At 50.3% G+C, this 57,671-nt stretch carries 45 protein-coding genes and 1 other RNA gene; 9 read left to right on the forward strand and 37 right to left on the reverse strand.

Translation table 11 applies throughout. From position 1 onward, the window contains the following. Positions 1 to 247 precede the first annotated feature (247 nt). From M8010_RS16990 to M8010_RS17000, 3 genes are all read right to left on the reverse strand, one after another. Positions 248 to 2,011, reverse strand: a complete 1,764-nt coding sequence (locus M8010_RS16990) for an Ig-like domain-containing protein (protein WP_250093910.1) — start codon at positions 2,009 to 2,011, stop codon at positions 248 to 250. Positions 2,012 to 2,271: 260 nt separating this feature from the next. Continuing rightward, an RNA gene (gene ffs, locus M8010_RS16995) (signal recognition particle sRNA small type) lies at positions 2,272 to 2,368 on the reverse strand. A 70-nt stretch (positions 2,369 to 2,438) separates the two neighbouring features. Further along, positions 2,439 to 3,092, reverse strand: coding sequence for a 2OG-Fe(II) oxygenase (locus M8010_RS17000; RefSeq protein ID WP_250093911.1), 654 nt, complete (start codon positions 3,090 to 3,092; stop codon positions 2,439 to 2,441). 143 nt (positions 3,093 to 3,235) lie between these two features. On the opposite strand from M8010_RS17000, the gene M8010_RS17005 reads away from it, so the two are divergent. From M8010_RS17005 to M8010_RS17030, 6 genes are all read left to right on the forward strand, one after another. Further along, positions 3,236 to 4,129 carry a D-hexose-6-phosphate mutarotase gene (locus M8010_RS17005; RefSeq protein ID WP_502846231.1) on the forward strand — a complete coding sequence of 298 codons (894 nt, stop codon included), beginning with the start codon at positions 3,236 to 3,238 and terminating at the stop codon, positions 4,127 to 4,129. A 17-nt stretch (positions 4,130 to 4,146) separates the two neighbouring features. After that, positions 4,147 to 4,962, forward strand: coding sequence for a lysophospholipid acyltransferase family protein (locus M8010_RS17010; protein ID WP_250093912.1), 816 nt, complete (start codon positions 4,147 to 4,149; stop codon positions 4,960 to 4,962). Beyond that, positions 4,962 to 5,909: an SDR family oxidoreductase gene (locus M8010_RS17015; RefSeq protein WP_250093913.1), complete on the forward strand. Its 948-nt coding sequence runs from the start codon at positions 4,962 to 4,964 to the stop codon at positions 5,907 to 5,909. Before M8010_RS17010 ends, M8010_RS17015 begins: the two co-directional genes overlap by 1 nt. Positions 5,910 to 5,938: 29 nt before the next feature. Then, complete coding sequence (gene prsK / locus M8010_RS17020) at positions 5,939 to 8,047, forward strand: XrtA/PEP-CTERM system histidine kinase PrsK (RefSeq protein ID WP_250093914.1); 2,109 nt, start codon at positions 5,939 to 5,941, stop codon at positions 8,045 to 8,047. A gap of 118 nt (positions 8,048 to 8,165) precedes the next feature. Next, positions 8,166 to 9,539, forward strand: a complete 1,374-nt coding sequence (gene prsR, locus M8010_RS17025; RefSeq protein ID WP_349666118.1) for a PEP-CTERM-box response regulator transcription factor — start codon at positions 8,166 to 8,168, stop codon at positions 9,537 to 9,539. Between the two features lie 51 nt (positions 9,540 to 9,590). Beyond that, complete coding sequence (locus tag M8010_RS17030; RefSeq protein ID WP_250093915.1) at positions 9,591 to 12,293, forward strand: tetratricopeptide repeat protein; 2,703 nt, start codon at positions 9,591 to 9,593, stop codon at positions 12,291 to 12,293. A 65-nt stretch (positions 12,294 to 12,358) separates the two neighbouring features. On the opposite strand, the gene xrt is transcribed toward M8010_RS17030, so the two are convergent. The 33 genes from xrt to prpD form a co-directional block, all read right to left on the reverse strand. Further along, a complete protein-coding gene (xrt, locus tag M8010_RS17035) occupies positions 12,359 to 13,936 on the reverse strand; it encodes an exosortase (protein WP_250093916.1) in 1,578 nt (525 codons plus the stop codon). 85 nt (positions 13,937 to 14,021) lie between these two features. Further along, positions 14,022 to 14,897, reverse strand: coding sequence for a glycosyltransferase (locus tag M8010_RS17040; protein ID WP_250093917.1), 876 nt, complete (start codon positions 14,895 to 14,897; stop codon positions 14,022 to 14,024). Between the two features lie 58 nt (positions 14,898 to 14,955). Beyond that, positions 14,956 to 16,068, reverse strand: coding sequence for a sugar-transfer associated ATP-grasp domain-containing protein (locus tag M8010_RS17045; RefSeq protein WP_250093918.1), 1,113 nt, complete (start codon positions 16,066 to 16,068; stop codon positions 14,956 to 14,958). A gap of 8 nt (positions 16,069 to 16,076) precedes the next feature. Further along, the gene (locus M8010_RS17050) at positions 16,077 to 17,147 is read right to left on the reverse strand and encodes a hypothetical protein (protein WP_250093919.1); all 1,071 of its coding nucleotides are present in this window, start codon (positions 17,145 to 17,147) and stop codon (positions 16,077 to 16,079) included. A 141-nt stretch (positions 17,148 to 17,288) separates the two neighbouring features. Next, on the reverse strand, positions 17,289 to 18,428 hold the full coding sequence (locus M8010_RS20055; protein WP_250093920.1) for a GNAT family N-acetyltransferase: 1,140 nt from the start codon (positions 18,426 to 18,428) through the stop codon (positions 17,289 to 17,291). Between the two features lie 25 nt (positions 18,429 to 18,453). Continuing rightward, a complete protein-coding gene (locus M8010_RS17060) occupies positions 18,454 to 19,386 on the reverse strand; it encodes a glycosyltransferase (protein WP_250093921.1) in 933 nt (310 codons plus the stop codon). Next, entirely contained in the window at positions 19,383 to 20,054 is a 672-nt protein-coding gene (locus M8010_RS17065) for a hypothetical protein (protein WP_250093922.1), read from the reverse strand. The genes M8010_RS17060 and M8010_RS17065 overlap by 4 nt, the downstream gene beginning before the upstream one ends. Beyond that, the gene (locus M8010_RS17070; protein WP_250093923.1) at positions 20,051 to 21,241 is read right to left on the reverse strand and encodes a carboxylate--amine ligase; all 1,191 of its coding nucleotides are present in this window, start codon (positions 21,239 to 21,241) and stop codon (positions 20,051 to 20,053) included. The genes M8010_RS17065 and M8010_RS17070 overlap by 4 nt, the downstream gene beginning before the upstream one ends. After that, positions 21,242 to 23,209: an asparagine synthase (glutamine-hydrolyzing) gene (gene asnB, locus M8010_RS17075; RefSeq protein ID WP_250093924.1), complete on the reverse strand. Its 1,968-nt coding sequence runs from the start codon at positions 23,207 to 23,209 to the stop codon at positions 21,242 to 21,244. A 17-nt stretch (positions 23,210 to 23,226) separates the two neighbouring features. Next, positions 23,227 to 24,750 carry an oligosaccharide flippase family protein gene (locus M8010_RS17080; RefSeq protein WP_250093925.1) on the reverse strand — a complete coding sequence of 508 codons (1,524 nt, stop codon included), beginning with the start codon at positions 24,748 to 24,750 and terminating at the stop codon, positions 23,227 to 23,229. A gap of 157 nt (positions 24,751 to 24,907) precedes the next feature. Beyond that, complete coding sequence (locus tag M8010_RS17085) at positions 24,908 to 26,038, reverse strand: glycosyltransferase family 4 protein (protein WP_250093926.1); 1,131 nt, start codon at positions 26,036 to 26,038, stop codon at positions 24,908 to 24,910. Between the two features lie 59 nt (positions 26,039 to 26,097). Next, a complete protein-coding gene (locus M8010_RS17090) occupies positions 26,098 to 26,991 on the reverse strand; it encodes a glycosyltransferase (protein WP_250093927.1) in 894 nt (297 codons plus the stop codon). Positions 26,992 to 27,137: 146 nt separating this feature from the next. Next, a complete protein-coding gene (locus tag M8010_RS17095) occupies positions 27,138 to 28,514 on the reverse strand; it encodes an O-antigen ligase family protein (RefSeq protein WP_250093928.1) in 1,377 nt (458 codons plus the stop codon). Then, positions 28,511 to 29,530, reverse strand: a complete 1,020-nt coding sequence (locus tag M8010_RS17100) for a polysaccharide deacetylase family protein (RefSeq protein ID WP_250093929.1) — start codon at positions 29,528 to 29,530, stop codon at positions 28,511 to 28,513. The genes M8010_RS17095 and M8010_RS17100 overlap by 4 nt, the downstream gene beginning before the upstream one ends. An 8-nt stretch (positions 29,531 to 29,538) precedes the next feature. Then, on the reverse strand, positions 29,539 to 30,678 hold the full coding sequence (locus M8010_RS17105) for a glycosyltransferase (protein WP_250093930.1): 1,140 nt from the start codon (positions 30,676 to 30,678) through the stop codon (positions 29,539 to 29,541). Between the two features lie 1,293 nt (positions 30,679 to 31,971). Continuing rightward, the gene (locus M8010_RS17110; RefSeq protein ID WP_250093931.1) at positions 31,972 to 33,300 is read right to left on the reverse strand and encodes a hypothetical protein; all 1,329 of its coding nucleotides are present in this window, start codon (positions 33,298 to 33,300) and stop codon (positions 31,972 to 31,974) included. A 247-nt stretch (positions 33,301 to 33,547) separates the two neighbouring features. After that, positions 33,548 to 34,225, reverse strand: a complete 678-nt coding sequence (locus tag M8010_RS17115) for a sulfotransferase family 2 domain-containing protein (protein WP_250093932.1) — start codon at positions 34,223 to 34,225, stop codon at positions 33,548 to 33,550. 39 nt (positions 34,226 to 34,264) lie between these two features. Next, the gene (locus M8010_RS17120) at positions 34,265 to 35,311 is read right to left on the reverse strand and encodes a glycosyltransferase family 4 protein (RefSeq protein ID WP_250093933.1); all 1,047 of its coding nucleotides are present in this window, start codon (positions 35,309 to 35,311) and stop codon (positions 34,265 to 34,267) included. A 6-nt stretch (positions 35,312 to 35,317) separates the two neighbouring features. Continuing rightward, complete coding sequence (locus M8010_RS17125) at positions 35,318 to 36,304, reverse strand: glycosyltransferase (protein WP_250093934.1); 987 nt, start codon at positions 36,302 to 36,304, stop codon at positions 35,318 to 35,320. A 29-nt stretch (positions 36,305 to 36,333) separates the two neighbouring features. Continuing rightward, positions 36,334 to 37,716, reverse strand: a complete 1,383-nt coding sequence (locus M8010_RS17130; RefSeq protein WP_250093935.1) for a phenylacetate--CoA ligase family protein — start codon at positions 37,714 to 37,716, stop codon at positions 36,334 to 36,336. 254 nt (positions 37,717 to 37,970) lie between these two features. Further along, positions 37,971 to 39,101: a glycosyltransferase gene (locus M8010_RS17135; RefSeq protein ID WP_250093936.1), complete on the reverse strand. Its 1,131-nt coding sequence runs from the start codon at positions 39,099 to 39,101 to the stop codon at positions 37,971 to 37,973. Then, on the reverse strand, positions 39,098 to 40,237 hold the full coding sequence (locus M8010_RS17140) for an acyltransferase family protein (RefSeq protein WP_250093937.1): 1,140 nt from the start codon (positions 40,235 to 40,237) through the stop codon (positions 39,098 to 39,100). Before M8010_RS17140 ends, M8010_RS17135 begins: the two co-directional genes overlap by 4 nt. A gap of 3 nt (positions 40,238 to 40,240) precedes the next feature. Then, positions 40,241 to 40,582, reverse strand: a complete 342-nt coding sequence (locus M8010_RS17145) for a hypothetical protein (RefSeq protein ID WP_250093938.1) — start codon at positions 40,580 to 40,582, stop codon at positions 40,241 to 40,243. Positions 40,583 to 40,616: 34 nt separating this feature from the next. Next, the gene (locus M8010_RS17150; RefSeq protein ID WP_250093939.1) at positions 40,617 to 41,387 is read right to left on the reverse strand and encodes a class I SAM-dependent methyltransferase; all 771 of its coding nucleotides are present in this window, start codon (positions 41,385 to 41,387) and stop codon (positions 40,617 to 40,619) included. Between the two features lie 3 nt (positions 41,388 to 41,390). Beyond that, positions 41,391 to 42,482, reverse strand: coding sequence for a glycosyltransferase family 2 protein (locus M8010_RS17155; protein WP_250093940.1), 1,092 nt, complete (start codon positions 42,480 to 42,482; stop codon positions 41,391 to 41,393). Positions 42,483 to 42,541: 59 nt separating this feature from the next. Next, complete coding sequence (locus tag M8010_RS17160) at positions 42,542 to 43,465, reverse strand: XrtA system polysaccharide deacetylase (protein ID WP_250093941.1); 924 nt, start codon at positions 43,463 to 43,465, stop codon at positions 42,542 to 42,544. A gap of 14 nt (positions 43,466 to 43,479) precedes the next feature. Next, on the reverse strand, positions 43,480 to 44,763 hold the full coding sequence (locus M8010_RS17165; RefSeq protein WP_250093942.1) for an outer membrane beta-barrel protein: 1,284 nt from the start codon (positions 44,761 to 44,763) through the stop codon (positions 43,480 to 43,482). Further along, positions 44,756 to 45,682 (reverse strand): P-loop NTPase family protein, encoded by a 927-nt coding sequence (locus M8010_RS17170; RefSeq protein WP_250093943.1) that lies wholly within the window; start codon positions 45,680 to 45,682, stop codon positions 44,756 to 44,758. Before M8010_RS17170 ends, M8010_RS17165 begins: the two co-directional genes overlap by 8 nt. Continuing rightward, positions 45,682 to 47,208 (reverse strand): XrtA system polysaccharide chain length determinant, encoded by a 1,527-nt coding sequence (locus M8010_RS17175; protein WP_250093944.1) that lies wholly within the window; start codon positions 47,206 to 47,208, stop codon positions 45,682 to 45,684. The genes M8010_RS17170 and M8010_RS17175 overlap by 1 nt, the downstream gene beginning before the upstream one ends. A 57-nt stretch (positions 47,209 to 47,265) precedes the next feature. Continuing rightward, positions 47,266 to 47,910 carry an XrtA/PEP-CTERM system exopolysaccharide export protein gene (locus tag M8010_RS17180; RefSeq protein ID WP_250093945.1) on the reverse strand — a complete coding sequence of 215 codons (645 nt, stop codon included), beginning with the start codon at positions 47,908 to 47,910 and terminating at the stop codon, positions 47,266 to 47,268. Between the two features lie 59 nt (positions 47,911 to 47,969). After that, positions 47,970 to 49,382, reverse strand: a complete 1,413-nt coding sequence (locus M8010_RS17185; RefSeq protein ID WP_250093946.1) for a TIGR03013 family XrtA/PEP-CTERM system glycosyltransferase — start codon at positions 49,380 to 49,382, stop codon at positions 47,970 to 47,972. 189 nt (positions 49,383 to 49,571) lie between these two features. Further along, a complete protein-coding gene (locus tag M8010_RS17190; protein WP_250093947.1) occupies positions 49,572 to 50,282 on the reverse strand; it encodes a PEP-CTERM sorting domain-containing protein in 711 nt (236 codons plus the stop codon). Between the two features lie 310 nt (positions 50,283 to 50,592). Beyond that, on the reverse strand, positions 50,593 to 52,077 hold the full coding sequence (gene prpD / locus M8010_RS17195; RefSeq protein ID WP_250093948.1) for a 2-methylcitrate dehydratase: 1,485 nt from the start codon (positions 52,075 to 52,077) through the stop codon (positions 50,593 to 50,595). Between the two features lie 359 nt (positions 52,078 to 52,436). On the opposite strand from prpD, the gene M8010_RS17200 reads away from it, so the two are divergent. Together M8010_RS17200 and M8010_RS17205 are read left to right on the forward strand one after the other, a co-directional pair. Next, on the forward strand, positions 52,437 to 54,056 hold the full coding sequence (locus M8010_RS17200) for an FAD-binding oxidoreductase (RefSeq protein WP_250093949.1): 1,620 nt from the start codon (positions 52,437 to 52,439) through the stop codon (positions 54,054 to 54,056). A 169-nt stretch (positions 54,057 to 54,225) separates the two neighbouring features. Then, positions 54,226 to 54,984 carry a PEP-CTERM/exosortase system-associated acyltransferase gene (locus tag M8010_RS17205; protein ID WP_250093950.1) on the forward strand — a complete coding sequence of 253 codons (759 nt, stop codon included), beginning with the start codon at positions 54,226 to 54,228 and terminating at the stop codon, positions 54,982 to 54,984. Positions 54,985 to 55,062: 78 nt separating this feature from the next. Here M8010_RS17205 and M8010_RS17210 read toward each other — a convergent pair whose 3' ends face one another. Next, entirely contained in the window at positions 55,063 to 55,926 is an 864-nt protein-coding gene (locus M8010_RS17210) for a THxN family PEP-CTERM protein (RefSeq protein WP_250093951.1), read from the reverse strand. Positions 55,927 to 56,484: 558 nt separating this feature from the next. On the opposite strand from M8010_RS17210, the gene M8010_RS17215 reads away from it, so the two are divergent. Beyond that, the gene (locus M8010_RS17215; RefSeq protein WP_250093952.1) at positions 56,485 to 57,219 is read left to right on the forward strand and encodes a PEP-CTERM sorting domain-containing protein; all 735 of its coding nucleotides are present in this window, start codon (positions 56,485 to 56,487) and stop codon (positions 57,217 to 57,219) included. Positions 57,220 to 57,671 lie beyond the last annotated feature (452 nt).

Raw genomic sequence — 57,671 nt, forward strand, 5'->3', positions numbered from 1 at the left:
CAAATAACAACCAATGACGCCAATAATTCAGGCATCGCTGGTATCCTTTAGCTTCTCACTCACACTGGTTCTTCCTGGAGCACGTCAGATCACCGGAAAACGGTGTTTCTGGATGGGCACTAACTAGGCGAAAACCGCCGAACGCTATGTTCAGTCTTCGAGATGGGTATGGAGGAGTGCAGGGGCCAAATTGGTTTGGGCCCCTGTGAATTTAAAGTTCTATGGAGGAACTGATCCGGATACTACATTAAAAGGCTTTTTCTACGCTGAACTGAGTAGCGGTTGGCGAATCCGATAACTCGAAAACGATTGCAAAGCCGTTGTCTGGCCTATCTTCATTGAGCGAAATGCCTAACTCCACACTCTCGCCAGCTTCTAGAACTCCTTCTCCTGGAGAGAGTGACGTCACCAGGGTTAATCCATTGAAGAATTCAGCTCCATCGATTTCAAAAGTCCGGTTCGATGTGTTGGTGATTGTTGCATAGAAGAAGCTCCCTGCCTTGACCTCCCCTGTTTCGTCATCGACTACGCGGATAGTAAGGCCTGAAACTTCAATGGCCTCTGAAAAAGAAGAGACAACTCTTAGCGTTACTTCGTCAATTGCAATGGTGTCTGGCACTTCGCCCATGATGTCAAATTGTCTGGCCGTAGAGCTGGTAGCATTACTTGTAAACTGTCCTGACACAGTGCCGCCTTGCGGTGAGTCCAATGTTAAATCACCACTGCCTGGTGTTAACTCGACCGCTGTCCCGTCCGCGATAACGCCATTCGCTTCATCGTTAGGCAGAACCGTAGCGGTTATGAGCGACTCGTCCGAAGCATTATCGAGAATAACGTTTGGAGTTGCCTGCAGTGTGAGAGCGCCGGGCTTGTTCGGGGCTGCAACAACATTCAATGGGCTCTCAACCTGGAAATCGCCAAGCTGAGCCGTAATTGTGCTCGCGCCCTCGGACAAAGCAGAAACAAGCCCCTTGCTGGGTACTACGTCGCTCACAGAAGCGACTGACGGCGCACTAGACTGCCAAGTTACTTGATCTGTTACATCTTTTGATGAGCCATCCGTATAGGTTGCGGATGATGTGAGTCGAGAAAGGCTGCCCTCGAAAATACTGGAATCTTCAGCTGATATGGTAATTAAGCTGAGAGCAGCCTCACCTACCGTTACCTTTGCGGTCGAAGTGATGCCATTGAGCTCCGCTGTTACCTCTGTCGAGTCAGTTGTAATGCCTTTTACGCTACCAGAGTTGCTGACAGTCGCTATGCCGTCATTGGCTGACGTCCATTGCACGTCCTCAGTCACGTCAATGACGACATCACCTTTGTATGTACCTTCCACCTGGATTGAATCAGTTTCACCCACTGCCAGTTCGACGCTCTGCTTCGAAAGCTGTAGAGAGAGCAGCTCGGGCGAGGAGATTGTGACGGTTGTTGCGCTACTTACACCATCCAGGCTTGCGGTGATAGTCACCGTTCCCTGTGCTTTACTTTCAATAAGGTTCGAAATGCTATCAGAAAATGCGGCTGTGTCAGCATCGGAAGATGTCCAGGAAACGGACGTGGATACGTCTTGCGAAGACCCATCGAGATAGATGACCTGTGCACTAACAGTGAGGTCGGTATAAAGTGGGATCTGACTGTTCGAGGGTGATAACTTTATCTCTTGGATGGTGTTCTCAACGAACTCCGCGGTTAACGTTCTGTTTTCCGATGCTTTGGCTTCTAGTGCTGGCTGATTCGAGATGGTGGACCCGTTTTCCTTCCATCCAACAAAAATGTAGCCCGAATTAGCTTCTGCCTTGAGCTTGAAAGTGCTCCCCTCCTGATATTCTCCCGCCCCGGTAACAGAACCTGCCATGTTGGGCATGACGGCTGTTTCGATTGAGAATTTTTCGACAGGGTCCGTAGTGGGGGTTGAGGAATCGTCACTTCCACCACCGCCCCCACAAGCGCTTAAGACGACAGAGAAAATAAAGTATAAAGCAATATTTAATACGACTATTGGCTTCTGCACAAAGCAACTCCTTGCTTTCAAGTTTTTTTATCCTGGTTACGATTTGCAAACGCTTATTCGCCGATGAGGACACATGTTCCGCTTATGGCCCGTAGCTCAAATGTCTCAGGTGCATCACGAAATTAGCGTATTAGAGGTTAAAATTGCAACAAGAATTAGTCGCCCAAGGCGACACACTCAAGAGATGCCTGCGGCGGAGCAACGTTGACCTTAAAAGGAATGGCTTCAGTCAGATATTTTAGGAAGGGGGTTGGGGGTGACTCCATCAGCGACACTCCGGCACACAAGTCCACCGCTTCGGCTGCTCCCTTCCGGGCCTGACCGGGTTCACGGTTTATCGTTGCGGAGGCACCAATGGAGCCACCATAACGGGCTTCGGGGCTAAATCCCTCAAAGCGGCGCGCATATTAGCAAAAGGGTCTGGGCACTACAATGGCAATGGCACTTCATCACAACGAAACCAGCAGGCGATGCTGTAACGGGTGCGATTGGCCGGCAGAACCTCGTGGGGAATCTCCTCGCTCATGAACAGGGCCATGCGCCCTTCAACGGGCAGCACCTTGCCACAAATCTCGTCCTCGTTTTCTCGATTGAACACCTGCAGAGCGCCGCCGTCGGCTTCCTGCCAATCTTCGTTCAGATACAGAACCAGGCTCACAACCCGGGAGGCCCTGCCCTGAAAACTGTCGACGTGGCGGCGGTAAAAATCCCCCTCGTGGTAGGTGGCATAATGGGCCTCAAACCTTTTAAGGCCCAGAAACAGGCGCTGGTTCAGCCCAACCCGGACCGACTCGAAGAAGGCAAACAGCTCCTCCTGCACCGGGGTCATGCCCTGGAGCCAGGCAATCTTGTCGCGGCGGACAGATCTGTCCCGAAGCAGGTCAGCACCCCGGCCTATGCGGGCTTTCGTGAGCGCTTCTGTTCTGTCCAGGGTCTGAACTTCATTACGCAGACCACTCAACAAATCCACACCCAGACGCGACGCCACGTTCTGGCTCATCCAGCCATGCTCGGTCAGGCCATCAGCAATCTCATCCAGCCATTGATCACTGACAACGGGCGCAACACTCTGGTTATTCATTGAACAATCTCCGGCAGGGACGATGGATTTTATGCCGGATTCTCGCCGTAAAGACAGTTTTAATTTACCCTGACTGTAAGGAAATGCCGTAACAGTCAGATCAGATCGTTCGACCACGCTAACAAGCAGTAACGAGGCAACAAGTGACACTGAAACCCGGGCACTGGTCCTTTACCCGCTGGGCAACCGTTGGACAACTGGAGGCTCTGGAAGTACACCATCCCCAATTCCACGCCCGCGTGTTTCTGCAGGGCGCCCACCTCACCCACTTTGCGCCTCTTGATGAGTCGAACTGGCTGTGGCTCAGTGACACCGCCTGCTTCCAGCCGGGCCGGGCCATTCGTGGTGGCATCCCCGTGTGCTGGCCCTGGTTTGGCGTTCCTGACAAGAATCCACCGGAAGTACGGAAGCGGATACTGACCGACGCCTCCCATGGCTTTGCTCGCACCGCGGTGTGGAAACTGGAAGATGTCCGCGAGACAGCCCAGGAAGTGGAAATCAGCCTGTCCCTGGACGCAAACGCCGATTTCGCCGATGCCTGGCAGGGGCGTGCGCTTTTGCTGATGACCTTCAATTTCTCGGCCGACGGCTGCCAACTGGTCCTGAGCACCACCAATCCGGGGTCAGAACCCCTCGCCTTCAGCCAGGCGCTTCATACCTACCTGCCTACAACGGACATCCAGCAGACCCGGATTGAAGGACTGGACAAGTGTGGCTACGTTGATTCCCTGCACGAGTGGAGCTATCACACCCAGCAGGGTCCGGTGCAATTTGAGGGTGAAACCGACCGCATCTATGAAAGTGGCGAGCCGCTGACTGTTTCGACCCCGGCGGGAAACCGCAAACTGACCATGATCGGCAGCGATTCCACGGTGGTATGGAACCCCGGGCCGGAAAAGGCGGCACGTTTGTCGGATTTTCCAGATGATGCCTGGCGGTCCATGCTGTGTGTCGAGAGCGCGAATGCGCTCAGTGATTATCGCGTTCTGAATGAAGGCCAAAGCCATACGCTTGGCGTTATGATTGGAAGAGTCTAAAACAACAGGGAGCCCACATGGGTCTGGCATCCTATCTGAAATCCAGGCTGCTACCGGCAGAGCTGGAAAGCCACATTGATCGCATACGTAAGCCGATTGGCACGCTCGGGTATGACCCCTGGGGCTACAACAACGAGGCCATGAAATACGGCCTGGCCCTTACCCGCCAGCTCTACGAAAAGTATTTCCGTGTCGAAGCCACCGGCGTAGAGAAGATTCCGGCTGAAAGCCCTGTACTCATCGTGCCCAATCACAGCGGGCAACTGCCGATTGATGGCCTGCTGATTGCCTATGCCCTGGCAACCCGGGAGAAAAACCCCCGCGTTCCACGGGCAATGATCGAGCGTTTCTTTCCCACCGTACCCTATCTCGGCAACCTGTTGAACGAATGTGGTGCCGTGCTCGGCGACCCGATCAATTGCGCAAAAATGCTGGCGAATGACGAGGCAGTGATTGTTTTCCCGGAGGGTGTGCGCGGCTCTGGAAAACTGTATCAGGACCGCTATCAGCTCAAACGATTCGGTAACGGCTTCATGCATCTGGCGATGAAGTACAAGGCGCCCATTGTGCCGGTAGGCGTGGTGGGCTGTGAGGAAACCATTCCTGCCATCGCCAACATCAAGCCCCTTGCTAAGCTGCTTGGCATCCCATACGCCCCACTGGCCGCGCCTGTGGTGTTGCCTGCCAAGGTGCACCTCAATTTTGGTGACCCGATGATATTCGACGACCTGGAAATCCCGGAAGAACAGATCACCGAACGGGTGGAACTTGTAAAAGCGGCAATCAGCGAACTGATCGATACCGGACTGAGCGAAAGGAAAAGGCTGTTCTGATGGGCGAACAACGCAGACCTCATATTCTTGTTACCGGTGCCGCCGGCGCCCTGGCGCAACAGGTAATCGACCGCCTGCGGGACAGTTGCGACCTGGTAGCAGTGGATTTCCGTGAGCAGGTTTATCTCGGTGATGATATTCCCAGCTACTGCATCGACTTCAACAAGCGCTCGTTCGAGGACCTGTTCCGGCGCTACAAATTCGATGGCGTTATTCACCTGGGCCGCATCATGTCCAGCCAGCTCACCCGCATGCGCCGCTATAACGCAAACGTACTGGGCACGCAAAAACTGCTGGACTTAAGCCACAAATACGGCATAAAACGGATCGTCGTGTTATCCACCTTCCACGTTTACGGCGCGGTTGCCTACAACCCGGCTCTGATTGATGAAGAAGCGCCCCTGAAAAGCGCCGGCCTGAGCGCGGACCTGATCGATTCGGTGGAACTGGAAAACCTGGCCAACATCTACCTCTGGCGGTATCCGGACCTGAACATCACCATACTGCGGCCCTGCAACATCGTTGGCCCCGGTGTGCGAAATTCCATCAGTACTCTGTTGGGTATGGAGCGGGCGCCGGTGCTGGCTGGCTTTTCACCGATAATGCAGTTCATCCACATCGACGATATGGCCGATGCCATCGTGCTGGCGTACAACAAACCCCAGCGAGGCGTTTTCAATGTCGCGCCGGAAGACTGGGTAGCGTATCAACATGCTCTCAAGCTCTGCGGCTGCCGGCCAATACCGATACCGTCCGTTCCGCCATTGCTGCCCAAAATGATATTGGGCACTCTGAAGCTACGAAGTTTTCCTTCGTACCTGATGGCATTTTTCAAGTATCCTGTCGTCATAGACGGCAGAGCATTCGCCCGGGAATTTGGATTCACTCCCCGGCGGCCGCTGAAAGAAATATTCCGGTTTTATCGTGAGAACAAAAAGCCGGTCTGAGTAATGGCACAAGACGCAGGACGCGAGCCATGTTGAACGATTTCAGCCTTATCAGTCATTCCGCAACAGCCATCGCCTATGGGCTGCTGGCGTTGGTTATTGCCACACGATACCTCAGGCGGGATACCGACCGCTCATTGCTGCTGGCGGCTGTTGTCACTGTTATCTGGGCCGGGTCACTGGTCACCCAGAGCCTGTGGGGCGAGCCCGGATTTTTCATCCGCTATCTGCTCGAACTGCTGCGAGACGCAGCCTGGATCACGGTGCTGTTTGCCCTGTTACGGGATTCTTTTCGCACAGCCAATCTTGTAGGCCGCCTGCGCAGGATCCTGGCGACCGCCACCATAGCCCTGATCGTCTTACTGCTAGGCTCCGGCGCGCTGGAATACGCCTTTGGGTACAGCCTTCTGGACGGCAAAACCAAGGTAGTGGGCCAGATCGCCGTCTCCCTGCTGGGCCTGTCCCTGGTTGAACAGATCTGGCGCAACTCGCTGTCGTTCGGCCGCTCCAGCATGAAGTATGTCTGCATCGCAGTCGCCACCCTGTTCGCCTTCGACTTCTTCATGTACGCGGATGCGCTGCTTTTCGGCCAGGTGGCGGAATCGTTCTGGAATGCCCGCGGCCTGGTTAACGCTGCGCTGGTCCCCCTGTTTGCGGTCAACGTTATCAACACCCGCAAGCAACCGGTGGACTTTCAACTCTCACGACAAGCGGTATTCCATGCCGGTACCCTGCTGATGGCCGGCGCCTACCTGCTGTTCCTGGCACTGGGCGGCTACTACGTGAAAACCCTCGGCGGTGACTGGGGCGAAGCCCTGCAGGTTCTTTTCCTCACAGTTGCGCTGGTGTTTCTGACCACTTTGCTCACCTCCCGGCGCGTAAGAGCCCGCCTGATGGTGTTCATCAGCCAGAACTTCTTCGACTACAAATACGACTACCGCGACGAATGGCTGAAAATGACCCGTGAAATGGCGGACCTCAGCGATAACCCACCACTCCCCGAGCGGGTAATCCGCATTCTCACCGGCCTGGTGGAGAGCAATGCCGGTGCCTTGTGGATCCGCGAAGACCGGGGGGATTTGATACTCAAGACCGCCGTCAACATGGTAACTCCGAAATACACAACGATCGATGGCAACTCGGAACTGGTTCGATTTTTCGGCGAGCGTGAATGGATTATCGACCTCCACGAGTACAAGAGCGACCCGGTACGCTACAACCTCCTGGAAATCCCCGACTCGATCTCGAAAATACCCGACGGCTGGCTGGTCATCCCTCTCTACCTGAGCAATGATCTTTACGGCATCGCCATGATCGGCAATCCTTACGCCCGGGTGGAGCTGAACTGGGAGAACTTCGACCTGATCAAGGTTGTGGCCCGGCAGACCTGTAACCTGCTGGCCCAGGCAGACGCCCAGAACCGGCTGTCGCGGGCGATGCAGTTTGAGGCCGTCAGCAAGGCCTCCGCGTTTATGGTGCACGACCTGAAAACGCTGATTGCGCAATTATCCCTGCTGGTCAAAAACGCTCCCAGGCACCGGGAAAACCCGGCCTTTATCGACGACATGATCAACACCACCGACCACGCCGTTCGCAAAATGTCCAACCTGGTGGACCATATCCGCAGACCAGCAGACGACACCATGGTGACCGAAGTGGTGGAGCTGACCGAGGTTGTCCGGCACCTTGCAGAACATTACTCTCGCCGTCAGCCGGCACCAAGAGTGGCTGGCGACTCCAGCAACATCCATATCAAAGCCGACCGGGAACAGCTCTACAGCATACTTGGCCACCTGATACAGAACGCCCAGGACGCCACGCCGGCGGATGGCGAGATAACCCTCACCCTCAAAAAGGCCAGAGGCAACGTGGTACTGTTCATTCAGGATACGGGCCAGGGAATGACCGAGGATTTTATCGAGTCCCAGCTGTTCAAACCCTTCGAGAGCACCAAGGGCCTCACCGGAATGGGCATTGGCGCTTACCAGGCACGGGAATTCGTACGCAACGTGGGTGGTAACATCGACGTCACCAGCGAACCCGGCCTGGGCTCGTGCTTTTCGATCCAGTTCCCGCTCGTCAAACCGGTCAAGGGCCAAGCGCCGGCTGAATTGGAGCCTGAACAGAATGCCAAATAATTGACGAAAACCAAATCAATCAAACACTATCATTGCAAAGTGTCAATGTTCGGTTAAGAATCAAGGGTAGAGGAATCCCCGCGAAACTTCACAATACAAAAAAGGATTTGTAGCCGTTGTGAGTAGACGACTTTTAATCGTAGAAGATGACCCGGGCCTGCAAAGCCAGATGCGCTGGTGCTTCAGCGAAGACCTGGAAGTAAACGTTGCCGCTGACAGGGAGACCGCTCTGGCGGCCCTGCGACGAAATGAGCCAGATGTAATCACCCTGGATCTGGGCCTGCCCCCGGACCCCGGCGGAGCGTCCGAAGGGTTCCTGTTGCTGGAAGAAATCCTGCGGCTGGCCCCCATGACCAAGGTCATTGTGGTGACCGGCCGTGAAGACAAAGAAAACGCCGTCAAAGCCATTGGCATGGGCGCCAGCGACTTTTACCAGAAGCCACTGGACGCCGAAATCCTCACCTTCGTGGTCAACCGCGCCTTCCGGCTTGCAGAACTGGAACGCGACAACCGCGAACTGGCCCGCCACCGCAACGGCACCAGCATCAAGGGCATTGTGGCTGCCAGCCCGCAGATGCTCACCATCTGCCGCACACTGGAAAAAGTCGCGCCCACGGACGTCACAACCCTGATTACCGGCGAGACAGGCACCGGCAAGGAACTGCTGGCACGCGCGCTTCACGACCTGAGCCACCGCGCTGACAATCCCTTTGCAGCGATCAACTGTGCCGCCATTCCGGAAAATCTTCTGGAGAGCGAGCTGTTCGGCTTTGAGAAAGGCTCCTTCACAGGCGCCACCCAGAGCAAAAAAGGCAAGATTGAAAGCGCCAATGGCGGCACCCTGTTCCTGGATGAGATCGGTGATATGCCCATGGCCCTGCAGGCCAAGCTGCTGCGGTTTTTACAGGAACGGGTGGTCGATCGTGTGGGCTCAGTGAAACCGGTTTCGGTGGACGTGCGGGTCGTGTGTGCCACCCACAGGGACGTTCAGGAACTCATCACCCAGGGCACCTTCCGCGAAGATCTTTATTATCGCATCAGCGAAATCACACTGGATGTACCAGCCCTGAGGGACCGGGAAGGCGACGCCCTGGTAGTCGCACAATCATTGTTGAAATCGCTGGGCAAACAGATGGACCGCCCCAACCTCGCCTACACGGAAGACGCGGTCAAAGCCATCAAGAGCTACCCCTGGCCTGGTAACGTGCGGGAAATGATCAACAAGGTGAAGCGGGCCACCATTATGGCGGACGGCAAGCGGGTAACCGCAGCTGATCTGCAGCTCAACTGCGATGAGGAAGGCCACGAGAGCCAACTCAACCTGCGCCAGGTGCGTGAAAATGCCGAGCGAGCAGCCATTATACAGGCACTCCAGTCCTGCAGTTTCAACATGGCCCAAGCTTCGCGCCTGCTAGGCATTACCCGGCCAACGCTTTACAACCTGACCGACAAATACCGAATAGAAACATCCTCTGAATCGTCGAGTGCCTGAGTAGCAGGCAGGGAATCCATAACAATACCCAGAAAGGAAAGGAACAGGGCTATGAAACCAGTGTTAGCAGTACGTGCCACCCTTCTCTCAGTTGCCATTTCACTGGCTCTCGCAGGTTGTGGCGGCAACGATAATGAAGAAATGAGTCAGGAGGAAATCCAGTATATCAGCCACCTGGACCAGTCTCGTTTCTTCCAGCGACAGGGTGAACTTAAAGCCAGTACGCTGGAGGCGCGTAGTGCGATCGAGATGCAGCCGGAGCGTATAGAGCCGTACCTTGTCATTATCAATAACCTGCTCACCGCTGGCGATGCCCGCAATGCCGAACGGCAGCTGGATCAATTGCTTTCGGACGTTGACGAACAGTCCATCAAGCAGCAGAACCTGAACGATGCAGCGCTGATTCGCGCCGAAGCCAAACTGATGCAGCAGGAGTATGAAGAAGCGCTGGCTGCCCTCGAAAAATTACAGGAGCCAGACCGTGTACACCAGCTCAAAGGTGAACTGATCAGGGGTGATGTGCATCTGGCAGCGGGCAACCTGGATGCAGCCTCGCAAGCCTACTCCGCCGCCCGAGACATTAATTCAAGCGAGGCGGAACCACTGATCGGGCTGTCGAAGGTGGCCTACCGCCAGGACAACCCGCAGCAGGGTGACGAGTATATTGCCGAGGCAGAAGCGCTGAACCCGGATAACGTCGAGCTTTGGCTATGGAAAGGCAGGCTGGCCCACGACGCGGGAGACTGGGCTGACGCGGAACAGGCATACGTCAACGCACTGGAGACCATTGGCCAGTACGACATAATGACCTACCAGAAGTTTGGAACCATGTCGGCGCTGATTGATGTGCTGCGGGAACAGGGCAAATCCTCGGAAGCCTTTGTCTACGAGGAAATCCTCGCCAAGTCTGCACCCGGCACCATCAGGAGCAATCTGATAGCAGCACAGGAGGCGTTCAACAACGGCGAACTGGATAACGCCGCACGCTACCTTGAGGAAGTACTCGCCCAGGCACCAAGCCAGGAGCAGGCCGCATTGATGCTGGGCATCATTCGCTATCGCCAGGGCCGCCCGCAAGACGCCGAAAGACTGCTGGCGCCGGTTGCAAATATCGGCGACTCGGAACAGGCAAGCAAGCTGCTTGCGGCTACCCGCCTCCAGATGCGCAACCCCGAAGGCGCGCGGGAAATCCTCGCCAATCTGGAAGACCAGGATTCAGACCCGGAAACCCTGGCGCTGGTAGGCATCGCCTCACTGGTCAGTGGCGACACCGAAAGCGGTGAACAGTTCATCGAAAAATCCCTGGAGCTGGCACCGGACAACAACAGCTTGCGGCTACGGTATGCGACGTATCTGGTGCGCACCGGCCAAACCGACAGAGCCATTGCACAGGCCGATCAGGTACTTGAGAACGACCCGGAATCCGAGCAGGCACGATTGCTGGTTGTTCAGGCCCACGTATCTGCCAACAACAACGACGCTGCGATCGCCGCTGCCTCCGACTGGGTAGAAGAACAGCCAGACAGTGTTTCCGCGCTGATTACCCGCGGCAATGTTGCTGCCAACGCTGAAAATATCGAAGAGGCGAAACAGTTTTACCAGAGAGCCGTGGACGCGGATAGCGAGAACCCTTCCGGGCTTAACGCCCTTGGCAATCTTGCGCGGATACGCAATGAAACAGACCAGGCAAAAGACTACTACCGCCGCGCCATCGAACTGTCCCCGGACAACCAACAGGCGCTACAGGGGATCTCTTCGGTAATGCCGCGAGAAGAACTGCTGCCCCTAATGGAAAAGATCCGTGAGCAAAACCCCGACGCGTACGGCCCCAGGTTGATATTGCTGGAATCGGCGCTGATCAACAACAACACTCAACGGGCCGATGAACTGACAGCAAGCCTGATGGAACGTGAAGACGAGTCCAACCCCGCCCCGGCGGAATCAGCGGTTGCCTCGGTCTATCACGGAATTGCCACCCAACTGGCCCAGCGGGACCGGCTGGAGCAGGCATCAGATGTGCTACGGAGGGGGCGTACACTCTTCCCGGAGAACGAGGAGATCGGCATTCAGGCAGCTGCGATTCAGTTCACCGAAGGCAATACCAAAGAGGCCCGCGACATCCTGCGAGACGTCAAACAACAACATCCCGCATCCGCAGCCCCCTTCAGCATAGAAGCCCGTTATTTTGAACAGCAGGAAGAGCATCAGGAGGCGGCAGAGCTCTATCAGCTTGCGCTTGAGAAGGAACGGACGGCAGAACTGGAAGTCGCCCATGCCCGAGCTCTCACCCGGTCTGGCCAGCGCACCGCAGCAATTGAATCCCTGGAAAACGCGCGTCAGGCATTTCCCCGCAATCCACAGGTGCTGATGAACCTGGCCATGATGCATCAGGAAAACGAGGCACCGGAAAAGGCGATACCGCCTTACGAGGAACTGCTTGAGGTAACCCCCAGAAACGTGGTCGCGCTCAACAACCTGGCGTGGATCTACCATCAGAAAGGCGATGACCGCGCCATGGAACTCGCCAGGCGAGCCTTTGAACTGAATTCCGAAAACGCCGCCATCGCTGACACTTACGGATGGATCTTGTTCAGGGCCGGACAAACGGAAGAAAGCCTGCCGGTTCTGGAAAAAGCCCACGAACTTCAGCCGGATTCCGAGGAGATTGCCATGCACTTAGCAGAGGCCTATCGCGCCAACGGCCGCGATGCGGATGCTAAACGGGTGTTGGAGAAGTTTGGGGGCCAGGGTTAGTAATGGCCTCCGATTGAATATACCCCTCGTTTAAAGCGAGGGGTTGCCCTGCTATTCAAGAGAAGTTAATTCTCGTCTATCTGTTTTCCAGCAACCTGCCTATCCACCGCAGCCACCACCCTTCCCACCGCTGAATCTATAATTGCTGACAAGCGACTTTTCCCATCACAGTCTTCACAAGCCACGGCAAACACAATCAAAGACGCATCACTCCGGGAATTGACAAAACCTCGGACCTGGGCAAGTTTCGCCCTCAAATCATCAGTCTCCCAAAAACCTTCGACGTAATAGGTATAGGCCACATGAATCACGTTGTCTGTCAGGCGATGGCGGAGCGTAACACCTTTGAAAGGCGCACCGTCCGGCCCAGACAAAGTAAAGAATGTATCAGGATGCCACTCCTCTCGATCATAAACCCGGTTCGAGTACTGAATCAGCTCGGCCGATTCGCGCTGGTAGTCATAGCTATACACCGCTGCAAAAAGAGACTCGCCAGGCCCGGACTGATCAGTAGCCAGGCTGCGGTCAAAAAGGGTCTGAGTATACACCCGGTCCGGATTCCGGACTTTGGGCCGCCAACCCTCCAGGTCAGATGAAAAAAGAGGACCGTAGCGTTCGCCGTCCAGCCGGAGCTCCAATGCCAGAGGGTCTGACTCAACAGTGCGATCCGGGGATGGCAAAGCTGCCCACACCAAAACAGGTAAGAGTGCAGTGACAACAACACCGACTTTCAGCCACGTAGAGCCTGCCGCTCCGAATGGCATTGCCGCCTTGTACCCATTGCCTTCCATATCATTAGCCTGTTCCCCCTTCAAAGACTCAAGGCGACGGCCAATCAGAAAAAGCGGAATCAGCGTGGCAGCAAAAACCCACCAGCCAAAACTTTCATGGTCTTCAATGAGACTGGTCTGCATGTTGGTTTCATAACCCATGTAAATGATCACGAAAACCCGCAGCCAGTTAGCGAAGAGTGCAAGAAACACGCTAGTGGTGAATAAGATCACACGAGCACGAAGTGTACGGAGATTGAGCTCGCCGTAAATAAGTGCCAACGACTGCCCTACCAACAGATATCGCAAACCTGAGCAACCATGGGCAATTTCAAAGGCCCCCACGCCGGTGAGATAAACAAATACCCCCTCAACTTCGAACTCAATGTTGAAAAGACCAAGCAGCAACTGATTGACCTCAGTCGTGATCAGTTGAAGCGTCCAGGCCAGAAAGTCCCAGACAGGCATAGCGAAAAACAGCAGCCCTACCGGTGCAATAAGCCAACGAACCTGTCTCCAACCCAAAAGCACCGCCAAGGCGCCAAGGATAAGAGGAACTGCCATCAAATGTTGGAAAGCCTGTACCCGCAGAAGATCACCAAGCCCATAAACCAGCAACGCCAAAATAAAGGGTACAAGCCAGAGAGGATAAAAACCGGGTACCAGAGTGCGTTGCCTCACAACTCGGAATATGAGAAACATGGAAACCAAGAGGAGAAGGAAACCGTGTGAATACGACTCGTCAAACTTAAGCCAGCGACTAAAGATACCTTCGAGCGTAGGCCAAAGAAGAAAAAAAAGGGAAGCTAAAACAATGGCAAAAGGAACCCAGGCCTGACCAAACCCGCCACTTCGAAGCCTTGTTTCGCTCATATTCACGATCCTTATGAGATATATAATACCAAGAATATTGTGCCTATACGGGGCGGCTTTTACTATGGCCGAATCTCATCCTTTGTCATCGCCGGGGTATCATTACGCGGTAGAGCGCTCGCCAAACAACCGGGTCCAGCGGCGCATGCCAGAATGCGCGGGCAATAGCGCTGATAGCCACGTCCCGCTCCCCCACACTGGCAAAATATCGCGCCTTGCGACAAAAAAAGCGCGCCAACCCCCAGCGACGATCGCGCAGGGATAGCACCTCACCATACCGCGCCAGGAATGTATTGATAATCCTCTCGTTTGCCGCGAACCGCCTATGCTTGTCAGAAGAAATCTGATATTCCATCACACGGTATGAGGCGACGATGCCCGGTTCGTAATGGAAACGGTACCTTGCAGAAAACCTCAGCCACAACTCGTAGTCATCGGCAACACCCACTGACGTATCAAACCCTCCCATCTCATCAAAACACCGCCGCCTCACCAGCGCCGTGGAAATACTTACACCGTTATCAGCCAACAGATACCGTGTGATCCATCCGGAATAACGCTTCATGTTTTCCAGGCTGCTAACCACCCCCTGTTCATCAATCATGGCCTCGTCACCATGGACAATATCAACGTCGGGATTTGCATTGAGAACAGCCAACTGTTTTTTCAGCTTGTCTGGTGTCCACAGATCGTCAGAATCCAGAAACGCGATAAAGTCTCCTGTCGCCTGCTCAAGTGCATGATTACGGGCATGACTCTGTCCTTGGTTTTCCTGGTAGAAATAACGAACCCGCCTATCAGCCAGAAAGGGCTCCAGCACTTCGCGGGTATCGTCAACAGAGCCATCATCCAAAACAATAAGCTCGAGATCAGCGTAAGTCTGCGCCAGAACGCTCGCGACGGCATCGGGCAGGAACCGGGCTCTGTTGTAAGTCGGCGTTACTACACTAACGACTGCCATTGCAGGCCCTCAACATCTTCCACTTCAGAGTAAGCGTTCATTTCACAACGTAGCTGGCTTACTTACCAAACACACTATCCGGGTTTTCAAGAACGTTACGGACATTATATATCGTATCGGAATTCCAGTTTGGCGGGTCCCAACGCATGTTCGTCTCAATAACCACTGGGCCGCCCTCTGTAATCGCAACGTCCCACCCCAAAGACCGGATTGGTTTAAAATGTTCAGCATTCTTAATGACTAATTCTTTTGCATTCTCCCACAATGGTATCGTAAATTGCTGAAACATTCGTTTGGTTCTTGGATGATCATCAAGCCTATACCACACCATATCCGGGCTTCGCGTTATCGCCGACTCAAGGAGCCCTGTTTCTATGTTTATCGGTGCTATAAAATTTCCGAGTGAACCATGTTGAAAATTGTCAATCGCAGCATCCCCACCAATGACCTTTAGAAATGCATCAACAATAAAAATCTTTCCACACTTATCGACATGGGTATAAATTCGTATCGTTTGAAGATGTCTTGTGCCCGAAAACTCGGATAATGCAGAGTGTGACTGAATTCGTTCCTGAATAATCCAGCTTGTCAACTCTGGCAAGTCAAACATATAATTTGCCAACTCTTGAACAGAGTCAAATTGGAGGTTGTTCACCACTATTCGGCCTTCACGGAGCGAAGGAACCAAGAGACCACGTCCGTAACTATGCCGGCACGGTTTGATAACAAGTTTATCCAAATCAAACTGAGATATAGTCTCACTCCAGGCGCTTTTGACCGGAGGCACCGGACGCCCTGAGGAAACACCTGGCGAATCGCGGAAAAGAAGCGCTAAGCATCTGGGCGTCGGTATCGTCTTTGCGTCGCAAAATGACTGAAAGATTCCCTTGTCCTCAGTTACCCAAAACCAGTCTTGAGGGTTGAGGCGCGACTGCAAGACAGAACATGTCCTTTTGCTTAAATAGTCTGAATATGGTCGTGCGTCAGAAGAAAATGCACCGTATTCAAGTGCCTCCATTGGACGCATCTTAGTTTTCCAAGTGAAGCGCAAGGCTTGAAAAAATGCACGTATTCTGAAGCTACCATGGTATTTAACACAGAGACCAGAAACTCTATATGCTTCTTTAATAAGTAATAAGTTATCTTTCTGTCGACGCCATAATTTTTTCATCTAGAATCTCAACGCCTTTTTTTTTGAAAGTAACGGAAGCCGGTGCGAATACTCTGATTTAAATATTTATCATCGATAAATTTTACAATTTTCCTGGTAGTAGAAATTGACAGAGTTCTTCGCAGGGCTCGCTCCATAAATTCATCGCCTTGCTTTATCGCAAACCTGAGCAAATCTTCAAAGTGATGACGATAATGCTGCGACGGGGATATTTTAGATACATCTTCAGCGGTAATAGAACTCGTGAAAGCATAAGTATCTATGCCAAGTATTTTCAAAATGATCATGGTTCTTATGCACTTTAAACACTGACCACAATTTCTGTCCGGATATTTCCAGCAGACAACCAGGTTGTCGAGCACAGCTTGTGATCGCTCAGCGATTCTTTGCAATTTTTCAGGGCGATCCAGGTCTGCTGTGTCATGAATAATCTCTGTTATCTCAGTAGACCAGAGATTGTCTGTCAAAGGATGTGTTCCCCAAGGACGCAGATTCCGATAGGTAAAGCTGGTAGGCACAATACATTTAGCTGGCTGGAGCAGTAAGGCAACGCTTGCCAGGCAAGCTCCATGACTCCAGTGACGTCCAACGCCGTACAACTGGTCAAATTCATAAAAATTGGTTTCTACAGGAATAAGTTCCTTTTCGAAAGGCGCCGACCAATCTTTTAGCCTCTGAACATTGACAGCAAACTCTTCAGGAGAAACGTGAAAGTCAAAGCCATTGATGTAAACCAGGTGGGTGATTTCACTTTCGTTATTTAAAAGTGTATAGAGGCCATCAACGCCACCAGAGAAAAAACTACAAACCATTTTGTTGCCAGCATGCGGTATCGCGGCCTGAAGATTAACGGTAAAAGGTCGTAAATCTGGTTTCCAACATCCGAAGATACACTGCAGGTTCTTCAAGTTTGCAAGGAGACGTGGTGAGGCCGTATTCGAGTCTTTAATCTCCAAAATTTGACCTGACTGAGACGCCGCAAAAAATGAAGCCGCCAAGAATGGTTCGGCTGAAGGCGCGACTGAAAACTTCTCAGGAAAGCGATACCAAAGCCGATATCCATCGATTAAGGCAGACACCTCTAGCTGCTGTCTCTCTACTTTGCGAGAGCTAATGTTGCTAATTATCATAAGCTTTGATTAATTCGCTTAAACAAAAAAACGAGATCGGCATCAAGCCTTCAGACCCGAATTTTCCTACTACAAGCCGCGATTTCGCCTTCACAAACGAGCAAGCCGATTTAGCGACTTCCGCAGCACCTCCGGGAGAAAAGCCTGCACCCGATAGATTCCTCGCATCAACGGATGGCGCGCAAACTGAACCGTTACAAACTGAACCGTTTCACCCTGGAAGCGACTTTTATAAAAGCTGTTCTTGCCGTAACCGGCGAGCAGATCGTAATAACTGACGCTCTGGGCACTGAAGCATTCCTCAATGGCATAACCGAGATGCAGAGTTCCCAAAGCCACTTTTCGATCAAAATCTTCCTGAAATCCCGCCTGTAAGTTGTACCTGCTAGGCCCCGCCAAAATATCGTAGAGAACTGAAATGGTCTCACCGTTCAATTCCAAAGTTGTCAAAGCCAGCTGATGAGGTTGAAGTCGCGCTATGACCTTTTTGTGAAAAGCGATCGCGTCGTCATCGAAACAAGGCTTTCCCCATCTATGCCGATGAAACTCGTTCAGATATTCAAAAAAAGCCGGTATCTGATCCTCGGTAACTCGTATTAAGACGAGCTCGCCTTTCTTCTGTTCGATGTATGCACGCCGATTATAAAGCTTCAGGCGAGTGTTAGCACCGAGCCTTCGGAGCCACTCCTGGAATGCCCCTTGTGTCGGTACGCGCACTCCGGAATCTCTGGCCCGAGGTACCAATGCGATTTTTCTTCCCCTGGTAGCAAAGCCCTTTTCCCAGCGAGAAAGCTCAGGTAACAGTTGATCACACACGATCATTTCATCCCAGCTGAGCTGAAAGACCTCCGCCAAAAGTGCATTTGTGACCACCGTTTCAAGCCCTTTCCTGATTATAAGACTCGAATACTCCGTGCGGACAGTCGGGCTAATATGCCAGGCATTACCCAAAAAGTGAGCGCGCCGAATTCGCAGCCCAAAAGGAGATGAAAAATCATGTAGATAAAACGGCGCGAGACCGACAAGACGTGAATTGGCGTCGTAAGCACCAAAGAGCGCCAGTTCCAACCCCAAGTTCTTGCCCCAGGTCTCCCACCAGGAAAAAAGCCAGGGCCAGCTCATAAAAAGCGGGTCCGCATCACTGGTTTCCAGCAACTCCTGCCATTTCTCCGCGAGCTTGCTAAAGTCATCAGCGGAAAGGCGCTCCACGGAAATATGGGGTTCACTCACAGAAGTGTCCGTGTTGAATCTCATTTTACCGCCTGCCTTTAAGCAAAATTGCGGCGAGACTGCGCCACGGTGCTATTACAAAAGGGCGATACTTCAGGGCCGTCGCAATATTTCGTATTGCCAGCCACTTTTGTCCCGAACTTGCGAGATAGCGTGCCTTGCGTGAGTAAAAAAAGGCGAATGCCTCATCAAATTGCGCTTCAGTCAACGCATCGGGGTAATTCTCTCGAAAGTCCCGAATGATTGACTCGTTAGCCTCGAAACGGGCTTCCTTATTAGAGGAGATCTGGTCGGCCATAACCCGATAATAGGCAAGATAGCGGGGCACGTACCTGAAGCGATATCGAGATGAAAATTTCAACCAAAGATCATAGTCATCCGCCACTCTGCGTTTGCCACTCATACCCCCCATCTCTTCAAAGCATCTACGACGCGCCATCGTCATATTCATACCGACGCAGTTATCCTTGAGCATTTGAAAGGCGATATACCCCGAGTGTCTTTTTATATTTTTCCGGCGAAGTTCGTTGCCCTGTTCGTCGATAGTGATGCCGTCTCCATACACAATATCAACGTCTGGAGTCTCTTCAAATTCAGCTAACTGTGATGCGAGATGAATTGGCAGCCAGACATTATCCGAGTCCAGAAAACAGACGAACTCGCCGCGAGCGTGCTTGAGCGCCAGGTTTCGCGCAACACTCTGGCCCTGATTTTCCTGGTAAAAGTATCGCAAGCGTTGATCAGTAAGAAACGGGCTCAGTACTTCTCGGGTATTGTCGGTAGATCCATCATCAACAATGAGATGCTCGAAGTTCTGATAGGTCTGATCCAAAACGCTTCGCACTGCCTCCGCGACAAAGTCCGCACGATTGTAAGTCGGCGTAATAATACTGACCAGTGGCTCATCCTTTAGCATTGCTCTATACCCACTTAAAGTTTCTTTGGCTTCTGTAGTCACGGCATCCACCTACTTGCATGGGCCCTGCACGATTTCCAGCTCTCCTGATTCCATTTCGGAAAGAAATTTATTTTCTTCAACCCCGGAATTTCAACGGAGAGGTGATACATCAGTTTAAAACTCTCATTACACGCCATAGAGTTCCTCACCGAACTAAAATTATTAACCCCGACAAAGCTTACCGACTGTTCAAACCCCTGCTCCGCCAGCAGTTTTTTACGCTGCAAGTCAAGAAACCTTTGCAGGCAATGGCCACGATATTCCGGTTTTACGTAGCTGAGGTGCAAGAGGCCAGAGCTCTTTTGAGTGAGGGGAACTTGCGCAAACGGAGGCCATTGTGCATTCCGACCCAAGGCAACCCAGCTCATTGCCACATACCTACTTTCGCACTTCGCAACGATGCATCTGTCTGCCTGCCCAAACGTGAGCGCAAGGTTTTTCCTTATCACTTGATCTGTTGATCCAAAGTACCCTCCCTCTTTGCAGAGATCGATCAACAATTCATCATCGGAGGGCTCTTCAACAATGTAAAAATCAACAGTCAGGGTTTTGGGGTGAACGTTCGAGCATTGCGACAAGAGCCCATTTTGCAGCGAATCAGAAAACAGGAAGTAGGCATCCAAATCGAAACGGAATGCCCGCCGCAGAACGCTACTAATACCGCTCATTTGGAATGCTTCCTTGAAAGCGCTTTTCTTAGATGTGCCCTAAACGGTTTTGTATCCCGCCAATCGAAATATAGAAACTGAAAATGGCGAACAAAACCAAGCGCTCTAATTAACTGGACGCTAGCCTTCAGCAGCCCGATCGACTTGGCGTATCGATAGGCTGACAACTCATCCACCCAAATGCAATTTGCCTTGGTCTTTTTAGCAAATCGGCCCTCTTCGTCAATTCCGAGATACTTTTTTACCAAAACTGCGGTAGGGTTGTTTTCATAACTCAATGCCACACCTGACTGATAGTCATTTCGTCCCACCGTTGGCTCAGTGACGAGAAACTTCCCGGTTCTTGGATCACGCTTGAATTCAATAGACCCGAGACCCGTCATTTTCAACTTGATGGCGATTGATCTTGCAAGGGAAATCATCTGAGGTTCTTCGATTAATCGGCAAACAGCCGTTGATCCACCCAATGGCGGCCATTGCCATAGCTTCTGACCGGCATACTCAGCTAACATCACACCGCTTTCATCAAAAGCGAAAAGCACGAAAAAGACTTCAGTGTCACCCCCGGGAATCCATTCCTGAAGGATATAACGGTCAGAAAGGCAGAATGGGTCAGAGGAACGAACAAACTCGTTCAACTCTTTCTCTGAATTCAACAAGAAAAACTTCTTATTTTTATGCACGCTATCCCACGCTGACGTGCGCACCAATGGTTTCAATATACAGGGGAAACTTAATTCCGCCGCTAAACCAATCAGACCATCAAGACTCGCCACAATTTTAGATTGTGGCACATCGACTCCATTCTCAAGCGCCCACTGATGAAACAGTGTTTTGTCCATCATTATTTCGCCCTCCAGTTGGGGAGGGACGGGCACCGTAAAATATCGTTCCAACTCCTCAAGTCGCGCCCAAGCGGAGATGACATGACTATCCTGGGAAAAAAGTAATAAAGGCCGGCCTGAAAATTCAGCGCTTTCTGCCATTTTTATTAGCTTTTCGAGCTGTTCGTCCGAGCTTCCGGGTAAATGAAGTACTCGGTCCCAATGATTGGATTGAATCGAAGGCGCATCGATATTCTGACAAATGCCATTAACCGTAACCGGTATGCCTCTCAGCGCTCGTGCGGTGGTAAGACCAGTAGGAGTATCTGCCCCGGTAATGATCACGCACGGAATTTCAGACATTCACGCGGTCCAGCCCGATGATATAGGGTTCGCACTGCCTTTATTGTCCAGCCATGCCTGAAACATCAAAATACCCCACAACTCGAAACTGTAGTCTTCCCGGCCTGAAAGATGTTCATGCCACACCTGCCGAACCATGTCGGCCTTCCAGTAACCCTGCTCACGCAGGCGGACTGGCTCCAGAAGCTCCTCCGCCCACTCACGCAAAGACCCTCTAAGCCAGGCCCCGACCGGAACCGCAAAACCCTGTTTCGGCCGGTCAATTAATTCCCGTGGTACATGGCGATAAAGCACCGACCGAAGCACCTGCTTGCCGACATTGCCCTGCATATTGAGCGACGCAGGCAGCCCCATGGCGAACGACACCACCCGATGATCCAGCATGGGTATACGGGTTTCCAGGCTACAGGCCATGGCGGCGCGGTCCACCTTGGTCAGTATATCGTCTGGCAGATACCAGTTCAGGTCCCGCCACATCAGGGTTTTCAGGTCATTGTCCGGCACCTGGGCCGTAACCGACCCCGTCAGTCCATAGCTGCCCTCGCCTGGCTCTACCAACGCCATGCCCGGATCTGGCCAGACAGACACAGACTGCCGGTAGAATTCGGACAAGCTCGTGGCAGAGGCAATAGCCCGGGCCCGCGCAAGACGAAACCGGATTGCTTCCACACTGCGCCCTCTCTGAGACGGCACCAGGGCACGGATAGCCTGAGCGGTCAAGCCGGACGGCAGCCGACCGGAAAGTGCTTTCAATTGAGACCCAAGCGAACCGCGCCGCTGCCAACCGTGTAACATGTTGGGATAGCGTGTGTACCCACAGAACAACTCGTCGCCACCATCGCCAGACAAAGCCACCGTAACGTGTTTGCGGGTCATTTCGCTGACCAAATAAGTCGGCAGCTGGGAAGAGTCCGCAAACGGTTCATCGTAAATTTGCGGCAGATGCGGCACCAGCTCCCTTGCATTCTGCTCCGTCACATAGAGCTCAGTATGGTCGGTACCCAAATGCCGTGCCACTGCTGCTGCGTGCACTGCCTCGTTAAAACCTTCTTCGTTAAAGCCAATGCTGAAAGTTCGAACCGGTTGAGCGGCCTGCTTCTGCATCAACGCAACGACTGTGGAAGAATCAACACCGCCAGACAGAAACGCACCCAAAGGGACGTCTGAAACCATCTGATCACCAACCACATCCTCAAGCAGCGTTTCAAGGTGGGAAGAAGCACCATTTAAAGACCAGTCCCGATCATCAAAAAACTGATCTTCCAGGCGCCAGTAGCGAGAGGGTTCAGGCAGTTCTCCAGGTACCAGCTGGTCCAGGTCCAGACTAATGAATGACGCAGGGAGCAATTTATGAATACCGGAATAGATGGAATGGGGCGCGGGAATCAGGTTATGACGCAACAACAGAGGTAACGCGCCACGGTTTATATCCCCTTTCCAGGCTGGGTGGCGTGCAAGGGCCTTGAGTTCAGAGCCGAACAACAGGCTGCGCCCCTGCCAGCCGTAATACAGCGGCTTCTCCCCCATCCGGTCCCGGGCGAGGTGAAGCTTGCGCTCGCTCCTGTCCACTAACGCAAAGGCAAACATTCCATTGAAACGTGCCAGTGCCTCCTCCACACCCCACGCCTCAAATCCCGCAAGCATGACTTCGGTATCGGAATGACCACGGAACCGGGCACCGGCAATTTCAAGCTCCGCCTTGAGGTCGCGAAAATTATAGATCTCACCGTTAAAAGAAATAACGTAACGGCCCGATTCAGATGCCATGGGCTGGGCACCAAGTTCAGACAGTTCGATAATCGACAGGCGGCGGTGACTCAGCCCCAAATGCAATTCCCCGTCAAACCAGACACCACCTGCGTCCGGCCCCCGGTGCCGAATGGCCTGCCCCATGCCATCCAGTATCGATTCACACTGGCCCCTGCTACCGGGCAACTCCGGCTCGGCAAATCCTGCGAAACCACACATTCAGAAAACTCCCTTTTTCATGCACCCCACCTGAAACGCGCAGGCACAAGTCGCATTAGCACGTTGCGTTCGTCTTTCCCGATGGAAATAAACCAATACAATACGCCATACACCACTCCGGATACCACAACGGCGGCGACAATATCCAGGTAGCCGGGCAACCCGTATTCAACCCGCCACCAGGCCAAGCCACCGCCCATAACCGTCACCGGAATAGTGGCCGGCAGAATCGCGTGCTTCACGTATTGAAACATGGTAATTCCCAAGTTATCAGCAACAACCTTGAGGAATATTGGCGTTACGACAAATACCGGTAACACTGAACCCAATGCCGCACCTATAACGCCATACTCTAAAACTAACCAGATGCTTAGGCCCACGTTAACAAGTGCTGCCGGGGGTGCCACCATCGCAAAAATCACGTGTTTGTTAATAGCGGTCAGATAACGGCTGGCAAATGGGTTGAGCTTTGGAACGACCATGTAGATAACCAATAGAGTGATAATTGAGTCGACCAAGGCTGGATCAAACTGACCACTCATCCATATGGCAATGAACGGCCCTCCTATGAGACAAATACCTACACCCATAGGGAGAACTAACGCCACCAGCAACTTGCTAGCCAGAAGATAGACTTTTCTAATTTTCGCCTGCTCGCCCCTTGCATCGAGATCGCTGAACAGCGGCATAAACGTATGACTCAACGTCATACTTATTGTTGCGATATAAGTCACCAGTGTGGCCGGTATCGTATAAACAGGGATCATTGCCGGACTCATGAGCGTTCCGATAACGATTCGGTCGGACATTTTATTTACTTTTCCGGCTGCACCCTGAATAAAAGATTTAGAACCAAAAATCAGCATCTCTTTGAATTTCTTTCGCGAAAACAGGCGCAAATTCGGATAGATTGCTCCCACCATTGGCCGCATAAGTATGGCGGAAAAAATGATTAGTTTAATCAGCGTAGTGACAGCGGCCAACAAGGCCAAAAGCGCCAAACCGTTTTGCGGGGTCATGTAGTGATATGCCAGAACTGAAACAAATATAATGGAAAAAATGTTAACCAAATTCTTGAAGTAGTAACGCTGTAATCCTTCAAGAAAACTTTCACAAACAAAGCCCGGGAACAGAAACATCAACTGAGCACCCACCAACAGCAGAAACAGTGTGTACTTGGTGTTACCTTCCATGTTTTCCGGGTTAAGTATGTCAGGGAAGGAAAGTGCCCAAAACCAAAAGAACAGCCCTAAAGCTAAACCAACCAGCGTCATAAATACGAGGCTGGTACCGTAAACAGTCAGTAAAGATTCCCGGTCATCTTGTGCGTTATGCATCGATGCAAACCGACTTATCGTAGGGCGCATACCTAAGTCCAGCATTCCCATATAGCCGACCAGAGCAAGTACCATTTCCCGCAAGCCATAGTCGTGGTGCCCCATCAGCTTTAGATAAATCGGCGCCATAATAAACGTCGCCACCATGCTAACCATAAGTTGTGCGACATTCGACCCGGTATTAATTAAAACTCGTTTTAGCATTGATTAAGCAATCTCGGTGAAGCGATTATGTTGGCAGTTATCAGACATTCGACTGTCAACGGCAGACATCATAAAAATAATAAAGGGCATTGGCACGGTGAGTAGCATTACAACTAAGATATTAGAACTGGTACTTGTAGGAATAAGATGAAACAAATCACCTACCCCTAGTAGCTGAAACCGCGATGTATAACTCGGCGAGGTGTCGCGCAGGACGCTCAATGCTAAAACGCGCTACAGCATCTGGTTGATAGGCCTCAAAGACTTGCCGTCTAAGCTCGATGTCATCAATCTCTGCCACCAAAGCCTCCGCTAACGCAGCTGAATTTCCGACGGGAACCTGCCTGGCAGGACTACCGTCAAGCACTTCACGAAGCCCGATAGAATCACTTCCAACGATCGGTACCCCTGCCGACAATGCCTCCATGGCAAGAAGTCCGCAAGCTTCCCAACGGGAAGGCATTGCAACCAGGTCAACCCCTTTCAAAGCACCCGGCATGTTATCCGTTTGAGGCATCTGGTGGAAATATTCACCCAACCCTAGCTCGTCAAGATAAGCATAGTCCTCCCGAATAAAACCACCCCAACCAAACGTGACTACATGAGGCATAGGACTTACTTTTAGCCGCATTTTAATAACACCCATTGCATCAACCAGAATTTTGAAGCCCTTGGGGCTCATGAAGCGACCAAAAAATCCGATCAGTGGAACATCAGTTGGCAAGCCAATTTCTTTCTTGATATCCAGAGCTTTTCCAAACTGGAAGAACTTGGCATCTACCCCGTGAAGGATTGGATGAACCTTGTCATCAGGGGTGCCTGGAAAGAACTCCAAAAAATTATGCTTCGCGTCCTCGGTTACGGTATGCACTGCAGTCAATCGATTAAACAATAGCCCCATCAATAAATGGTTTATGTAGCCTTTGAACCCAGTAAACAAGGGCTTGGTAAACATATCATGCCCAGTCATCAGGTGAGGTGTATTGTTACCAGTTAAAGCCAGTTGGGTAAGCAAGCCGGCCGAGAAACCATGAGAGTGCACAAGGTCATACGCGTGTTGGTTCGCCAGTTTTCGTACCTGTCTCACCAAACCGGTTTTGCCGGAATCGGCGGGGACTAGTTCAATACGGCCTGCTGGAAGGAATGTTGACAAAAAAGCTTCTAACCCCCCTTGATCTGGCGCTAAAAGGGTAAAGCTATAGCCCTCAAAAGCTGGCTGACCGTACACATAGCGAAAAAAAGTGCGAATGCCGCCTCCTGGCTGCAAAGCCGTCATCAAAACCTTCATTGGCCCGTAACTCCTTTCCCTACTTCCCCTAACTTCAAAACTTCAGAGGGAACACTTTCCTAGCTAGCTTTTTCACTGCCGGTAAGCACCTTTAGTGCCCTAATCGGATCAAGAGCCCCGGACCTTAGCAGATACCCTAGTGCAGTAATACTTTTGTTCTCACGCCAACAGACCTGTGCCATTCGAAAATTGAGTAATGCGCGCCGCTTGCGAATGGTAGATTTTTTATAAGGATACCGAGCCTGAGCACGGTGGAGAATCCTAAAACCATTCTCCCAGCGTTTCCGCTGGCCTTTATTACTAATCGAATCACTATGGCGACGATACTGAAAAACCTTGACTGGAATAAATGCGAACTTGGTACTCTCAGCTAGCCTGATCAACATGTCATGATCTTGTGCGGCGCGAAACCCTTCTTCGAAACCACCAATCCGCTCATAAAAAGAACGGCGCACTAATGCATTCACTGGCAAAGAAAAATAACAATCCAGCAACACCGCGTTTGGGTCATTCGGTTCAATATGATCCGGCGAGAGAATGTTATAGAGCCATCGCCCATTCTCATCTACCGCTTCACCCATTCCATAAACAAGTCCAACTTCGGGGTGAGCCTGCAGATACTCTGCCTGAGAGCGAAGCTTGCCTGGCAAGAAAATATCATCGCTATCAAGTATGGCTATAAGTTCGCCGGAAGCATTCTCAAGCGCCCGATTCAATGCAACTGATTGACCTAAGTTAGCGCGGTTTGGATGGGTTAACAGTTTGAGATCTCCCTTCTCCGCATATTCAAGAAGAATCTCGTAAGTTCCATCTGTAGAACCGTCATCAACGACGATAAGCTCCACTTGATCGTAGTCCTGAGAAAGAACCGATTCCACCGTTTCTCTAATATACTCAACTCGGTTGAATGCCGGTACCACCACGGAAATTAATGTCTTCCTTGAACCGTCCATTTTTCGGCCTGCTATCGGTTGGTTATTATGAAAAATAACGTTAGAATTTTAACATCTAAACACCGTCTTTTTCATGTATATACAAAATATTTTTATAGAAGGTTTTTGGCTCGTTAATCCCCAAAGTGCAACGGAATAGCAATACATTATCTCCGCAAACGGTCGGCTAAGGGATAACTGGAACTTGACTTGCTCCCCTGGCCCATTTGTATATTTTTATCACTGGTAGAAGTCAATTCCTGCTCAACGAGGCGCCCAAACGCAATCACCAGACCACCCAAAAGATACCAGTAGTACTGGGACAACCCCCAATAGTTCAGGCTGTATACCGCGTACATCCAAAACACCGCAATAAGACACTTATTCAATCGCGAGTAATAAGACCGGTCGCTTCTGTTCAAGGCTGCAAATTGCGACCGAACAACGGAAAGCTTACGGGCAATCTGGTAAAGAAAACGTAGAAAAATCACAAATCCGATCAAACCTAATTCAATCATCAACTCAGCATAAAGATTATGGCTGGCCTTCCGCTCTCCCAATTTATGAGTTTTTGCCTCAGGTGTCGTTCCAAGACCATGGCCCACAACAGGCCTCGTAAGACCCAACTTGAATTCTCCCACCATTCCTTTAAGACGCCCTTCGGCAGTGGCAGCTCCTGCGGTATCGCTATCAACCAGAGATAAATAACGATCCTTCTGAATGGGTGTCATCACACTCAGAGCACCTAGCGCAACCACCACAGCCAAAAAAATCAGCTTCATCTTGTGCTTTGATTTTTTGAACACCAAAAACGCAACAACCAACAGTGCAATGAACGCACCTCGAGACATGGTGAGTATCAGTGAGTACAACAGCGCCGGCATAATGGCCAGGTAAATAAGTTTGGATTTCCAGCCCAAAGGCCACAGCAGATAATGAAGGAAGGGAATGGCGGTAACGATCACAAAACCCAGCTCATTCGGGTTGATCACATCCGCCGGAGCTCCTGAGAGTCGACCCGCAAATTCTCCCCCACCCAGATGAGTGGAGCTCCCCCAGTACCCTTGCGTAATATGAAGATATAGCGGTTCCAAAACACGAAACACTTGGCATAATACGAACACGGCAATAAACCATCTCAGGCGCCTCTCCGTGTCGATAATCAGGGCGGTAAAGAATAGGAACACAACGGCTTTGATGAAGGGGTCAATGTTTGCGCGAACGACACTCCCGGGCCATTCCACCAACGGCAGGCTGATAACGAGATAACCAAACAGCACAAAGATTGCTTTGAAAATCGGGTCCTCAAAACGGCCTTTCAGCTTATCTCGCTGCAAGAACAATGAAAGACTTATAACGGCAACAACTAACAATGTGGGTCTGATGGCACCATAGCCAGGAATACGAGCAGAGAAGCGAAGAAAGAAATCGAGGATGAAATACAAATACAGAACAAAGCTGAACTGGCTTATAGTCGCTATATCCAGCTTTGCAAGGAAGGTTTGTTTTCCGTCCTGAGCTGAATTCATCATTCCTAGTTTCATGTTGCTGAATATCCCAGCCCAAGCTTTCGATCACCTTTTACGCAATGCCCCAAGAGCTCGAAGCCCGAAACAGCCTTGTGGAACTGAAACATATTGTCGCCGCTGGCGTGCCGACGCATCAGATACCTGTTGCTGATACCTTGGGCGTCTGGAAACGCCGTTACCGCTCCCAGGAATCCAGCCTCTCGAACTAGTTCCGGCAAGAAATACTGAAAATCCGAAGGTTGGCCGTTCGGGTAGCAGAATGTACGGTCCTGACGCCCCAGATGTTGATTCAACGCATCACGGCAACCGAATATTTCATCCCTTGCCTGAGACTCAGTAACCTGCCCCAAGGATGGGTGGGTTACTGTATGCCCTCCAATCTCAATACCAGCTTCTTGCATTTTCTTGAGTTCGTCCCAGCTTAACGGTGCAAAGGACTCCGGTATTCCATCCGGAAAGATAAGACCCAGCTCGTCGGCCAATGCGGATATAAATTCATGTTTCTCTTCATCGGGCAGCGAGAGGGCGTAGGCAATCGACCGCTTCCACAGCTCATTCCGAGATTCATCATTTAGAGCACCTTCGTTCACTGTGAAAGGACCAATAGTCAAGTTCTGGTTGATATGGGAGAGCTGGCCCAGAATCCAGGTAATCTTGTCCGGCCACAGCCATAGCTGCCTATCTATAAAGCCAGTTGTTGCAAACAAGGTTGCAGGCATGCCGAGACGTTGCAAAATGGGAAACGCATACTCGTAAAAATCCCGATAACCATCATCGACCGTAATCACCACTGCGTGCGAAGGCATGCGCCCATGTTCACGATGATATTTCATAAGCCCGACCAGGGAATAGGGATTGTAGCGTTTCCGAATATGCCTGACCTGCTGTTCAAAACACTCAGGGCTCGCCCAACCTTTAACCGGTGGATCTGAGAAACGATGGTACATCAAGATACGGGGCTGGTTTCGGCAGATCTGCCGGGCAAACTGGTATCCACCCAACGGACCAAGCTTACGGATCGATCTAGACAAGAACCCCATTACTTGGCCCTCTCGGGCACGACAAGCCCTTCATATATTTCCTGATGCTTTGCCACCATAGTCTCCATACTAAATCGCTCCCCGGCACGCCTGAAAGCATTGTCACCGATACGCTGGCGTAAATCACCATTCTTACTCAACACCTGCAGATGGCGTACCAGCTCAGCAATATCACCACAAGGATATAGGTACCCTGTGTTGCCGTGTTCGACCGCTTCTGGGTTTCCTCCCACATTGCTACAAACTACCGGCAGGCCTGCGTACTGGTACTCAACAATAGCATTAGAAAACCCCTCGGACTCTGAACATAACAACCCAATATCCAGCACCTTGAGACATGCTTTCACATCGGCCCTGGAGCCAAGAAAATGGACCTTTTCAGTTACACCCTGCTCTGAGGCCAGTAACCGTAGGTCAGTCTGATCACCATCCCCAATCAATACCAGATGCAGATCATGACCGCCTAAATGGAGCAGGCCAACTGCGGTGACGGCGTCTTCCATCCGTTTGATCGGCCTGATATTGGCAACCAGCCCAACAAACACGGCGCTAGGATGCGCTCTCCGAAGGCTCGCAAGATCGGCAGGTTCGTAATCAGATTTCTCCCCCGTCTCGTAACCATTATAGATAACGTGGACCTGCGACGGGTCGAACGGTTCGGACCTTACGGTAACTTGCCGCACCGCATCGCTGTTTGTGATGGCAATAGAAACAAATCTCCCGGCGATGGCCAGCATTGCGCGATAGGTCGGAGTGTACCAGTACCCCATGTCGCGCCGGGAGATAATCGTTTTAATCCCATTTAAGCGGAATACCGGCGGACATATAACGGAAGGGTCATTAAAAAAAACGTGGGCAAGCCGAACTCCAGAAGCCCGGAACTTCCGAGCAATTTTCCAAAGCGCTACCCATGTTAGCGGAGAGAATAAACGTGTGTGCCCCAGCACATGATAATCACAGGGAAAGCCCATTGCCTGCAAATATTCAGAATCGCGAAACACCAAAAGCATGGGTTCAAATTTCGAACTGTCCAACCCTTTAATCAGGTTGAACAGTTGGCCTTCCGTGCCTGAGTTAGGGTTACGGAAATGGTCAATGACAAAAAGGATTGGTTTGGGAAATACACCCTGCTGTGGCATTAACTATACGTCCTGCTGTTACTACTTTGCCCTAAACCCCTTCATTTCTTAGAACAACCGATACCGTTCGGGTCAGATCAAAGGTCCCTGAAGTAGAAAAATGCGGAAAATCGGTCACTTTACTACCTTCACGCCAATAGGTCTCTCTCCCTGGTGAAAATGGAGAAATACTTTTCCCTTGCTATAGGGTCAACGTTGGCAAGCGCGATCAGGAGTTTTTATACCTGCTCCCCAGTGCTGCTTTGGCCCTTAGCGCTAACGGAATCAACATATGCCATAAAATAGAAGAAAGCTCTCCTTCAAACAACTCAATCAGATCCAAGACCCGTTTTCGATTCAGTGCGCCCCCCGGCAGGTTCATACAACAACCTATTCGGACCACCTATTTGCTCATGTTTATCATCAAGCACCTCCAAGAGAAATGCAGCGGTCAGCCAGTCCCAACCAGTATTGTAAGATTTTCCTCAGCGGCAACAGACGAAATTCCACCGTTGAATGCAGTCTTTGCCGGTTGTTATAGACCATCATAAAGTCTACAACATCTTTCCTGGCCTGGAGTAGACTTTGATATCCCAAGGCCGGTACGCACTCTGACTAGCGGGCTCCAGAATAGCTTCTCCATCGGTGGATTATTCCAGCAGATGCCGCGCTGACTCATGCTTTGTGTCATTCGATAGCGCCGCAGTCTCTAACGGAACTTACGGCTAACATACGGGCTTCCCTGATCTGAGTAAAACAGAAATTTCTCCGCTCTACCACCACGTTGTTCCCACGCGCGATCCGGTGCTTTTAAAACCCAGTCTACACTTTTACTGAATGACATCTCTCTTTCAACAACCCAGCGGGGGCACTGATCCATGGCAACAGCGAGTTAGCTCCATCACCGGCCAATCCACAGCAGAGCATGAGACAGGGAATAGTCGAACTATCACTCCGCTTCTATTCGCCGAACCGGACGGGCACCCATAAGCGCATCCGGCTCTCCATCTAAACTTATGTAAAAGCCATAGCAACTTCGGAAAAGCGAGGGGGGCTACATGTATCTGGGCTCGTTCCTCAGGCAGGGATAACACAAAACCTCTCATCATAATTTGACCGTGATGGGCTGTGAGCCACCAACAACTATTTCAGAGGCCGCGTAGTCCTTACCTGGTAGCCAACCTTTCACTTCCGTGATATATATAATAATGATTTATTCTGACACTATATACCTAAACTAGGGGTTGGTCCGATATCAAATTTAAACTCCACCTTACAACCGTCCTTCTAAAGTAGAGATTTTATTAAACAACGTTACTTTACAATCAACGGTGTTGATGCAGGGGGAGATTTGCAGTCCTCACAAATTTCATAGCCCTGTTGGTTGACCTTGCCATCGTTGTCAAAAACGTACACATACAGACCGCTGAGGGTATCGCGGCTTTCAAACTGTCCAAGTACTAACTGAAATTCGATTTTTTCACTGCTCCATGAAGTTGGTCTTTGAATTTCATAATCGGTCAGGTCCGCATAGTTCGCAGCGTCCCCGATAGCGACTCGCTGCAGTGAGCTGTCAATATAGATGTCGTCTATCTCACCTTCTTGAAGTTTCCCAACTTTGCCATTCAGCCCAAGGAGCGCCACAGTCGGACTCCACTGTCCACCAAAGTCTTCCGAGGGATCGAAATCAAAACCAGTGAAATTGTCACCATTCAAGAAAAAATCAGCCCTGCCTTTCTCAGTATCTAACGCCACTTCTAAATGGTTCCAATCACCACCATTCAATGGTTTAGCCTCCCAATTAACCACACCCATACCAGTCTGATGCATTTGAGTCCACGAAAGACGAATCCCATCTTTCCCGTACGGGTCCTCCCAGATCCGAATATACTTTTGAGAACCTGGACTTTCATACCCTGACCCGGAGCCGCCTCTGCCCTCATTGGGGAAAATTACTGTAGCTCCCGACTCCGCCCCTCGAATTGTTTGACCTTTAAGCGCGCCGGAGTTCGAACCGGGAAACGAGGCATTGATCAAGTTATCTCTATCAATTCCAATGAACACACCAACATCCCGCCCATCAACCAAAAGTTTTTCAAGCCTCGAAAACGTCCCGGATTGAGTTTCACGCGAAAAAGCCCAATATGAGCTAGGATCAAACTTTGGCTTATACCACCAAGATATATACAGTTTTTTATTGTCTACCGGTGTTTCAAATCCTCCGTAGGCGTTAGGCCAACCCAGAAAATTATTCTCACCTTCAAAGTAGTAGTGAGCCTGAGATGATGGATATCTAGGCGCACGACCACTATCAATCATAATAGCTAAACTCGACTTCTCCCAAAGGCTAATTGTGGGATCAGAAGACCGTATAACCAATTCACCATCGTCCACGTTAGAATAAACCTCATTACGCCTACCATTTTCGTAAGCGTCCTCTACCTGGTCGAAAAGAACTGGCGCGGACTGAGTTTTCGATCCAAAACCGCTACCCATCACTATTATCGAATCTAACAATTTCGAATCATTAGAATCTAAAGAAACTGAACCAATTGACGGCTGCGCCAAAACCTGACCTGCCATGCAGAAAATACCGGACAAGCCGAGAACGGGAAACAACACTTTGGATACAGATATACACATCGCTTATTCCTCCTACAATTACCCGCCTAGCTTACCACTAACGTCAGTATAGAACGGTTATCAAATCACGCACGTACACTACTACACAAATAAATAAATTATATTACAAAAATTATCGAAAGACTGAAAAAATATAAAGCTAAAGGCAAACGATAAAATTCTGCGAGATCAGCACTCTAAAAAAATGAAGCGTAGACCAATTCGGACGAAATGGCTAACCTGGCAACGAAAAATATGCATATTCAACCTAATGGTGATGCTTAAAGTACCCGAACTTCTCAAAGTCATCCAAATACAAAGCATTAATCTTTCTTAAACTAATGTCATTAAAATGATGAATATATCCCATGTGAGGCAGAGGCTGGTTATCACTCATATTTAATTTTGGTAATTTTCGTATCGGCAGGCCGATCTTATCAGCAACGTATAGAAAATCATGCTCCAGGTTCTCATATTTTCCTACAAAATCCATTTTAAACTCACCTTTATCATCAACAAAGAAGCTATACTGCGTCCTAAGCAATACGTATTGCAAACAAGCTTCTTCGTCTAAAAATTTATTTACAAAATCGTTAACGTTATAAATACCGCGATTAAGCATATCATACTTTATTTCCAAATCGTTACTACCGCCATTCCCACCTCTTTGTAAGTAAAAAAAAACCGATGCAATACGATCATATGGATTCCTAACGAAGGAAAATTTAAAGTAGTCTTCTGACCTAGCGGGATCACGCCTATAATAATCTTTAATATTTGCATGATCCCGATGAGGCCTTCCATTCTGCAATGCAGTAAGTATGCTCGTACCCGCCGACTTAGGAATATGAATATAAATACATTGATATTTTTTAGTATAGCGTCTAAACGGGAATGGATCATAAACTGATATAAAAAATCTTTTCAAACTTTTATATATAAACATAAAAAAACCTACGAATTAAGAAAACTAATTGCACCTTTATTATTTGTAATACTTATCTAAATCATTAAGCATCTTATCTTGTGTAAAACATGAAATAAACTTCAGACGTGCTCGTCTTTGCACAGCCACTTTTCTTGACTCGTTCTGACTTAAAAAATTTGAAATTATTTCAATATCTCTAGTGCGCTCAAGACTAAGAAAAATAACTTCGATCCCGTCACTCAAATATCTCGGGAGGTCACCAACTGGTGTCATAAAAACTATATTCCTACCACGCATAGCCGAAACAATAGACAGACCAAACCCTTCATATATAGATGTGCTTATATAATAATCGTAATGTTCGGAAAGATACTGTGGCTCATGAACAAATCCTTTCAGTTTAACCAAACTACCTGCGGAACTCTGCTCAATTTTTTCAGATAGCGAATCGTATAAAGCGCCCTTACCGTAAATATCATATGTGGGCGCCACACCATTAAATTTCGCTGATAGATCTTTTATAAGAGATATTGCATAATCAAGATTTTTTTGGTCATCCAATCGACACACAGAGTAAAAACGATATTGGTCAGGCTTTTCATCGAAAAGCGATCGAACGGAACCTTCATCTGGGAGACCATTTACCACGATTTCGTAGTCAGAACCTGTAATACGTTTAATTGATTCACCGGATTCTTTTGACACACATATAATTTTGTATGAAACAACAGATTTCGAAACCCGCAAAATAAATCTTTTTATCTTAGACTTAATCCTATTATCATAAAAGTATGGATATTCGTTATGCACATGAAAGATAATTTTAGACTTCCTGAAAAATAGTAGCGCTACTAGCAATGGCATAAACGAATGCGCATGAATTATTTCTGGAGATATATTTCTAACCATTTTTACAAAATTAATAACACTTTCTTTGGCGCAGTATTTATCAACAATATCAGAATAATATTTATCAAAATCACTATCCTTCTCAAATAAAATAAACGAATGTCCCTTTAGCTTACAAATATCTCTGACGAGTGTAGTAATCCCACTTTTAGTCCAATGGACTAAGTGAACCACTCTTCCATCAACTTTTTGCATAGCACTCTAAGCCTTTTTATTAAAATTAAGGGCTCTTACTTCAACTTCAAAATCATCAGCAAGCCGGCGCCAAAATTCAATATAATAAGACTTAAATTCACCTACATCGTTCTTTAATTTTTCCTCATTACTACGGACTTCCCGAACCGCTGACATAAATGATTCAACATCTCCTGAAACATATACAGCGCCTCCTGAAAAGAACTTGGATATTGTAGAAGTATTTGAAAGAATCATAGGCTTACAAATTGCTACAGCTTCATAGGCACCACACGTAATCGTATATTCATTAGAAGTATAAACAATCAATGATTTAGATCGCGATATGAGATCAACATAATCGGATTCAGGAACAAAGCCTGTTAATTCAATGTTGTCTGGAAGGTCACATAACGAAATGTCACCTTTCAGAACAGCAGCTTCGTAATTGCCAGTAACGTAAAGCTTTTCGTTTGGCATAGCTCTAAACGCAGAAAGCACTTCATGTAAGTTTTCATCAAGGCCCATCGACGATATAAACACGAAATAGTCACCTTCCTTTGGGCTTTGATCAAAAATAGGAAGAGGGTCCGGTAAGACAAACGGTCGCCCGCCACATATTTTAATAAACTTGGCCAACACTAAATTAGTGACTATCGTAAGATCAGCCTTACGAATTGTGTAATCCGATATCGCATGGAAAATCCTAACCGTAAAGCCTTGATGGTTTCTTGTTTCAAACCTGAAACTTGAATGACGGTCAACAATTAGATTATATCTGAATATTGGCTTCAGAATTACACATAGAAAACTTAGCACCACCGATGGATTTTGACAAAAAACAAGTGTTGGCCTTGATTTAATTAAAAAGTTTACTGTTCTAAAAGTCAAAATAATATAACGCAAAATTCCCTTGCGCTTAGTTATCATTTCTGCAAGTCTAATTGAAAACGCATTAGACAGCGATCTAGTTCTTCGATGCCGTTCCCAGGTCACAAATACGGCGTTATCCACACAAGTCTCCTTCCGTTTACTGAAAATTGTTAAGGTTTGAAGTTGCTAACTACCGCCTTGAATTTCCCGTTACTTTCTTTTCCTAGTTCTTCGACCAAGTGGATTGTAATGGAAACATCTGCTCCGAGCCGCTTCTCCAATTCCTGCCTGAGCCACTCCGACTCTCGATTACCGTAGACATTAGTTGGCACGACCAGTACTTCCACATTTCCAAAGTGATCCTGTTTAATTTTGGCACTAACAATACCATTGCCACCTTTGAATACCGGATCTAGTCGACCCACAGGCGTTCCATCCTTCCGATAAACGACATCGTCAAGGCGCCCCTCAACTCCGAGTATGACCGGAAATGGCCGGCCACAAGGGCAACTAGTGTAATCTGAGCTTAAAGTTATCTGGTCACCCACCTCGTATCTGATCAAAGGCATGGCGCGATTCACGAACCCCGTTGCGAGTAGTATACCGGGCTTATTTCTAATAGGTTCACCATCTTTGGTTACAGTTTCCAACAATCCATGCTCTGGGTGACTGTGCATATTACCGTGCTCGCACTGCGAGGCAAAAAAGGCCATTTCCGTGCACCCATATTGATCAATTATCGGTGCGCGAAACGCTCGTTCTAGCACTTCCCTTTGGTAAGCAAGTAAAGTTTCAGCAGTTGTGAAAACCACTTTACATCGAATAGGCTCCAGATCATGCTTGACTATGAACCGGCCAAGTTCGTAAAGGCTTGAAGGGTAGGCGATAATCTCCTCTGGCCTATAGTTCCAAAGTTTTTTGTAATAGTGTAGAAGATTTGCTTCAGACAGATGATATGAGGACATCAATAAGTTGTTCTGAGCTAGGTCCATTCGCCAAAATGGAGGTTCATTGTTTGCAGTCGGCATTATGATTCGACCAAAAAAGGTTGCTCGCCTTCCACGCGCGGCCACACCGAACCAAGACCTCAATCTTGAGAAAAATGCGTAGTGATGACTTCTGCCGTCCTTGGTGCAATAGACTTCTAAAGGTGACCCTGTAGTTCCGCTGGTGTTTAGTTTTATCAAGCCACTGGCTGAATCCGAAACAAAATCTCTCGGGTTCTCTCTCAAAAATTCTTTTTTTACAATCGGGAAACGTAGGAGATCCGCGACTCCAGTAATATTTGAAGCCTCAATCTGACTTTCCTTTGCCCATCTTCGGTAAAAGGGCACCGTCTCGATAGCAATTTTTGCAAGGGACACAAATTGCTTGTCAACAAATTGATCCATTTCGGCCTGCGTGAAGTGCTGACTATTTTTCAGGCACTCTAGATATTTTTTTGAATTCTTATTGTAGCGCTCTCGGTAAAGTTTATAGCCATAAAGGCTGACCAGGATATTTTGTAGCTGCACCGGAGCACAATGGTAAATTTTTTCAAAGAGGTTATGCATAAGGTCCCTGTTCAGACATTTATCTTAAATAGAATCTCTCGTGTAGTGACCCTGACCCCTTTTAAACCCAGCCAAAACTGGAAAATCGGGCTCTATTTAAAGGTCGACCTTTACAACGCGGTATCTTTAACTACTTTTTTCTACCGTTTCAGGAAGGCCGCTTAATAAAATCTCGACTTATGTCTTATAACTCAACTTGCGTAAACGAATGCAGAGGCAGAACAGTCGAACGAGAATGTATCTCGGTTTCAGAATCATGATTTCTGTCCCACTACTATTTTGTAAAGTGACAAATAACTACTTGCCATTGCCTCTGCTGAGTAATTCTTCTGTACCGACAGAGCAGCCCACCCGGTTTTCTTTTTCGGCTCGGTATTGTGTAACTCCGTAATAATCGCAACTGCAAGCTCAGCCGGTTCAATAGAGTTCATGATTCTCCCCCCCTCGCCGTAGCCGAGTACCTTCGGCATCTCACCTACGGCAGACACCAGTACCGGCGTTTCAATGGCCATTGCCTCAAGCAGTGTAATGGGCAGCCCTTCAGTGAGCGATGGCATAACCAGCAACCTGGCCTGCTTGAGTAACGCGGGTACGTTATTGTAATAACCGGGCATTAATATCGCTTCGCTGAGGCCAACCTCGTCGATCAGACTTTCCAGAGCTTTTCTTTGTTTGCCCTCACCAACTAAGATCAAAGCTGCCCTGGGAAACTCGCATTTCACTTTCTTGAAAGCACGCAGCAGATGGCCGAAACCTTTCTCCCGGGATAACCGGCCCACGCCAACGATCACCGGTTCATGGCTATTGATAAACTGCTGTATGGAACTCTCAAGAGCATTCTCAGTTCGCTCTTTCAGTTCGGCTACGTTGAGGCCATTAGGTATTACCCTAGTGCTTTGAGAAGATAGCAAACGCTCCGGGATCTCGCCCTTCATTGATTCCCCCACAAGGACAACGCCGTCCATACACTTAATTGCAATGCGATCGATGAATTCATAAACCCACACCTTACTAAAGGGTTTGGCGCGAACATATCCATGCAGTGTCGCTATGGATGGAATCTGCCGGAGAAATCTCGGAAATAAACCAACCAGCACATTGAACTTGAAGCCATGAGAGTGGAGAAGCTGGTATTTTTCCTCTTGAGCCCACTTAAGAATACGCCACGCCTCCTTCAGATTAAGCCCGGGTTCCATCCTCCAGGGTGTTATCGGTAACGCCAGTCTCTTCGCTTCAACCTCGATCGGCTTTTCTGCGATGTGCGGTTCACCGGCACTCAGAATCATGGGCTCAAGGCCCTGCTTTTGCTGTTCCTGCACAAGGTTCAGAAGCATTTTTTCCGCGCCGTACAGGCCGCCGCTATCGATAAAGTGCAATACTTTCAATTAGAGCGCTCCCTTGGTAATTGCTCGGCATCCACTCCGCCATCGACTTTGGGCAATTTCTTAGGCTTTTTAGTAGCTCGTTCATAGAGAGGTTTAATCGCAAGAAATCTCTTTTCCAAGATATGGTATGAAGCAGCAGCTAGCACGCAACTTATCAATATTCCAGCTGCGAACTGCATCCACTCTGGTAGAAAATTCAGTTTGTTACCGGCCTGAATTCCCCACGTGTGCCAGAGGTAAATCGGATAAGAAATGACACCGAGGTAAACAGAAACAGGGTGGTTCAACCAATTCCAGAAATGGCTGTGACTTAGCCTAATTAGCTGTACAAGCAGAACTGCGAGCAATAATGCGTCAATGGTGAAGGCAGGCCCATAAACATAGCCACTGTTACCGACTTGCCGAGATAGAAAGAGAAGTAGGAGTGGAATTAGCGGCATCCAAAACTGTCTACTTACACTGTTAAAAATTACTAGGCAGCGTTTCTTCTCAAGCAGGAATGCAAGAGCGCAACCGATGGCTAGATTATCGAATCGTGTATCAAAGGCGTTATAAGCATATGAATTACCAAAATCAAGAATGCTGAAACTGAAGGAACGCCACAACATAACCACGCCGCTGACAACCAACAAAAAACCTAATGCGTATTGTTTACACTTTCCCATCAGAAGCAGGAAAAGTACTGGCCATATAAGGTAAAACTGTTCTTCAATTGCCAAGGACCAGAGGTGAGCCAAAGAAGAGCTCGAATGTCCCTCCAGAGCATTATGGTAGTTCATGAAGTAAAACAGGCCCGGCAGGATGGCCTCGTGGATGTCGTCATTACCCCGAAACAAATCCCAAGAAATCGACACCAATAAAAATACGTAATAAGCGGGAAAGATGCGCAGTGAACGGCGGATGTAAAAATTCTTGAGGGAGACCGTCCCGGCTTTCTCATATTCTTTGAGCAGGAGCCAGGTAATCAGAAAACCGCTCAAGACGAAAAATCCTGCAACGCCGTGCCGAGCTGAAAAGAAGTAACTACCAACGCCGGAATGCGCCAAAACGACCGCCATAACAGCTATCATCCGGAAGCCATCAAGCCCCGGAAGCTTTTTCGACTTAAGGATTGTTTCAAGTGCCGGCAGGCTCACGGATTAACCCTTCCTTGGATTCCAAGTGACCGTCTTCTCTCCCTTCATAACGGCAATGCACGCCTTATAGGAAGCAACATTCAGAAGCATGAAGTAGTAAGGAATCGAATAAACTACTGGCAGAGACTGGCCACCTACTTCCCTCTTGTGCCCGGACCAGGCCAGAATGAGAAAGGCAACGTAACCAATCGCTGCAAGACTGTATAAACCAGCGACGGGTTCCAGGAAAAGCGCTGCCAGTACAAGCGTGGCCATAGGAATACAAGCGGCATATCGCAGTACTTTGTAGGAGGCAACCTGCCAGGTAAACCACGAATCTCTGGTGGGGTTCAGCATTTGCTTCATATCATTCCAGTTAGCCCGGTCATGGATAGGCACCTTAATGCTTTAATATTACCGTCACCCTATTAACAAAAAACTCTCTCAAGATTGGGATACGACTCAAGAAATCCAATCCTTTTATACACCGATACCTTTGGTATGCGGCTACCAGATGATGCTCCTGGCAAAGCTTTTCGAATCTGGACAGGCTCATTTTGTTCAGGCCTGACTCCACCTCCTCGTACCGATTTGCACCATCATTTCTATATTTTTTTCTTACCCGCATGACGGCTTTCTCTGGAAAGAGAATATTCACCCAAGGCAAATTACAGAAAAAATGCATATGGCTTCCGTAAGGAGCATACCAAGGGGGGCCGAACGTAATCATTAGCTGTCCATCGTCATGAATAAGGCTCTTCATGCTTTCCAAAACTTCGCTCGGGTCCGTATAGTGCTCCATCGCATTTTGTGAAATAACCGCGTCATAGTTTCTGGTCTGATCTTTCAAACTAGAGGAAAACACCACCTTAGTTATATCCTCGGTGCACTCTAGGGCATACCTTTTGGCGTACTCTATGTATTCCACATTTAGATCCAATCCGAGCACTTTCTCGGCTCCCATGTTTGCGAGAGCAGCTGTCTGGAATCCGAGCCCACAGCCAAAGTCTACGATCGTCTTTCCTCTGATCCAGTTTCCGAAATCAGGAAATTCATTGCGCAACAGGTTTAGCTCTTTGCCAGTCAACTCCTTTTGTGTATCACTCTGAATCTCTTTTCCAACTCGTTCGGGGGGCAGGCTAAATGCTTCTATAATTTTTTCACTTATCATGATTTACCCCTTCCTTGGATTCCAAATAATCTTCTTCTCTCCCTTAAGAAAGGCAATGCACGCCTTATAGGAAGCAATATTCAGAAGCATGAAGTAGTAAGGTACCGAATATATAACGGACAGTGACTGGCCCTCCGCTTCCCGCTTGTGCCCGGCCCAGGCCAACACCAGAAAAATAACCAGCCCCAAAAAGGCAAGTGTGTAAATGCCCCTCGCTGGCGCCAGTAGCAGTGTTGCCAATGCGAGCGTGGCTAACGGTATGAACGCGGCGTAACGGAGCATTTTGTGGGAAATCAGCTGCCAGGCGAACACCGGGTCCTGGAAGGGGTTCATCAGGTGCCGCATGTCTTTGAGTGCCCATAAGGCGCGCAGGCTGACCCTTACCCTCATGCTGAATTCGCTGTCGCTGTCATTCAGTGCCTCTTCTTTCAGCAGGGCCTGTGGCTCGTAAACCACGCGGTAGCGCTGCTCCACCACTTTCAGTGGCTGTACAAAGTCTGGCAACTGGTCGGCTCTCAGCGGTTGGTATAGTTCTTTGCGCATGCCGTCGATGCCGCCGTCTACACCTACCACTGAACCAATACGGGTTTCCTGCTCACGTAGCCAGTTCTCGTATTTCATATAAGCACTGCAGCCATCCCCAATCAGGGAGCCGTCTTCGTTCACATAGACCATTTTGCCGGTTACGTAACCGACTTTCGGGTCAGCGAAATTGCTGCAGAGCTTGCTTACGGCCTGGAAATCCCACTGGGAGTTTGCATCAGAGAACAGAATGACCTCCCCGTTAGTCTCCGGCATCAGGGTATTCAGGCCTGCAGTTTTGCCTTGCCTGGGAATCTGGCGGAACAGGCGGACGGGAAAGCGGGCGGAGCTTGCAACACGCTCTATGATGTCATCGGTGCCATCGTCGGATTCGTCCGAGATCACTAGGATTTCCAGCTTGTCGGAGGGGTAGTCCAGTGCCAGCTTGTTCTGAAGGGTGGCTTCAATGTCTTTCGCTTCATTATAAGCGGCGATGAGTATGGATACTTTGGGCTGATGGTCGACATTCGTATTCACAGGGTTCGGTCGCAGCGTGGCGACTGCCCTTGCCATCAGCGGATATCCGAAATAGATGTAAAAAAGCAGTAACAAGGAGAGCCAGAACAACGCGACTAGCATGGTGATGACAATTCCATTTTATCATGGCCGGTGGTTGCCGGTTGGTCCTTGTCCAACAGTTGCTGGTCTCTCAGTACGTCCCCCATGGCCGTAAACCGGAAGTGGCCCAGCAACTGGTCCAGCCGCTGTTCGCAAATCTCCAGATTGTTGTAGTGCCGAAAGCGGGAGAACCATTTGACGTCGAGCCGTGGCTGGCCCGGGTCGACTTCCCAGGGGTGGAGATAAAACACGAATGGCTGCCCCTGGCGGTTGATGCTGCCTAGACCCCAGCGGCTGAACCAGTACGGGAATAGCCGGAAATAACCGCCACCAGCGATTGGCAGGGTGTATCCGGGAAGTTTCAGCGTACTCAATGGGAACTCGGCCAGTTCATAGTCTTTATCGGTGGTCAGGCGGTGGGGCCAACGCGGGGTGCCCGGCATACCGTAACGGTCGTGGTGAACAGGGAATATCGAGGAGTCCCACACAAACCCTTCCTCGGCCAATATATCCAGGGCCCAACGGGACTGATTGGTGATGGAATAGCTTGCTGCGCGGTAACCGGTAATAGGCTCGCCGGTTATATCCTCGAGGATCTGCTTTGAGCGCCGGGTTTCCTCACGGAACACTTCCGGCGTCTGGTTGTAAATCAGCTGGTGACTGTACCCGTGGCTGGCAACTTCGTGCCCGGCGTTCTGGATGTCGCGAACCAGTTGTGGGGATTTCTCCGCGACCCAACCGAGGGTGAAGAAGGTTGCTCGGGTTCTGTGCCTGTCCAGCAACTCTAGTAAGCGATGGGTGTTCGCCTCCACGCGGTATTCCATGGAATGCCAGTCATCACGATCAACTGCTTCCGCCAGGGCGGCGACCTGGAAGTAGTCTTCTACGTCAATGGTGAGGGCGTTGGCTATCCGGGTGGTGTCTGTGTGGTTTGTCATCACTGCGTCCCTACTCAGAAAAATCGATAGTTAAGGGAAACCGCTATCCAGTTCTCTTGATACTCTCTGGATTCAACGTCGCTGGTTCTTTGACGATGACCGACGGCGGACCGTATGTCCATTCGCGAAGTCAATCGGTAATCAAGCCCCACGGATAGAGCGTACAGGTCATCTTCAGAACCTTCGTCTTCAAATCGCTGGTGCTGATAAGCGGCGTCTGTAAACCAGGAAAGCAGTTCGGTTACCGGCCGCGAATACCGAAGGTCAATTCCGCTCAGCTCCTCGCGTTCACCAGTCTCAATATAATCACTACGGCTGGTGGAGAGCCCAGCCCTGAATGTGGAACCGTTGCTGAACCGGGTGTTGTAGCCTGCACGTATCGCCGTGACTTCCACGGCAGACGTTTGGGTGAGGTTGAAATTGAAGTCCTGAAACTGCAGGCCAAGGGTGGATGTCTGGTCTGTTAACCGGCGATTGGCGTTCAGGGTAAATTGGCTGTTGGGATTCAGATCCCGCACCAGGTTGAAGGTTCCGGTGACACCGTCGCTGGAGACCTCCCGGTTGCCAAGCCGGGTTTCCAGGCGGTTAACACCAAGTGAACCGTTTACCTGGGTGGTTGCCCAGACTTTATCGAAGGTAACAACAGCGGATTCACGATCCAGCTCTTCTTCAGTATCCAGCTCTGTGCGCTCTGCGCTAAAAGAAAGGCCGCCCTGTAGTGTTTCGCTGAAGCTATGGTTGTAAGCGGCAGTTCCGGTAACCCGTTCACTGTCAGGCTCTTCTGGTTCTTCAAATTGAGTGTTCTCGTAGGCGGCGGAGAACTGCAGCTGGTCTACCTGGGTTAATTGAAGAGTGTACACGGGGCCGGTGCGGAACACGTTCTTGCGGGTCAGGTTATCTTGATTGTCGGCCTGTCGGTTGTCCCGTGTTACCTCGCTGACCGTGTTGGAAGCCTGCCATGCCAACCCTCTGGCCAGCTCGCACTGCCCTTGCAGGGTGCCGGTGGTGAATACCTCGGAGTCAAAGGCGTCGTCGTGCCAGTAACTATAGCCAATTCCCATATCTGCGGCGGAGGTGCATTGGCCGGGGTCACTCAGGTGCTGAAAGTTCAGGTTTAACCGGGTTTCGAGATCGCTTTGCTCATTGGTCGGCGCACGACGGGCATTGTCGGAAAACCGGTTATCGATCCCACCAGACAGACTGTTGGTGGCTGCAAAAACGGGCCCTGCTACTATGAACAAGCCAGTGCCGATGGAGGCTATCCACCGGATCTTCCCTGATCCGAACATTTCATCCATTGATCACGGCTCCTACAAACTTCTCGGGGTCGAACGACTGGGCTGCGTTTTCCACTGCGGTAGCGGTTATCCTGCCGTGGGGCACAACCAGCATGGAGTAATCACACAGCTCGCCTAGGATGCGCGCATCCGGTGAATCACTGATGGGTGCAGTGTCCAGCACGATGAAGCGGTCCGGGTAGCGGCGGCGGATGGCCTGCAGGAACTGTTTCATGCGGAAGGAGGTAAAAAACTCCGCAGGGGTTTCCCGTTGGTTGCCGGCAGGAATAAGCCTCAGGCGCGGAATGCCGGTGGGGTAGATAATGCGCCCGATATCGTAGTCCGAATCTTCAAGGAAGTCAGTCAGGCCTGTGTCCGCCGCAAGGTCCAACTGGGAGTGCAGTGTGGGATTACGCAAATTGCAGTCGATGATCAGTGCGGTTTTGGACTGATCAAAAGCAAACGCTGCTGCAAGGTTGAGCGCCATGAATGACGTACCCGCGCCATCACAGGCTCCGCTGACGACCATCGTAAAGTTGTTGCCGCCGGACAATTCCAGCAGTTTGGTGCGCAAGTGACGGAACCGGTTAACCAGCTCCCGGTTCTTGGACTCGGGATAAATGATGCGCCGCTCGTCCATGTCATCGCGGGTGAGCCGACGGGGCTCCTGCATCTTGACGATCTGTTTACTGATAACGTACTTGTCGACCGCACCGGGGCCGAGTTCCAGGGAGCTGGGCACCAGCATGCGGGAGTCTTCCCACTGGGAGAAGTCACTGGCCTGCCCGTTATCGCCATGCCCTCTTTCGACCGCCCTTCCCTGTTTCTGCAGATCACTGGAACGTTCTCGCACATTGAAATCCGTTGTGCCTGAGCTTTTGTCCCGGGGCCGTTCTGCTTCCATTTCTTTCTTTTCCCTGTCCTGCTTTTGCTCTGTCATCAAATGACTCCCATCAGAGCAGCACCGGCCACGCCGACGTAGCCAGCGACAACCAATACGGCGCATACAGACACTGAAACGGTTAACCAGCGATCTTTACGTTTCTCGTAGGGTGTTCGTACCTGGGGGATTTCCGCCAGTACCGGCAAACCGATACCATCTTCCAGCTGTTTGCGGGCCCTTACTCGAGGGTCAACCTGCAGCACACCGGCTGCCAGACTGAACGGAGCCAGCGCTCCAAGAATCAGGCCTGCAGAGGCAAACAACTGAAACTGGGGCCCAACCGGATCAAGGGGGAATTGGGCGGTTTCATTGATTCGATAATTGAGGCCCTGGCCCTCAATGTCCAGGTGCATGGATACCCGGGCTTTTTCGCGGCGCTTGAGTAGGTCGTTATAGATCTGCTCGTTCACTTCCATGTCTCGGGTGAGCTCTGAGTACTGAGCCTTGTTTTCCTGAATGCGCTCCATGCGCTTTTCCTGTTCAGCGATCAGGCTCTTGAGAGAATTAATGCGTGTTTCCTGGGTACGGACGCTTGCACGGGTCTTTGCCACTTCCGCACTGATGTCCTGATACAGGGGATTGACCAGTTGATCTCCTTCGGTCGCTCTCTGGTCCAGTTCACCACTCTGGGATGCCCTGTTCCTCTGGTTCCGCAATTCAGCGATCTGTTCTTTCAGTGCAACGATGTCCGGATAGGTGTCGTGGTATCGCAGGCGCAAGTCGTCAAGCTGGGCTTCCTTCTCCCGGATTCTTCGGGTGTAGGCGTCTGCCGTGCGGCCCTGGTTGAGCATCGGTTGTACGCTCTGCAGTTCGGATTCCAGCGAATCGGCCCTCGCAATCAGCTCGGTCCGCTCCAGTTCGGCCAATTCCAGTTGGCGACGCAGATTGGCCATGCGGGAGTTCGCCTCACCTTCTGTGCCATCCACGTTCTCTGAGAGAAACGTCTTCAGCTTTTGTTCGACCTCCGCCAAGATAGACTCGTAGCTTTTCACCTGCTTATCAATGAAATTGTAGGCGCTGCGGCTTTCCTTGCGCTTGTTGGCTGAGTTCTCTGAGATAAACAGCTGCCCCAGGCGTTGCGCGATACGAAAGGCCTGCATGGGCGACTCGGAGGTGTAACCAATGCTGAAATAGCTGTCGCCACGGGGGCGAACATTCATGCTGGATCGCAGCATGCCAACCCGCCGTTCAAGGGCTTCGCCAGAAAGCTGGTCGGCATTCTGGCCAAATATCTCCCTGTCTTGTGCGATCTGCACCATTAGGTCCCTGGACCACAGCATTTCCTTGGCTGCCGATGTGCGTTCGCTGATCTCAGTGGTAACGGCACTGCCTTCCATCAACGGACGGATAATATTCTGGTCATCAACGAATATCACCACCTGGGAGTGGTATTTATAGGGATACACGAACCCCGCTCCCAATACGACGAAACTGACAACCGCAAACAAGAGAAAGGCCAGCCACTTGCGTGACCGGATCTCTCTGATCATTTCTGAAGGGAGCTGACTGAGTGGAAGTGCCATCTTTATTACCTATTGACCAGTTCCGAGGTTCGCTTCAAACAACGGTTACAGTTGATCTCAGAAGTTCCGTTCCGGTACGGCCAGGATATCCCCGGGTCGCATGCGGTAATTGGTGGAAACATCCCCCGAGTTGAGGATATCGTCCAGACGGACTGGAATCGCCACCATCCTGTTGTCCAAAGCACGGTAAAGCATGGCACTGTTCAGGTTTGCAAAAGGATTGGCGCCACCGGCACTAAGCATCATATCCAGCACGGTCATACCTGGCCTGTGAGGCACCGAAATCGGTTGATTTACTGCGCCAGTTACCCGAACCCGATCGCTGAATTCGTGACTGCCCATTGAGGTGACTACAACGGTTACCTGAGGCTCGCGAATGTAGCTTGCCAGGCCCTCCTCGATCTCATCAGCGAGTTGTTCGGGCGTTTTACCGCTAGCCATCAAATCACCCATGAGCGGCATGGAAATCCGGCCATCGGGCCTGACAGGAACGCCGAGGCTCAAATCCTGATTGCGCCAGACGGAGATCTGGATTGCATCGGTTGGGCCAAGCACGTATTCATCAACACTTGTTGAAGTCTGCAGGCTCAGAGCTTCGTTGATGGCTTGCTGGGAAGAGGACTGAGGCCCTGCACAACCCGCAAAAAACGCTACCGCCGTCAGGGATAGCAGGAGACCCTTCAGTGAATACTTCGATGACATTGCTATTCCTCTCTGGTTCCGTGTCTGTTTCCATGTCTCGGGGAGAGCTGGTCCCGAAACTACCGTGATCCTTTCTTGAACAATACCACTTCTACTGTCTGAATTATAATCAATAAGTCTAGCAGTAGGCTTTGATTCTTGATGTAGTAGAGGTCGTACCGGAGCTTTTCCCGGGTATCCTCTTCGTTATCTGCATAAGCAAAGCAAAGCTGGGCCCAGCCAGTCAAACCCGGCTTTACGCGGTGGCGCTCGCTGTAAAAGGGGATTTTCTCCGATAACTGCTCTACAAACACCGGCCGTTCAGGGCGCGGGCCAACGAAGGCCATGGTGCCATTCAATACATTAAAAATTTGTGGCAATTCGTCAATCCGCACTTTGCGGATAAATTCACCGACCCTGGTGACCCTGGCGTCGTTCTGGCTGGCCCAGACGGCGCCGTCTTTCTCGGCGTCGGTAATCATTGAACGAAACTTGTGTACTTTGAAAACCCTGCCGCTGAGCCCTACCCGCTCCTGGCTGTAAAACACAGGCGCCTTGAGGCCATCTTCTATTTTGATGGCGATCGCGGTAAGCACCATAAGCGGCAGACCAGCCAATAACAGGGTGGTAGCCGCCAGAATGTCCAGGGAACGTTTGCCAAACCCGAACACCGAGGAAACGGTAAACCCGTCGGAAAACACCAGCCAGCCGCGGGTGACCATTTCCAGAGCCACTTTCCGGGACTCCCTTTCATAGAAGCTGGCGCCGTCGACAATCTTTACGCCTTCCATTTTGCACTCCAGCAGGTCTTCCATGGGCAGGCCTTTGCGGCGGTCGTCTACCGCGACCACAATCTCATTGACCGGGTGCTCGATAATGTACTGCTGGAGTGTGGTGGGGATGTTCAGCAGGTAGGCTTCGCTGATCTCGACTGGCTCGTCTGGCAGGGGCACGAAGCCTGTCAGTATGAAGCCCTTGCGGTTGAATGGTGTTCTGAGGTCCTCATGGATCTGCCTGGCACGGAAACCGGCACCCAGCACCAGCACCTTTCGTTTGAACGTGTCCTTACCCACCAAGGAAAAAAAGAGTGAGCGAGCAATGCCCAGCAGGAAGAAACCGAATACAGACCCTGAAGTCAGTACATTGCTGGCACCGAGGTACCACAGCCAGTCTGGTGAGAGCAGGTAGGCAAACCCGCACAGCGGGACACTGACAATCAGCGCCATGATCGTGCGTAGCATCATGCCCGACATACCCTCTTCGATGCGGGACTGATGAACACCCAGTGCAACCATTACCAACAGGTTCATTGCCGCGAACACAGCCGCTGATGGCAACAGAAAATTCAGATTCTCAAAAAAGAAGGAAAGGTCACCGAAATAACGAAAGAATACGGCCAATGCGAACGCGAACGCGAGCACCAGGAAATCAATCAAGCCGAGGATGAGGTAAGGAAGATGAATGTAGTGTCTGAACAATCTGACGTGGGCCACGCCAACTCCTTTTGCTGTTCACAATAAATTCAAAACGCATCCGATGCGTCGTACCACTATTCGTGAACAAAAGTTTACTGCAAATTACGTTTACTGCAATGCTCGTTAGAGGAAAACTGCTCCTCTCATCCTGAAACGCGAAACGGCAGACCCGACCTAAACCCGGGCTGCCGCAACATTACGCGCTAATTATGCTTTGTTTCTGCGGCGTGCCAAGCCAAAGCCAAGCAAGCCCAGGCTAAACAATGCAAGTGTTCCTGGCTCAGAAACCACTTTGACATCTGAAACACCAACGACGAGGTCGTTGAAATCCATGTCGCCATCGAGTACATCCTCAAAGGCAACCAATATATCGGAACCGAACATTCCTTGATTTTGGGTTCCTGCAACATCGTACATAAGAGCCATGTCCGTTCCGGCTGAATTCAGCGATGCATCTGAATAGAACCTGGTGCCACTGCGCTCAAGATAAAAACCAAAATAACTGCCAATGTTTGCCGTGGTGCCATTGAGCTCCGCAGTTCCAGCGTTTACATCGAACGAAACTGTCAGATCAGAGGTAGGCGAATTACTGCCGCTAAAGATCTCAAGAATGTTCGTGCTGCCTACATCGTTCGGATTGAACGAGTTCATATCGTATATGCCGAAGGCATTATCTTCCGAAAACCCCGCAAACTCGAACAGCAAAAATGCCGTCACATCATCGTTAACACTGTTAGCATCAGTCAGCTCGACATAAGAAGCTCCAGTGTCCGAGTATTCACCAGCCGCTACCTGGGAGAATAATGTAGTAGTGCCGTCGTCTGCCTTAAGGTCCGCCAGGTCTGTTGGGACGGCGTGCGCCATACCAACTGTGCTCGCGAGAATTCCTGTTGCGAGGATTTTTGATACTGCATTCATCGTGCGTACTCCATTCCTTGTAATTAATCGCACCGAACTAAAAGCACTATTTGTGCCATGTGTGTTTTATGTTTTATTTCAACGGTATAAATACCACACCACTCATAGGTGTAAATTTAGCTGACATCTAAAAACCTAAATATCAGCTTGGGCCTTAGAGGGCGACACGATTAAACCTCAGCCTGGGCAACCTTTGGGCTCTACTCTAGGTAGAAATACACCTCACACGTAAACTTTTCGGTTCTATGTAAAATTTATCGACACCAGATGTAAACTGGAGGAAACACCGATTAAATACGATTAGAAATCATTAAATGACGAACAACCCAACGAAATCTTGCACCGGGGTTGATTCAAGCGCTTTCTGGTTTTTGCAAAGACCGTATATCTCGTCACACCGCTGACCAGGAAATCGTGTCGCGAGATTGTTGCGGAACTTGTCTTCCAGCAGAGGAATGCCGTCCTTTCTGCGGCGACGATGACCGATAGGGTATTCAACCGCCACATTATCCGTGCTGCTGCCATCCTTGAAGAACACCTGAATGGCGTTAGCGATGGAACGTTTGTCCTCTTCCAGGTATTCGCGGGTATAGCGTTCATCCTCCACCACTTCCATTTTTTCGCGGATCCTATCGATGACCGGATTCGCTTCGTGGAAGCTGTCCTCGTAGTGCTCTGCTGTCAGGCTGCCGAAGATCAGCGGTACGGCTGCCATGTATTGCAGGCAGTGGTCCCTGTCTGCTGCGTTGGCAAGTTTGCCTTGTTTGGAAATGATCCGAATGGCGGATTCGTGGGTTGTAATAACAATGCGGTCGATATCATCAAGCCGGTCTTTCACCCGCGGGTGCAGGGTGACTGCCGCCTCTGCCGCTGTCTGGGCATGGAACTCCGCCGGGAAGGAGATTTTGAACAGGATATTCTCCATGACGTAGGAGCCGAGATCCTGGGGTAAGGAAAACTGGCGCTTGTCTTCGGGTTTGAGTTCTTGGTCTTTGTTGGTTTTGCTGAACAGAACGTCGTAGAAGCCCCATTGGGGAGCTTTGAGTGCACTTGGAACACCCATTTCTCCACGCATCGCGATATCTGCCAGTCTCACTGCACGGGAAGTCGCATCCCCTGCCGCCCAGGATTTGCGGGAACCTGCGTTGGGGGCATGGCGGTAGGTACGCAAAGACTGGCCATCGACCCAGGCGTGAGAAAGCGCCGACAGGAGTTGCTCACGGTTGGCGCCCATCATTTTTGCGGTGACGGCAGTAGAGGCAACCTTGACCAGTACCACGTGGTCCAGACCTACGCGGTTAAAGGAGTTTTCCAGCGCCAGCACGCCCTGGATTTCATGGGCCATGATCATGGCTTCCAAAACATCTTTCATCGTAAGGGGGGCTTTGCCCTCTGCGACCCGCTTCTGGGAGAGGTGGTCTGCTACCGCAAGGATGCCGCCCAAATTGTCAGAGGGATGCCCCCACTCCGCCGCCAACCAAGTGTCATTGTAGTCCAGCCAGCGGATGATACAGCCGATGTCCCAGGCGGCTTTTACCGGGTCCAGCCTGAAAGACGTTCCGGGAACCCGGGCACCGTGAGGCACCACCGTGCCCTCTACAATTGGGCCCAGATGTTTGGTGCATTCCGGAAATCGCAGGGCGAGCAAGCCGCAGCCCAGCGTGTCCATCAGGCAGTTGCGGGCCGTGTTCCAGGCTTCTTTGCTTTTTATGCGGTAGCTGAGGGTGTAATCGGCGATGGTTTGTATCAGTTCGTCATAATCGGGGCGTTCGTTGACATCGAATGTTGCTGACATGGCAATAACTCCAAAGTATCTCAGCTGTAATGAGACTCGAAAAAAGACAACCTATTATTATTTCAGTGTTTTATCCAATCAAAGCACAATTTAATAGCACCAACTACTTCTTTGTGACAGTTTATCACTTAAATCATATTAATTTGTTTTAATAAATAGCTTACGTACTAACTCCATTAATTCTCTACAACTTATTGTTTGAGTTAAATTCTTACACTCAAATCGTTTTCAAAGTCGTAATGCTACAATATAGGTAGTCGAGCGTTATCTAGCCTATACTTTCGCGCCATTAGTGAACAATCCGTCAGTAAACTTTTACGACGTATTCATTAATATCTTGATAACTATTGGAAACGCAAGTGAATAGTACCGCTACCGAGTCTGCAATTACCGAATGGGTCACAATTCTGGGTGAGTCCGGAGTTGTCACTGGCCCTGCGGATCTTGGTGCTTCCACCATAGGCACGAAGCGCCTCATTCCCGCTGTACTCCGCCCGGAAAATCAGACCCAGATTTCAGAAATTTTAAAGGTTGCGCAACGTTGGCATGTCGCTGTCTACCCCGTAAGCACGGGCAATAATTGGGGCTATGGCAGTGCCAACCCGGTAGAAGATGACTGTGTTGTTCTTGACCTGAGCCAGCTCAACCAGATTTCTGATTTTGACCCTGAAATGGGCGTTGTCACGGTTGGGCCTGGTGTTACTCAGGGCGCCCTGAGGGATTTCCTCGATCGCCATGATGGCGACTACCTTGTGCCTGTAACCGGAGCGGGCCCTACTTGCAGTATCGTCGGTAACGCTCTCGAGCGTGGTTACGGCATCACGCCGATTACAGACCATTTTGCTGCGGTCACAAAAATTGAAGCAATCCTGCCCGACGGCACTCTTTACCGCACACCACTGAGCGATCTTGGTGGTGCGGAAGTCGACGGGCTCTTCAAATGGGGCCTCGGCCCTTATCTGGACGGGCTTTTCAGCCAGGGGAATTTCGGCGTGGTTGTAAACATGACCATAGCGCTTGCGCCGGCGCCTGACACCGTGACCGCATTTTTCTTTTCCCTGAAAGACGACGCAAAACTGGAGGCGCTGGTGCCCACTGTCAGGGCGGTGTTGCGCTCGTTGGGCGGATCAGTTGTGGCGATTAACCTGCTCAACAGCCAGCGCATGCTCTCAATGATGACGCCCTTCCCTGAAGACAGGGCTGTTGACGGTGTTCTGCCGGCTCACGAAGTTCAAAACCTCGCTAATCGTTATGGCGTTCCAGCGTGGAGCGGTGTTGGAGCGATTTACGCTTCAAAGGAAGTAGCCAGTGCGGCCCGGCGCACACTAAGGCGGCTTCTGGGCCCGGTTACCGACCGCCTTATTTTTATCAATCGGCGCAGGGTCAATATGGCTCGGACTTTTGCCCGCATGCTGCCTGGCAGGCTGGCGACGCGAGTCCTGGGCATGGCGGACACGCTCTCGGGAGCCCTGGAAATCATGCATGGCACACCCAACGATGTTGCGCTGGCGCTGGCCTATTGGCGATCGGGAACACTGCCCCAGAACGGTCAGACAAAAAACCCTGCACGCGATGGCTGTGGGCTCATATGGTTTGCTCCACTGGTTCCAATAAGAGGAAAAGATGTTCGCCGCTATATCGATATGATTGAACGAATTTGCCCGCAGTACGGGGTCAATCCGCTTATTACATTGACGACGGTAAACGACCGCTGCTTCGATTCTACCGTACCCCTGCTCTTCGATCGCGGGGACGCGGATGCGACAGCGCTCGCAAACGACTGTTATCGCGCATTATTGGATGCGGGGCAAAAGGAGGGCTTCCTGCCCTACCGCCTCAACATCGACGCGATGGATACCCTGAATAACGGTGGCTCTGCTTTCCCTGGACTTGCCAGTCAGCTGAAAGCGGCAGTCGACCCCAATTTTATCCTGGCGCCTGGACGTTACGTGCACAGGATCAAGCGTTCCGAGGTCTGATCAGCTGTTGCCTCGATACACCCGACATACGCCGTCACTGGAAGTAAGACGGCGCTTTTTCTCCAAGGACTATCGTTAAAACAGCTCCCTGAACGGGAAAGAATGAGGACCTAAAATGCACAACTTGAATGCGTTTCAGAATCAAACAAGAAGCACCAAGAACCAACAAATGCAGGAAGATGTCAGCACCATTTTCCATTCTGTCTTCGATGTTGAGTTGGCGACGTCTCCCGAAGCAAAAAACGAGGTCTACGAAGTTCGGTATCAGGTTTATTGCATTGACCGACCTTTCGAGGATCCCAGTTGCTTTGTCGATAAACGTGAGCACGACGCCTACGACCTACGATCCGCGCACGCTCTCATCCGACATAGTGCCACGGGACACAGCGTTGCTGCCGTTCGTATCGTGATGGCGGGCGATAACCCGGAACAGGCCGATTTTCCGATGGAAGGGCCCTGTGTCCATCGAATGGACGAACGCGCACGAAGGGCAATTGCAGGTGCGCGCCGCGAAGGAATCGCAGAAATATCCCGGATGGCTGTTAGCCGCGAGTTTCGGCGGCGTCTCAATGAAGACAAATCAGTTACGGGTGTCAGCGAGCAGGCTAGCTACAGCGATTCGTACAATGGCAAACGCGCCGTACCCTATATCAGCCTGGGGCTTTTCGCTGCGATTTTAAAGATGTCTGTAAAGCATCGCATAACGCACTGGATGGCCGTTATGGAGCCGGCGCAGTTACGCCTATTGAAGCGGTTTGGTGTGGAATTTGATCATGTGGGCCCGGTCATTGAATATCACGGCCTGCGCCGCCCGGCGTTTACCGAGGCTGCGTCTCTGATTGACGGTATCAAGAAACGTCGACCGGATGTCTGGTCGTTGATTACCGAAGGCGGGCGTTACCTGCCGGCGACACCGAATACCGATTAAAAGAAAGCCCCCGCTTTTTGTTTCAGCGGGGGCTTCTTATTTCAGCACTACCCTCTAAACGTTATAACCGTTCAGATGTTATGCCTTTGCTGCTTTTTTCCTGCGTGACAGGCCAAGCCCGGCGAGGCCAAGGCCTAGCAGTGCAAGAGTACCTGGCTCGGGAACTTCTCTAGCCGTAATCCTGAACGAAGTCTGGAATGAAGTACTTTCGCCCTCAGGAGTCAGGAGACCAAGACATCCAGAACCAGCACCCGCGGCATCACAGGCATCATTAGACAGCGACATCAGACCCGCTATGTCGAGGAAAACCGAGTACTCGTATCCTCCTTGCGTAAACACCTGTGGAGGAAGCGCTGCACCCGTGAAGGGAATCAATCCTTCGACGCTTACAATAGTGAAAATGTCAGCGCAGCCGCTTGCTCCTCCAGCGGATCCATCAGCACAGGGGTTCGCGCCATTCGGCGTTTCTGTGAATTTGGTGTTAAAGGTTATGGAGTCAAGAGCCTCGATAGCGCCATCTGAAGCCGGATTCGGAAACAACGTCAACGTTGAAGTCAGATCAAAGGATACCAGCGTATCAAAACTCGCATTGATAGATGTATTGTTGTGGGTGAACACGCCACCGTTTACACCAATAGGAGCAGTAACGTCATTAGTTTCAAGCAGTGGTAGACCGTCGGCCGCAGAATCCACATCAGTAATCGAGACAGACGACCGCTCAGTGGAACCGGGAGTGCTATTGCCCCATGAAATCACATTTGGGTCACTAGTATCCTGGCTACCAGTGTTGGAGCCCGCCTTACTGGTAAAGGCCGCACTAGTGAAATCGCTGTTCACCGTATAATCCCAATTGGCGATCGGTGCAGCCATGGCAGATGCCGCGCCTAGTGCTAAAGGTGCGACAAGCGTTGATAAAAGCGTTCTTTTAAGTGCAGTGTTCATAGCTATCTCTCCATGATTGTGAACGCTGGCTCCTGATTTTCAGGTATGCAAGTCAGCGGTATATTTCTATAAGCATCAGCCATACCATGTATTTAAAACCGTTGTAGTTAAACGACTTAAGTTTAAAATCTGATCATTGTAGAGATGCAGGTGTAAGCATCTTCGACATTAGATGGGCTAATATGCATCGCCTTAAGCGCCATGTGTGTTTTAGAGAGATATTCAGACAGCGTAGATTAGAACAAAAATATTTAAAAAATTCTTTTTATAACCATTCGTGTATTAAAAACACGTTTTACCAGAAAGCAGACGTAAATATGCGTAAATATTTCTGACGCAAAGAGGTCAATTTCGGTATGTAACATGTCGAGATAAAGGTGTTGAGTTTTTATACACTCGTTGTCTCAGATTTGTTACATCCAAAATCAGGGGATGGTTATTCGCCTGTTTTAGATAGGATATTTTCTGATTGGTTCTTTTATTGCTAAAACACATTCCGCATATCGCTGTTCAGGTGATGTGCAAAAGGAAATCTGTGAAAACCAAGGAGAACGAATCATGAAAGGATTTAACAATAAAGCAATTGCAGGCCTGGGACTGGTTCTGGCGATGGCTGGAAATGCCTATGCGGCTCCGATAGTCAACGTCAGCAATACCGTTGGCAACCTGTATAACACTGACGCACTGACAGGGTTTACCACCAACGGATCACTGATGGATGGCATGGAAGTGACCACCTGTTTCGACAGCCTGACCTGCGAAACTGTGAGTTTCGATGGCACTGCAGGTTCGTCAAACTTTGGTGAAGCTCTGGGCAGTGGCTGGAGCCTCAGCGTGAATGGGGACACTTTCAATAGCCCGTTCACCTTCAGCTCAAATGTCGACAACCAATTCGGCGGCGTCACCAGCATTTTTCTTAACGGTCGGCCCGGCAACACCATTTTCGATATTGTGTCGGGTAGCACCGGATCACCGAATTCGGCACTCGGTAAACCCTTTGCACTTACTGGAAGTAATCACATTGATGATGGTGCTACAGTTAATGTGGAACATTCTGACAAGCTCGCCATCGGTGGGGTTTTCTACGATGACCTGTTCACGACACTGGCCATTGATTTCGGTGACCTTACGTTCGCCGGAACCTTCAGCTTTCTGTCGGACACCGACAACAATGACTTTGCAGGTGGAAGCATTATCACACCTGTTGATCCCACTCCGGTTCCAGAACCTGGGACCCTGGCTCTGATGGGGCTAGGCATCCTCGGCCTTGGCCTAAGTCGTCGCAAGGCGTAACGCGCCTTCTTGCCCCGGTCCGCGAGACCTCTGCAGCGCTTCGCGGGCCTGGGCAGTAATTGAATCTACTTCAGAACGAATCGCCGGGTACAGCAACCCAGCCTTCCATAAGAACTTTTGCACTGCCACTCATAATAGCTTTGGTGGGCAGTCCACTGATTATTGACCAGGCTGGTTTCCGTATCTACACACTATCCACCCAACTCTGAGAATCTCGGTTGAACCCATTTTAGCTCCGGCCTCAATCTGTGACACATACGACTTGCCAATGCCGGCTTCTGCCCCCCTCCTACAACCGGCAACACTGACAATACTAGCGAGCGCCTGTTCATTTGCTTAACAGTTGTGTCGATATAAATTACATGTTGATGTCCGACAAAAAAATGTAACCCGTCTATCCTTCTGTTAAAAAACATTTTTTTAGTATTGGACTGGATATTGCTAACACATTC

The sequence above is a fragment of the Marinobacter sp. ATCH36 genome (assembly GCF_023555055.1).
GTDB lineage: Bacteria > Pseudomonadota > Gammaproteobacteria > Pseudomonadales > Oleiphilaceae > Marinobacter.

Excerpts from the sequence above, each read along its gene's own strand:
- M8010_RS17000 (WP_250093911.1), bottom strand. The coding sequence starts at position 3,092 with ATGAATAACCAGAGTGTTGCGCCCGTTGTCAGTGATCAATGGCTGGAT.
- M8010_RS17010 (WP_250093912.1), top strand. The coding sequence starts at position 4,147 with ATGGGTCTGGCATCCTATCTGAAATCCAGGCTGCTACCGGCAGAGCTG.
- M8010_RS17015 (WP_250093913.1), top strand. The coding sequence starts at position 4,962 with ATGGGCGAACAACGCAGACCTCATATTCTTGTTACCGGTGCCGCCGGC.
- prsK (WP_250093914.1), top strand. The coding sequence starts at position 5,939 with ATGTTGAACGATTTCAGCCTTATCAGTCATTCCGCAACAGCCATCGCC.
- M8010_RS17030 (WP_250093915.1), top strand. The coding sequence starts at position 9,591 with ATGAAACCAGTGTTAGCAGTACGTGCCACCCTTCTCTCAGTTGCCATT.
- xrt (WP_250093916.1), bottom strand. The coding sequence starts at position 13,936 with ATGAGCGAAACAAGGCTTCGAAGTGGCGGGTTTGGTCAGGCCTGGGTT.
- M8010_RS17040 (WP_250093917.1), bottom strand. The coding sequence starts at position 14,897 with ATGGCAGTCGTTAGTGTAGTAACGCCGACTTACAACAGAGCCCGGTTC.
- M8010_RS17045 (WP_250093918.1), bottom strand. The coding sequence starts at position 16,068 with ATGAAAAAATTATGGCGTCGACAGAAAGATAACTTATTACTTATTAAA.
- M8010_RS17065 (WP_250093922.1), bottom strand. The coding sequence starts at position 20,054 with ATGAGCGGTATTAGTAGCGTTCTGCGGCGGGCATTCCGTTTCGATTTG.
- M8010_RS17070 (WP_250093923.1), bottom strand. The coding sequence starts at position 21,241 with ATGTCTGAAATTCCGTGCGTGATCATTACCGGGGCAGATACTCCTACT.
- asnB (WP_250093924.1), bottom strand. The coding sequence starts at position 23,209 with ATGTGTGGTTTCGCAGGATTTGCCGAGCCGGAGTTGCCCGGTAGCAGG.
- M8010_RS17080 (WP_250093925.1), bottom strand. The coding sequence starts at position 24,750 with ATGCTAAAACGAGTTTTAATTAATACCGGGTCGAATGTCGCACAACTT.
- M8010_RS17085 (WP_250093926.1), bottom strand. The coding sequence starts at position 26,038 with ATGAAGGTTTTGATGACGGCTTTGCAGCCAGGAGGCGGCATTCGCACT.
- M8010_RS17090 (WP_250093927.1), bottom strand. The coding sequence starts at position 26,991 with ATGGACGGTTCAAGGAAGACATTAATTTCCGTGGTGGTACCGGCATTC.
- M8010_RS17095 (WP_250093928.1), bottom strand. The coding sequence starts at position 28,514 with ATGAAACTAGGAATGATGAATTCAGCTCAGGACGGAAAACAAACCTTC.
- M8010_RS17105 (WP_250093930.1), bottom strand. The coding sequence starts at position 30,678 with ATGCCACAGCAGGGTGTATTTCCCAAACCAATCCTTTTTGTCATTGAC.
- M8010_RS17110 (WP_250093931.1), bottom strand. The coding sequence starts at position 33,300 with ATGTGTATATCTGTATCCAAAGTGTTGTTTCCCGTTCTCGGCTTGTCC.
- M8010_RS17115 (WP_250093932.1), bottom strand. The coding sequence starts at position 34,225 with ATGTTTATATATAAAAGTTTGAAAAGATTTTTTATATCAGTTTATGAT.
- M8010_RS17120 (WP_250093933.1), bottom strand. The coding sequence starts at position 35,311 with ATGCAAAAAGTTGATGGAAGAGTGGTTCACTTAGTCCATTGGACTAAA.
- M8010_RS17130 (WP_250093935.1), bottom strand. The coding sequence starts at position 37,716 with ATGCATAACCTCTTTGAAAAAATTTACCATTGTGCTCCGGTGCAGCTA.
- M8010_RS17145 (WP_250093938.1), bottom strand. The coding sequence starts at position 40,582 with ATGAAGCAAATGCTGAACCCCACCAGAGATTCGTGGTTTACCTGGCAG.
- M8010_RS17150 (WP_250093939.1), bottom strand. The coding sequence starts at position 41,387 with ATGATAAGTGAAAAAATTATAGAAGCATTTAGCCTGCCCCCCGAACGA.
- M8010_RS17155 (WP_250093940.1), bottom strand. The coding sequence starts at position 42,482 with ATGGCAAGGGCAGTCGCCACGCTGCGACCGAACCCTGTGAATACGAAT.
- M8010_RS17160 (WP_250093941.1), bottom strand. The coding sequence starts at position 43,465 with ATGACAAACCACACAGACACCACCCGGATAGCCAACGCCCTCACCATT.
- M8010_RS17165 (WP_250093942.1), bottom strand. The coding sequence starts at position 44,763 with ATGGATGAAATGTTCGGATCAGGGAAGATCCGGTGGATAGCCTCCATC.
- M8010_RS17170 (WP_250093943.1), bottom strand. The coding sequence starts at position 45,682 with ATGACAGAGCAAAAGCAGGACAGGGAAAAGAAAGAAATGGAAGCAGAA.
- M8010_RS17175 (WP_250093944.1), bottom strand. The coding sequence starts at position 47,208 with ATGGCACTTCCACTCAGTCAGCTCCCTTCAGAAATGATCAGAGAGATC.
- M8010_RS17180 (WP_250093945.1), bottom strand. The coding sequence starts at position 47,910 with ATGTCATCGAAGTATTCACTGAAGGGTCTCCTGCTATCCCTGACGGCG.
- M8010_RS17190 (WP_250093947.1), bottom strand. The coding sequence starts at position 50,282 with ATGAATGCAGTATCAAAAATCCTCGCAACAGGAATTCTCGCGAGCACA.
- prpD (WP_250093948.1), bottom strand. The coding sequence starts at position 52,077 with ATGTCAGCAACATTCGATGTCAACGAACGCCCCGATTATGACGAACTG.
- M8010_RS17205 (WP_250093950.1), top strand. The coding sequence starts at position 54,226 with ATGCAGGAAGATGTCAGCACCATTTTCCATTCTGTCTTCGATGTTGAG.
- M8010_RS17210 (WP_250093951.1), bottom strand. The coding sequence starts at position 55,926 with ATGAACACTGCACTTAAAAGAACGCTTTTATCAACGCTTGTCGCACCT.
- M8010_RS17215 (WP_250093952.1), top strand. The coding sequence starts at position 56,485 with ATGAAAGGATTTAACAATAAAGCAATTGCAGGCCTGGGACTGGTTCTG.